Source organism: Allgaiera indica, assembly GCF_900106675.1.
Lineage (GTDB): Bacteria > Pseudomonadota > Alphaproteobacteria > Rhodobacterales > Rhodobacteraceae > Acidimangrovimonas > Acidimangrovimonas indica.
The window spans coordinates 1-56,106 of record NZ_FNOB01000018.1 but is presented as its reverse complement, the minus strand read 5'-3'; the positions used below and the strand labels follow the sequence as shown (position 1 = coordinate 56,106).

Below are 56,106 nucleotides of genomic sequence, written 5' to 3'. Positions count from 1 at the left end.
CTTGCCATTGCTGCTGGGCGTCGAGACCGGGCGCGACGCGGGCCGCACATTGCTCCGGATCTTGTGGAAATAGCTGTCGACGCTCCGCAGGGTGGCGAGGCGCATGAGCCGCGCGCATCTGTCGGTGCTCAATTCGGCCCGATCGGTCTTCAAGTCGACGCTTCTCATCGGCTCCGACTTGGTGTGATACGGCCATGCGAATGGCGTCCCGATCGTGTGGCCGATGAGGCTCTTTACGATCTCCCGGTCGATCTCCTCGTTCAAGACAGCCTCTGGCAGGCTGTCCAGTTGATAGGCTGTCAGGCCGAGAGCTTCCCGCAGCTTCTTCCTGCCTTCGGCATAGAGAGCCTCGCGAACATCGTTGGCCTGGTATTTGTCGAAGGCGACCGTGGCGACATCGACGCGCCCCTCCCTGACCTCTGGCGCAAAGGCCGCGAGAAAGGCCTTGCTGAGGCCGGCGTCGCCGTCCTGGACAAAGTAGAACCGGCAGTCCGATTTCGAAAGCATCCGGCGCATCAGCAGCGCGTGCGCGTATTGCTGGATGTCCTGCCGCACGAGTCCGCCCTCGTGAGGGAGTTGAAGCCCGAGATCGACTTCCGGGGCGACTTCGGGATGGATTTCGACCTTCGCCGTGATGAGATCGAGATATGCCTTGAACTCCGATGCGGTCCAGAGGCGGCCATGGCGCCGCCAGCAGCGATCCTTGGCGATGTCGCCGTTGATCGACATCTCGAGCTCGATTTTCTCCATGTCGCCTGCCGGATCGAACTGGAGGTGTCCGAGGACGATATAGCCCGAGTTCGCATGGGCCGTGCAAAGGTGATGGACCGCGACCGAGGCGCGTTTCTTGCGGTTTGGCCAGTTCAGGGTCAGGGTCTGGCTATCCGTGGCAAAGCGGCGCCCGTAGCGCTCCCAGTCGGCATCTCGAAGATCCCCTTCCCGGCGGGCGGAGAAGTCCCTGACGCGGTCGTAGATGAAATCCAGCTTGCGATAGACATCCCGCGGCGACAGATCGACGATCTCGGAAATCTTCGAGAGGGCGGTGCCATGGACGAGAAGCTTGAGGACCTGTCCGTTCTTCGACTGCCTTCGGTGGTTTCTGGCGGGATGACCAACAGTGAAGGTCGACCCGCATCGCTTGCAGCAATACCGTTGGTTGCCCGCACCGGTCCGCCCCGACTTGCGATAGAGTTCCGGGTGCAGTGCGATCGGTCGAAGATATGATTTGCAGGTTTCGTTCGAGCAGGATTGCCCTTTTCCATCAGGGCGTTGCAATCGCCGCAGGCGGGTGTATTCTTCCACGATCGCGCGGTTGTTCTTCATCACGGAGTTTGAGCCACAAGCGTCGCAGCGAAATGACTTGCTATCTCCGCTGCCGGTGGTTCTTCCCCGCAACAGATTGGAGTTTGGCGAATAATAGCGACTACCACGACCGTCACGGTGATCGGGGGGAACGGCGAACTGGGAGCATTGCGGGTTTCGGCAAAAATTGACATCGACACCGAAAACTGGGTGCGGAAGCCTTCTATTGGCCGCTGTCGCAGATTCTTGCGAGACAGACTCCACCTAACATCTCCATTCAGGATTTCAGTCAAGCAAGTCATTCAAAGGAAAGGTTGGCCGTTTTGCGGCCAACCGAAGTATTTTCTACAACATATCTGGTAAGGGGCTTGCCTGGGTTAGGGTTGATGGGTTTTGAGCTTTTCGAGGATCCCATCCGCATCGGTGCCATTAATCTCAACATATCTGCCGATCACTTCAGATGCGTAGGAGATGGACCAGCCCATATGAACGGCGATCTGGTTGAGTGAACATCCGGCTCGAAATAGCCGAGTTGCCGCAGTCCCCCTGGCATCTTGAAGGCGAAGCTCTTTGCGAATGCCAATTCGGTCGCGCCAAGTGGAAATAAGATCGCCAATGCTCAGATTATGAGGAAACTGCCTGTTTCGAGAGTTCACCAAGATAAGATTCTGATCAGCAGGAGTTTCTTTAATGATTTGTGCCATTCGGGTGGTCACGGGAATTGTGGCCATTCGGTCCCTTTTTCCTGTGCGAATCACAATCCGTTGCTCGCGACCATAAGTCTTTATGTGGCCCCGTGACAGTTTCCGTAGATCACCCGGCCTCAAGCCTGTTTCCGTGGCCACGATGAGAGCTCGTGCGGCATAGCGAGGAGCATTTTTGCAGAAAGTGACAATTTCACTTTCAAGCCAAACTATCTCGCTTCGATCAACTTTGTATCTCTTTTTTATATCATGCAGATGATTCTCCTTGAGGTGCCGTCGGGTTTTGGCCCATGAGTTAATTCGACGAAGAGTTGCAACCTGTTGGTCTCCGCTCCGAGGGGTGAATTCATCGCGCCAATCAAGAACTTTACCGAGAATTAGCGGGCTATTGAAAACTGCCTTCGGAGCCTGGCCAAACCTTTCAAGAATGCCATTTTTCCGTTCGATTGCGTAGAGATATGTATTGCGCGTGGTGGGTTTGAGCTCAGTGAAATCTGCGCTCTTCAGAAACGCCGTTACCACTTCGCTGAACTTTTCCGTTTCCACGGTTCTGCGCAAAGCATCTGCTTCATAGAAGGCGCGCATATACTCTGGGCTTCCGATCTTGATCCCTGAGTCCGAATGCCAGAATTTCGGACCACCTCGCCAAGCGTAATGGTGAACCCGTCTGTTTCCATTTGAAAGGCGCCGAACAACGCGGTGGATGCCTTTAATGTTGACCTTAACCATTTTGCGCAAACCACTTTTGCACTTCATTCGCCTCACTTTTAATAGAAGATTTTTCACTCGAGGTAAAAACTTCTATTTCATTGCCGCGCACCTTGAACCCATGAATTGTCAGACCCATGTGAATTGCCACGCGGATTGCGCGCTCAATTTCCGCTGTGGTCGCAGATCTCCGGCGTCTCTCTACATTCACTTCTTTGTTCCTGCTGTTCCCATTGAAGGCGAAGCAAGAGGTCTCGAGATTTTTCAAGAGGCAGAGTTTTGGCCTGTCACTGAAAAAACTGCGATACTCATGATCGCGTCAAAGAGGCGGATGGACAGACCGTAAACAGTGAAGTGGTTTTTTTGTTGGGTGAGGTCCTGTTGTGTTTCGCACGGTATATAGGCTTTGAGTTTTTTACAGGAAATGAATGTGATAATTGTTACAGATTGCTGATCTGAGGGTGTTTGGTGAACTGAGAGTCTTGATGTTTTCAAGGTGTGTGAGCCATATTTGGAAAATAGGCGATGTACGAAAGTGGGATCGCATGAATGCGTGCAAGTTTTCTGACGCAGAATACGTTGATCCTGAAGCAGGGTGAGGACGGCACACTGGTTGCAGAGATCCGCCGCAATGCCAGGACAAGCCAGCAGGCGACCTATTTTAGCTTAAAGAAGGAATGTGCGGCTCTTCAGGCCGGCGTAATGCGGCGGCTCCAGCAGCTCGTGGGTGAAGGCGCTTGGTTGAAGAAGGTCGTGGCCGACCTGACGCTTGTCGAGGGGTGGTTTACACTTGTAGCGTAAGTTATTGATTTTTTGGGATCGGTTTTGAGGGGCGTTTACAAAAAATCGTAGTGATTTCAATGAATCTCTGCTGTTTTGGGTACAGAAGGTCGTGAGTTCGAATCTCGCCGCCCCGACCATCACCTTGCCATTCCCGTCTGCGCCGCCTCCGTCCCGCCTTGCGGGATCGGGCGGCGGACCCGTCCGCCGTCGGCGCGCGCCGCACTCCCGCGACAACGGGCGGGCTTTCGCAATTGGCTTTCCTGGCGTAACGTCACTGTGAAAGCTGCTTTGTCCGACAGCGTGGATCTACCCCGCCAGTCGGCAATGGATCCGATGGACAGGATTGGAACGGAAATTGTCCGCCGACCTCGAAACCAGCGAAACCATCGGAATCAGCGGATTTACCGCGACCACCGCGACCATCGCGACGCCACCGCGCGGCGCGACGTTGCGACACAGGGCGGTTCACATTGCCTCACAAGGGGTTGAAACATGCGTGCGCAATATATATTCCAGATCGTGAATATTTAATCCACGGCACCCGCCACCGCTGCCGCCGGGGTGAGGTCTCGACCGACTGGAAGGGTTCAAGATGCGTCATCTTCTCTTTGCGATTGCCTTGGCCGCGGCCCCCTGGGGGGCGCAGGCCGGGGTTCTGGAACCTCTCAAGCCGGTCACGGTGACCGATTGGAAGGCGGTCTACGGCGAGATCGAGCCGCGCGATCAGGTGCCGGCGCGTGCCCGGATCGGCGGCACGCTGGTCAGCCTGAAGGTGACCGAGGGCAACATGGTCACCGCAGGCCAGGAGATCGGCGAGATCGTCGATCGCAAGATCGCGTTCCAGCTGAATTCCTATGACGCCCAGCTGCAGGCGCTGCAGGCGCAACTTTCCAATGCCGAGACCGAGCTGAAGCGCGGCGAGGAACTGCTCAGCCGCGGGGTCAGCACGACGCAGCGGCTGGATGCCCTGCGCACCCAGGTGGATGTGCTGAAGAACCAGATTGCCTCGACCCAGGCGCAGCGCCAGGTGGTGGTGCAGCAGGCCAACGAGGGCAAGGTGCTGGCGCCGATCGCGGGGCGGGTGCTGACGGTGCCGGTCGCGAAGGGCTCGGTCATCATGCCGGGCGAGGCGGTTGCGACGGTGGCGGGCGGGGGCTTTTTCCTGCGTCTGGCGGTGCCGGAGCGGCACGCGACCTTCCTGAAGGAAGGCGCGCCGATCCGCATCGAGACGCCCGACGGGCCGGCCACCGGCACGTTGGCCAAGGTTTATCCGCTGATCCAGGGCGGCCGGGTGACCGCGGATGTCGAGGTCAAGGACCTGCCCGACCGCTTCGTCAACGCCCGGGTGCTGGTGCGGCTGCCGGTGGGCGAGCGTCAGGCGCTGGTGGTGCCGGCGGGCGCGCTGATCACCCGGCTGGGGCTGGATTACGTCAAGGTGCGCGAAGACGGCGACACCGTCCTGCGCACCGTGGTGCCGGGCAGCCATGAAGAGATCGGCGGCCAGGACATGGTCGAGATCCTGTCCGGTCTGGCGCCGGGCGACCGCGTGGTCGACGCGAAATGAGCGGGGCGGACATGGACAGGCAGGACGACACCCCGGTCAAGCTGGGGCTGGCGGGGTGGCTGACGAAGGGCTTTATCCGTTCGCCGCTGACGCCGCTATTCATCATCGCGGCGCTGGCCGTGGGCATCGTCGCGCTGCTCAGCCTGCCGCGCGAGGAAGAGCCGCAGATATCGGTGCCGCTGGTCGATATCCACATCTCGGCGCCGGGGCTGCGGGCGGCGGATGCGGTGAAGCTGGTGACCGAGCCGATGGAAACCATCGTCAAGGGGATCAGCGGCGTCGATCACGTCTATTCGCAGACCCAGGACGACAGCGCCATGGTGACGGCGCGGTTCAAGGTGGGCACCTCGGCCGATGCCGCGATCCTGCGGGTGCGCGACAAGGTGCTGGCCAACATGAACCGCATCCCCGTCGGCATTCCCGAACCGCTGATCGTGGGCCGGGGGATCAACGACGTGGCGATCGTGTCGCTGACCCTGACGCCGAAACCCGGCGCCCATGTCAGCGCCAACGACCTGACCCGCATCGCCCGCGCCCTGCGCACCGAAGTCGCCAAGATCGACAACGTGGGCCTTAGCTATATCGTCGGCGAGGCGCCCGACGCGATCCGCATCGCGCCGCAGCCCGAGCGCCTGGCGCTTTACGGCATCACGCTGCAGCAGCTGGCGGCCAAGGTGCAGGGCGCCAACCAGGCGCTCGGCACCGGTAAGGTGCGCGAGAACGGCCAAGAGATCGACCTGGTCGCGGGCGAGACCCTGACCGCGCCGTCGCAGATCGCCAACCTGCTGCTGACCGCCCGCGACGGCCGCCCCGTCTATGTGCGCGACGTCGCCCGCGTCAGCTTTGTCTCCGACACCTCGGACGCGATCGTGTCGAACGTGATCCGCGAAAAGGGCGGCGCGCTGGACCGCACCCCGGCGGTGACGCTGGCGGTGGCCAAGCGCGCGGGGTCGAACGCCGTGGTGGTTGCGGAACAGATCCTGCATCTGGTCCACGCCCAGGAAGGCCGACTGATCCCCGATACCGTGAAGGTCGAGATCACCCGCGACTACGGCCATTCCGCCAACGAGAAGGCCAACGAGCTGCTGTTCCATCTGGGCCTGGCCACCGTGTCGATCATCGGCCTGGTACTGCTGGCGGTCGGCTGGCGCGAATCGATCGTCGTGGCGGTGGTCATCCCGGTGACCATCCTGCTGACACTGTTTGCCGCCTATATCATGGGCTACACGCTCAACCGGGTCAGCCTGTTCGCGCTGATCTTCTCGATCGGGATCCTGGTCGACGACGCCATCGTGGTGATCGAGAACATCGCCCGGCACTGGGGGATGGATCCCAAGAAATCCCGCGCCCGCGCCGCGATCGAGGCGGTGGCCGAGGTCGGCAACCCGACCATCGTCGCCACCCTTACGGTGGTCGCGGCGCTGCTGCCGATGCTGTTCGTGTCGGGCCTGATGGGGCCATACATGAGCCCGATCCCCTCTGTCGCCTCGGCGGCGATGATCTTTTCCTTCTTCGTGGCGGTGATCATCACGCCCTGGCTGATGCTGAAGGTCGCGGGCCGCGCCCCGATGAAGGAACACGCCCATGACGATGCTTACGGCGGCCATCCCGGCGGCCGGCTGGGCAAGCTATATTCCGCCGTCGCGCGGCCGCTGCTGAAGACGAAGGGCAGGGCGCTTGTGTTCCTGCTGGTGACGGTGGTGCTGTCCTTCGGCTCGCTCAGCCTGCTTTATACCAAGCATGTCACGGTGAAGCTGCTGCCGTTCGACAACAAGTCGGAACTGTCGGTGGTGATCGACATGCCGGCGGGCACTGCGGTGGAAACCACCGATGGCGTGGCGCAGCTGGTCGCCGACACGGTGATGCAGATCCCCGAGGTGGTGTCGGCCCAGACCCATGCCGGCACCGCGGCGCCGTTCGATTTCAACGGTCTGGTGCGCCACTACTACCTGCGCCAGCAGCCCAGCATGGGCGATGTGTCGATCAACCTGACCCCCAAGACCGAACGTGACCGCACCAGCCACCAGATCGCGCTGGAAATCCGCCAGAAGCTGGACGCGCTGAAACTGCCCGAAGGCACCCGGCTGAAGACGGTCGAGCCGCCCCCGGGTCCGCCGGTGATCTCGACCCTATTGGCCGAGGTCTACGGGCCCACGCCCGAGGTGCGCCGCGACGCCGCGCGCAAGATCGAACAGGCCTTCCGCCAGGTGCCCTTCATCGTTGACGTGGACGACAGCTTCCGCAACCAGCCCGATCGCAAGCGCGTGACGCTGTCCACGGACAAGCTGGAATTCTACCATGTGCAGGAAGGCGACGTGTTCAACACGCTGCAGATCCTGAACGGGATGACCACGATCGGCTATTCCCACCGCGGCGAGGGGCGCGAACCGATCGCGATCGAGATGCGGCTGCCCAAGAAGGATCGCGTCGTCGACAGCAGCTTCCTGTCCACGCCGATCCCGGCGAACGCGCTGCCCGGCGGCAAGGGCGTGGTCGAACTGGGCGATGTGGTCGACGTGAAGACGGAAAAGGCCAGCTATCCGATCTTTCGTCACAACGGCCGCTTCGCCGAGATGGTCACCGCCGAACTGGCCGGCACCTACGAGGCGCCGCTTTACGGTATGCTCGCAGTCGACCAGGCGCTGGACAAGATGACCTGGGCCCCGGGCGAGAAACCTGTGATCAGCCTGCATGGCCAGCCCACCGACGAAAGCCACGTCACCCTGCTATGGGATGGCGAATGGGAGGTCACCTGGGTCACCTTCCGCGACATGGGCGCGGCCTTCGGCGTGGCGCTTCTGGGGATCTACATCCTGGTGGTGGCCCAGTTCGGATCGTTCAAGCTGCCGCTGGTGATCTTGACGCCGATCCCGCTGACGTTTTTGGGGATCATGCTGGGGCACTGGCTGTTCCACGCGCCCTTCACCGCGACCTCGATGATCGGCTTCATTGCGCTGGCGGGGATCATCGTGCGAAACTCGATCCTGCTGGTCGATTTCATTCGCCACGCCGATGCCACCGGCAAGACCAAGGTGGATATCCTGATCGAGGCGGGGGCGATCCGCTTCAAGCCGATCCTGCTGACCGCGATCGCGGCGATGATCGGCGCGGTGGTGATCCTGTCGGACCCGATCTTCCAGGGTCTGGCGATCTCGCTGCTGTTTGGCCTGCTCAGCTCGACCCTGCTGACGGTGCTGGTGATCCCGGCGATCTATCGCGTGTTCCGCAGCTAGATCCCCCAGATGTTGCGAGTCGCGGCGCGTCCCCCCGCAAGGGCGGGGGCGCGCCGTTTCCTTTCCGCAACAGATTTGTGACAGAGCCGCTTGGCGCCGTTCACATCGGCGCCGAAGGCCGATCACATCCGCCTTTGCGTCGGCCCGGGCCGCGCAGGGTCATGCGGGCTGTTAAGACAATCAAATAAGTTCATGGGAAAGCGCGTAAAATCTGGTCAGGCGTCGCGCGGGGGCGCGGCCCGAAAGGCGCAGCGGCGGCGAAGATCCGACTCGACCCCCGGGGGGCGGATCGCAACCGGCAGGGCGGTCAATAGAAAAATCCACCCCGAAGGCGCGATTTTACCGTTGACCAAGCCCGGCATCCTACGCCAGTTTGTGTGGGCTGACCCAGGACGCCACAAGATATAGTGGCATGGGGCAGAGAGGGACAATCACGACAGCCAGGCGTGACAAGCGCCGGAGCCAAGGGCACGCATCCGCGGCCCGGGGTACAGCGTGGTCTTTTCCTCTTGGGGGCAGCGAAGGGGCGCCAGAAGGGCGTGGCAGGCCGAGACTAGGACAGAGGCAGAGACATGAAGATCGGACGCAAATTCACCGAAGCCGGCCGCGACGCCTATGCGGCGATCGGATTCACAACCACGGTTTCGGAGATCCGCAACCCCGACGGCACGATCGTGTTCCACAACGACCAGGTCGAAGTGCCCGTCGGCTGGAGCCAGGTCGCCTCGGACGTGCTGGCACAGAAATATTTCCGCAAGGCCGGCGTGCCGGCGCGGCTGAAGCGGGTGCGCGAAAAGGGCGTGCCGGAATTCCTGTGGCGTTCGGTCGCCGACGAGAAGGCGCTGGCGGACCTGCCCGAAGACCAGCGGATCGTGGGCGAGATTTCGGCCCGGCAGGTGTTCGACCGGCTGGCCGGGGCCTGGGCCTATTGGGGCTGGAAGGGCGGCTATTTCACCACCGAGGAAGACGCGCGCGCCTATTTCGACGAAATGCGCGCCATGCTGGCCCTGCAGATGGCGGCGCCCAACAGCCCGCAGTGGTTCAACACCGGCCTGCACTGGGCCTATGGCATCGACGGCCCCGGCCAGGGCCATTACTACGTCGATTTCAAGACCGGCAAGCTGACCAAATCGGATTCCGCCTATGAGCATCCGCAGCCCCATGCCTGCTTCATCCAGTCGGTCAAGGACGATCTGGTCTCGGACGGCGGGATCATGGACCTGTGGGTGCGCGAGGCGCGGCTGTTCAAATACGGCTCGGGCACCGGGACCAACTTCTCCAGCCTGCGGGCCGAGGGCGAGAAGCTTTCGGGCGGGGGCAAATCCTCGGGGCTGATGGGGTTCCTGCGCATCGGTGACCGCGCGGCGGGGGCGATCAAGTCGGGCGGCACCACGCGCCGCGCCGCCAAGATGGTGATCTGCGACATGGATCACCCCGACATCGAGGAATTCGTCAACTGGAAGGTCAAGGAAGAACAGAAGGTCGCAAGCCTCGTCGCCGGCTCGAAGATGCACGAGCGCGAGCTGAACGCGATCTTCGCCGCGATCCGTGCCTTCGACGGCAGCGAAGAGGGCGCCACCGATCCTTCGGTGAACGAGGCCCTGAAGGCGGCGATCCGGTCCGCCAAGAAGGTGATGATCCCCGAAACCTACATCAACCGCGTGCTGCAATACGCCCGCCAGGGCTATGACAGCATCGAATTCCCGACCTATGATACCGATTGGGACTCTGAGGCCTATGTGTCGGTCTCGGGCCAGAATTCGAATAACTCGGTGCGCGTGACCGACGCCTTCCTGAAGGCCGTGAAGGACAATGCCGACTGGGAATTGCTGCGCCGCACCGACGGCAAGGTGGCGAAGGTGGTGAAGGCGCGCGAACTCTGGGATCAGGTGGGCCATGCCGCCTGGGCCTGCGCCGATCCGGGCATCCAGTTCCACGACACCGTGAACGCGTGGCACACCTGCCCCGAGGACGGGCCGATCCGGGGCTCGAACCCGTGTTCGGAATACATGTTCCTCGATGACACGGCGTGCAACCTGGCCTCGATGAACCTGCTGACCTTCTACAAGGACGGCAAGTTCGACGCCGAAGGCTACATGCATGCCACCCGGCTGTGGACCCTGACGCTGGAGATCAGCGTGACCATGGCGCAGTTCCCGTCCAAGGAAATCGCCCAGCTTTCCTACGATTTCCGCACCCTGGGTTTGGGCTATGCCAATATCGGCGGCCTGCTGATGAACATGGGGCTTGGCTACGATTCGGCCGAGGGCCGCGCCATGGCCGGGGCGCTGACCGCGATCATGACCGGCGTCGCCTATGCGACCTCGGCCGAGATGGCGGGCGAGTTGGGGGCCTTCCCCAGCCATCCGCGCAACGCCCAACACATGCTGCGGGTGATCCGCAACCACCGCCGCGCGGCCTACGGAGAGACCCGCGGATATGACGGGCTGGCGGTCAAGCCGGTGCCGCTTGACCACGCGAATTGTCCCGACCAATCCCTTGTCGCGCTTGCGAAAACCTCCTGGGACGAGGCCTTGGAACTGGGCGCGGCCCATGGCTATCGCAACGCCCAGGTCAGTGTCATCGCGCCCACCGGCACGATCGGGCTGGTGATGGATTGCGACACCACCGGCATCGAGCCGGACTTTGCCCTGGTGAAGTTCAAGAAGCTGGCCGGCGGCGGCTATTTCAAGATCATCAACCGCTCGGTCCCGGCGGCGCTGGAAACCCTGGGCTACGGCAGCGCGCAGATCGAGGAGATCATCGCCTATGCCGTGGGTCACGCTTCGTTGGGCAACTGCCCCGACATCAACCATACCGCGCTGATCGGCCACGGCTTCGGCCCGCGTGAACTGGAAAAGATCGAGGCCGCGCTGCCCAGCGCGTTCGACATCCGCTTCGTCTTCAACCAGTGGACCCTGGGCGAGGATTTCTGCACCAAGACCCTGGGCATCCCGGCGGCGAAGCTGAACGATCCGTCGTTCGACCTGCTGCGTCATCTGGGATTCACCCGCAAGCAGATCGAGGCCGCAAACGACCATGTCTGCGGGACGATGACGCTGGAAGGCGCGCCGTTCCTCAAGCCCGAGCATTACAGCGTCTTCGACTGCGCCAACGCCTGCGGCAAGAAGGGCAAGCGCTATCTGTCGGTCGACAGCCACATCCGGATGATGGCGGCAGCGCAAAGCTTCATCTCGGGCGCCATCTCGAAGACGATCAACATGCCGAACTCGGCCACGATCGAGGATTGCCTCGCAGCCTACGAATTGTCGTGGAGCCTGGGCATCAAGGCCAACGCCCTTTACCGCGACGGCTCGAAACTGTCGCAGCCGCTGGCCTCGGCGCTGGTCGAGGACGACGAGGAGGCCGAGGAGATCCTGGCCTCGGGCAGCGCGCAGGAAAAGGCGGCGGTGCTGGCCGAGAAGATCGTCGAGAAGGTGGTGGTAAAGGAGATCGTGCGCTCGCATCGCGAGAAGCTGCCCGAGCGGCGCAAGGGCTATACCCAGAAGGCGATCGTCGGCGGCCACAAGGTTTACCTGCGCACCGGCGAATACAAGGACGGCGCGCTGGGAGAGATCTTCATCGACATGCACAAGGAAGGCGCGGGCTTCCGGGCGATGATGAACAACTTCGCCATCGCGGTGTCGGTCGGCCTGCAATACGGCGTGCCGCTGGAGGAATTCGTCGACGCCTTCACCTTCACCAAGTTCGAACCGGCAGGCATGGTGCAGGGCAACGACTCGATCAAGTCGGCGACCTCGATCCTTGACTACATCTTCCGCGAACTGGCGGTTTCCTACCTGGACCGCACCGACCTGGCGCATGTGAAGCCGGCGGGCGCCACCTTCGACGATCTGGGCGGCGGCCACGACGAGGGCCAGCCCAACATCGCGGATGTCAGCGAGAGCGCGGCGTCCAAGTCGCTTGAGGTGCTCAAGCAGATCAGTTCCAGCGGCTACCTGCGCAAGCGGGTGCCCCAGGGTCTGGTGGTGCTGCAGGGCGGCGCGGGGGCGACGGCTTTCGCGGGGGTCGACGAGGCCTCATCCGCGCTGGATGCGATCGTCGCAGATGGTGGCGTTGCGACCGCGAAGGCCCCCGCGACGGGCCTGGGATCGGGGACGGTGGCGATGGACGCCCGCGCCAAGGCGAAGATGCAGGGCTATGAGGGCGACCCTTGCGGCGAATGCGGCAACTACACGCTGGTGCGCAACGGCACCTGCATGAAGTGCAACACCTGCGGCGCAACCAGCGGCTGTAGCTGAGCGATCCGGCCTGTTTGTCCCTGCGGGCATAGTTTCTCCCAAATCGGGCAAAGTTTTCCCGATTTGGGGGCAAATTTTCTCCCGAACGGCTTGAACGATGACTTCGGCGGCGTCCGGCAGTGCCGGACGCCGTTTGACTTTGCTGAGGAGCATTGCGCAGCCTGATATACCCGTCGTCGAGGTCCCATCGGATGGCCGGGAACTCATCCTGAAGGTAGAAGCCGCAGCGCACTTGTTAGAGGTCTAGGGGCATGGATTGACGGACCCAAAGCCGCGTGACACTGGAGTTCCTTCCAATGACTGGTCTGGGGCCAGTGGCGGACACGCAGGTCTCGGGCGGGAGCCTGCCGAAGCGGACCTCTGTGCTCGACGTGGCAAACTTCCGTTCCCAGCCCATTGCGGCCGGTCGTGCCGATCGCAGCATGAGGGTATTGGTGGCCGTCAGGATTGCAGACCTTCCAGACATTGACCAACGCTGCTTCAGACGCCAACTTCCCGATCGAGAAACGCATGCCTGAAGATGGACGCCTGATGTCCGTGACTGTCCGATAGACTCTGTTGCGCAAATCGCGTGATGGCCGAGCTTCCTCTATCCCGGGATAGACTTATCCTACGGCCTCTGTGACGGGTATGCCGAGCGCGGTGTAGCCGTTCAGCACGGCAATCCGGTCCTGGATCTCGGTAACTTGGCGGTCGAAGTCCCGCGCCATGAGGCGCTGACCCAGAAGTTTAACGCAATGCATCCAATCGCCGGGCAAACGATCCCCCGGATCGTTTTCTGATCCGGCTCAGATCTCGACGCGGCTTCGGCGGTGATAGCCACTCCAGTTTCGCCAAAGCGCCCGGCCGAGATATTTCGACGCCCGCAAGGCTTCGTTTCGTGCGACCGCTCCGCGGGTGTTCGGATTCCATGGTTTTGCGTTCTTGCGAGGTGGGAGTGAGGGCATGACTGCCATCGGTCCGAAGGAATGCCCGAACGCGGCGGCGCCTCGCTCGGCGCTGGCACCAAGGCACTTGCGCGCGTCATAGGCACCGTCCGCGGTGACGCTGCCGATCTCCTGTTCGGGTGGGATCTGATCGAGTAGTTCCGGCAGCATGGGGGCGTAGCCGATGCCACTGCTGGTGAACTCGACGGCTCGGATCTCCAGCGTTTGCTCGTCGATCCCGAGGTGGATCTTGCGCCAGACCCTCCGTTTGGGACCGCCGTGCTTGCGCGCATTCCACTCGCCTTCACCCTCGACCTTGATGCCCCTCGCCATTGTCCTCGGACCGATGGCGGGCATGGCTCGACCATCGATCCGCAGGTGCAAGGGCCCCTTCGAGCCGCGATACGGGATGTTCACGGCCAAGGTCTTCTGGCGGCGAGACAGCGTGCTGAAGTCGGGCACCGCCCAGTCCAAGCCGACCAACTTCAGCAGGCTCTCGACGAACCCGGTCGTCTGTCGGAGCGCCATGCCGAACAAGACCTTCATCGTCAGATAGGTTTGAATGGCCCTATCGCTGTAGGTCTGCTGGCGGCCACGCCGGCCTGTCGGCGCGGCATCCCAAGTCATCTCGGGGTCAAACCAGATCGTCAGCGAGCCCCGGCGCTCGAGCGCCTCATTGTGGGCCGGCCAGTTCCTGGTCTTGTAGGTCGGGGGTGTGGGTCTGATCATGATGCTCAGCTACCATGCTGGATTCAAATGATGAATCCCTCCCCCACGGATTTGCGCAACAGAGCCCCTCCTTGCCTCAAAATCAGGGAAGAAGGCGTCCACGAACCATGGGGCTATTCAGGTCTGGCGTTTCCCGACCCGGCCGACGGGAGCGGATCAGGCATGACAGCGAAACCGCCCCGGCGCCCGCCCGCGAAGGAGGGCGGGGCAGGCGGCTGGGTAGCGGACGGGCAGGGTCCCCGCCTAGCCCGAGACCTGTTCGCGCAGGATCGAAACCGTCATCGACACCATCAGATAGAGTCCCGCGAAGATCAGGAAGGCCACCAGCGTGTTTTCGAAGGCGCGCGGATAGGTCGGGTGATCGGCCGCCACCGGAGAGACCGACAGCGACAGGTAGCGCACCTGGCGGTTGGCCTCGGCGCGAGCGGTCTCAAGCGATTGCAGCGCCTGCGACAGCATCATCTGCCGGGTCTGCACATCGGCCTGGGCCGAAAGCAGGTCGGATTGCACCGTGGCCAGCGACACCCCCTGAGAGGTGTTTTGTGTCATCCGGTTGCGCAGGGTCCTGATCCGGGCCTCGATATTGTCGATCCGGCGCTGCAGCGGCTGCACCCGCGCCTGCGGCGGATTGGGATTCGACATCAATTCCTGCATGGTCAGCTTGGCCTGGTTCAACTGACTGTCGAGCGCGGTGATCTGGTTGGTCAGCAGCGTCTCCTCGATGGTCGAGCTGAGCACCTTGAACTTTTGCTGCAGGTTCACGACCTTTTCCTGCGCCGCCGCCAGCTTCTTTTCGGCGCCCTCGTAGCTTTGGCGCGCGCCGGTCATCTGATCCTCGCGGATGCGCTGGGTCATGTGATCGACCTGCTGCTCGGCATAAGAGATCAGCGCGCGAGAGAACCCCGCCGCTTCCTGTCCGGTGGGGGCGATCACCTCCATCTTGATCGAGCCTTCGGTCGGGTCGTAGCCGATCTTCACCATGCGCTGGTAAAGATCGTAGGTTTCCTCGTTGGTGGCATGGGACGGCAGGCGCAGGATCGGGTCGATCTTCGGCCCCTCGAAGGCCTGTTTGAACCCATTGTCCTTGTCGAGCCGGTTCATCGCGTCGCGCGACTGCAGATATTGCTGGACGTTGATGGAATCCTGGGAATTGGCAAAGGTCGTGCCCGCGACCAGCCCGCCCAGCTGCCCGGCGGCGGCGGCGCCGGGTTCGGCCTTTTGAATCACGAAGGCGGAATAGGACGCGTAAAGCGGCGTCGCCACCTTGTAGAAATAGAACCCCGCCAGGAAGGTCGGAAGCCCCACGAAAAAGGCCAGCCGCGCGCCCATCAGCACCATCCGACGGCGGCGGCGGCGGGCGATGTCGCGCTGGATGCGCATGATGTCGCGCGCCCGCAGGCGTTCCGGGGTCTCAGCGGGCGCGTTCACCTCGGTCGAGGGCACCTGGGCGGGCTTGATCGTCGCGGGCAGCCGTTGGGCACCCAGATCCGTGCGCGCCGGCAAGCCTGCGCCGCCCTGGCCGCCGTCACCGTCGTCGGCCACGACCAGTTCCAGGATACTGCTGCGCTGGAACGGATCTATGCCGCGGGCGCGGAGCTGGCGCACGGCGTCGAAGTCGGAGGTCACGGCCATGCCGTTGCGCTGCGCCATGCGGCGCGCCATGCGCAATTGCCGGCCCGTCAGCCCCTCGCGCCGGATGCTGTCGATCGCAGTCTCTGAGGCTACCTCGCGCGGGGCCAGCACGGTGTCGGGGGCGTGTGGCGCGGCAGTCGGAAAGCGCTGATCGCCGAAGCCGTCATCATCGTCGTCTTCGTCGACATCCTGACGGGCGAGGCGCGCGCGCCGGGCGCCATCGGCCATCGCCGAAAGCGGGCCGCCGCGCCGAACTCGGAACTTCTTAACCTTGGGCTTCGTAGTCATACAGGCGCTTCGCTTCTTCAAGAGTGTCGAACATGTACAGATGCCCGTCGCGCAGCACGGCGGCGGAACGGCAGAACTTTTCAAGTGTCTTGGCGCGGTGCGAGACGATCACCACCGTCGCGGTTTCCAATCGTTCGCGCAGGATGTTGCCGGCCTTGCGGTTGAACTCGACATCGGTGGTCGAGGGCATGCCTTCGTCGATCAGGTAGATGTCGAATTCCAGCGCCAGCATCAGCGCGAAGGAGAAACGCGAACGCATCCCCTGGCTGTAGGTGCCGATCGGCATGTCGAAATATTCGTTGATCCCGCACAGCCAGCGGCAGAAGGCCTCGATATAATCGGGATCAAGACCGTAGAGCTTGGCGATGTAGCGGGCGTTCTCGGTGGCCGTGTGGCGCGACACCACCCCGCCCATGAAGCCCAGCGGGAAGGATATGCGCGAGGTGCGGACCACCTTGCCCTCGTCGGGTTTTTCGAGCCCGGCCATCATGTTGATGATCGTGGTCTTGCCGGTGCCGTTCGGGGCCAGGATGCCCAGCGAATTGCCCAATTCCACCCGGAACGACGCCTGGTCGAGAATGACCTTGCGCTGTTTTCCGGTCCAGAAGGATTTGGACACGTTCTCGAACTCGATCATGGCACTGCCTCGTCGCGCCGGCCCGGTGCGGGGCCTGTTGCCCTGGAAGGGTCTGTCATTGACCCTACCGCTAGGGGGGCTTTCCGGCGGTATTATGTCGGAACTTTGGAACTTGTGCCAAGGGTTCGTGTGGTCGCGGGCGCCGCGGGCGTATTTGGGGAACAATGAAAGGGAAGGGGACTTGCGCCCCGGGAGGGAAGCGCGCAGCCTGCGCGGATGAGTGAGGACGACGTCATCCTTGCACGGAAGATCCTGGCTTGCCGGCTGTGCGCGGAGCGGTTTGCGGCGACCGACACGCATCATGAGCCGCGGCCGGTGCCGTGGTTTCGCGGGTCGGCCCGGCTTGTGATCGCCGGGCAGGCGCCGGGGCTGCGGGTGCATGAGGCCGGGCGGCCCTTTGCCGACCGCTCGGGGGACCGGCTGCGCGACTGGATGGAGGTGGGCGAGGCCACCTTCTACGATCGCGATCGCATTGCCGTGGTGCCAATGGCCTTCTGCTTTCCGGGCTATGACGCGAAGGGGTCGGACCTGCCGCCGCCGGCGATCTGCGCGCGCAGCTGGCAGGCGCGGGTGCTGGCGGTGCTGCCGCGGGTGGAGTTGATCCTGACGGTCGGCGCCGCCGCGCAGCGTTGGCATCTGGGCGAGCGGCGCAAGGTGAGCGAGGTGGTGGCCGATTGGCGCGCCATCCTGGGGCGCAACAGCCCCGGCCCGCGCATTCTGCCCTTGCCCCATCCGTCGTGGCGCAATACCGCATGGCTGAAACGCCACCCCTGGTTCGAGGCCGAGCTGCTGCCCGTCCTGCGCGCCGAGGTCGCAAGAATACTGGAGCTGCCGTGACCGAGATCAGAACCCCTCTCGACGCCGCCCACGGGCTGATGGAAACCGACCCCGAGGACGGCGCCGCGCGGCTGGCCTTTTACGCCCGACTGGCCGATGGTGAACTCTTCGTGCTGCTCGAAGAGGAAGCGCGGGACGAGACGATCGCGCCGCGGGTGTTTCCGCTGGACGATGGCCCGGTGGTGCTGGCGTTCGATGCCGAGGAACGGCTGGCCGAATTCACCGGCGCGCCGGCGCCCTATGTGGCGCTGCCGGGGCGGGTGGTGGTCGCGCAGCTGGCGGGGCAGGGGGTCGGCCTGGGGGTGAACCTGGGTGTCGCGCCCTCGTCGACGCTGCTGCCGCCCGAGGCGCTGGACTGGCTGGCCGAAACCCTTGGCCCCGCGCCGGAAGAGGCCGAGGCCCGCCCGACCGGTTTTCACAAGCCCAGGGGCCTGCATGAGGGGCTGCTTGGCGCGCTAGACACCGCGCTGGCCAAGGCCGGGGGGCTGGCGCAATCGGCGCTGCTGGCGGGGGTGGAATACGAGGACGGCACGCGCGGCCATTGGCTGGCTTTCGTCGGCGCGGACGAGGCCGCCCAGCCGGCGCTTGCACGGGCCGCGGGCGAGGCCGTGCGCTTTTCAGGCGCCGAGGAGGGCGCGGTCGACGTGGTTTTCCTGACCGAGGACGCCCCGATCGTCGCGCGGCTTTCCAAGGTGGCGCTGCGTTTCGACCTGCCCAAGCCCGAAGCGCCACCCGCGCGCGCCCCCGCGCCGCCCGGATCCGACCCGTCGAAACCGCCGATCCTGCGCTGATTGGCGTCGACGCGGGACCTGGCTGCTGATCCGGCGCCGGGGCTGGCGGTGCGCGGCCAGAGCTTCGCGGTAGGCAAGCCGCAATATTTGGGGTATTATGATACCTATTTTGTAAATTATTGTTTTTATGATATTTATTGCTGGCAGTCGCCCTTGACTGGCGCGATAAATGCCGTAGAACAAGGCCATCCAACGCGGGATGTCCCGCACAGCCTCATCGAATAGGGCCGACAATGAAAACCTTCACCGCGACTCCGGCGGATATCGACAAGAAATGGATCCTGATCGACGCCGAAGGCATCGTTCTGGGCCGTCTTGCCTCGATCGTCGCCATGCGCCTGCGCGGCAAGCACAAGCCGTCCTTCACCCCGCACATGGATATGGGCGACAACGTGATCGTCATCAACGCCGACAAGGTGCAGATGACCGGCAGAAAGCGCAGCGACAAGACCTATTACTGGCACACCGGCCACCCGGGCGGCATCAAGAGCCGCACCGCCGAGCAGATCCTGGAAGGCGCGCATCCCGAGCGTGTCGTGACCCAGGCCGTCAAACGAATGCTGCCCGGCGGCAAGCTGAGCCGTCAGCAAATGACCAACCTGCGCGTTTACGCGGGGGCCGAGCATCCGCATGAGGCGCAAAAGCCCGACGTGCTCGACCTAAAGCCGCTGAACCCGAAGAACACCCGGAGCGCATGACATGGCCGAAGAAATCAAATCCCTCGACGCGCTGAAAGACGCCGTCTCGGTCGAGGCCGGTGATGCGGTCGTTGCGACGACCGACACCGAAAGCCTACGTGAGCCGATGCGCGACGCGCAGGGCCGGGCTTATGCGACCGGCAAGCGCAAGGACGCCGTTGCTAGGGTCTGGATCAAGCCGGGTTCGGGCAAGTTCCTGATCCGCAACAACAAGGGCGAGTTCGTCGACTACAGTGTCTACTTCGCACGCCCGGTGCTGCAGATGATCCTGCGTCAGCCGTTCACGGTGGCGAATGTCGAAGGCCAGTTCGACGTGATGGCCACCGTCAAGGGCGGCGGTCTGTCGGGGCAGGCAGGGGCCGTGAAGCACGGCATCTCGAAGGCGCTGCAACTCTACGACCCGACGCTGCGCGCCGCGCTGAAGGCCGCGGGTTTCCTGACCCGCGACAGCCGCGTCGTGGAACGGAAGAAGTACGGCAAGGCGAAAGCGCGCCGCAGCTTCCAGTTCTCGAAGCGCTGATCCTTCGCACAGGCGACAATTCGGCAAGGGGCCCGCGCATTGCTGCGGGCCTTTTGTCGTTTCTCGGTGGTTTCTTGGGGGTATCGAGGGAAATGGGTATCGGTATGATATCGCAAGATCGAAATACCCATAATCAGTATTATGTAACAAATGCATCTGATGAGAGGGCTAGAACGTCGTAATGGAAAATTAAGTTTCGAGCGTAGTATATTAATTTTACACGACTATACTTTATTCGCGCGACAATCCCCCGCAGCGGCTGGACGCAGGCCCTCGATCTCTTCTAAATGAACCTACCATCCGCGCCCAGGGAGACCGGACATGAGCTTTGACCGTTCCGTCAAGATCGCACCCTCGATCCTATCCGCCGATTTCGCCAATTTCGGTGCCGAGATCCGTGCCATCGAGGCCCAGGGCGCCGATTGGGTGCATGTCGATGTGATGGATGGCCACTTCGTGCCCAACCTCACCTTCGGCCCACCTGCGGTGAAAGCATTCCGGCCTCATGTGAAGACCTTCATGGACGTGCATCTGATGATCGCGCCGGTCGATACCTATATCGAGGCCTATGCCGAGGCCGGCGCGGATCTGATCAGCGCCCATGTCGAGGCCGGGCCGCATATCCATCGGACGCTGCAGGCGATCCGCGCCCAGGGCGTTAAGGCCGGCGTGGTGCTGAACCCCGGCACGCCGGCCGAGGCGATCGCCGAGGTGCTGGATCTGGTGGATCTGGTGTTGGTGATGACGGTGAACCCGGGTTTCGGGGGGCAGAAATTTATCCGCTCTGGCGTGGAAAAAACGCGCAAGATCAGGCAGATGATCGGCGATCGTGATGTGCATATCCAGATCGACGGCGGCGTCACGCCCGAAACCGCACCCTTGGTCGTGGCCGCCGGGGCCGATGTGCTGGTGGCCGGCTCGGCCGTGTTCAAGGGCGGCTCGGTTGACAAGCCAGAAATCTACGGCGCCAATATCAGGGCGATCCGCGACGCAGCCGAGGCCGCCCGGGCCTAGACCGCCTTGGCTCGCTAACAGAAACTGGCACCCGCGCCGGCCGAGGACCGGAGGGAGGAAGCGATGAAGATCACCCGGAGACAGATGCTGGGGGCCTGTGCCGCCGCGACGCTGGCGCGCCCGGTCTGGGCCGGCGTCACGCTGGAGATGGGGCAAGTCAAGATAGAGACGCTCAGCGATGGCCATCTCGTGCTGCCCAGGGCCTTCATGCTGGGGGATGCCCCGCAGCCAGAGGCCGATGAAATTCTGTTGCTTCAAGGGGTTGAGGGGCAAAGCTTCACTCCTCCATGCAACCTGACGCTGCTGCGCGATGGCACCAATACAATTCTCTTCGACGCGGGTTCCGGTCCCGGGTTTCAACCCACTGCCGGAAAGCTGCTGGCGGCGCTCGACGCGGTCGGGGTTTCTCCCGGTGAAGTCACGCATGTGGTCTTCACCCATGGTCACCCCGATCACCTGTGGGGTGTGCTCGACGATTTCGACGAGCCGCTCTTTGCCGAGGCCCAGTATCTGATGGGCGCCGACGAATTCGCCTATTGGCGCGATCCCGACACGCTGGCTGCGATCGGCCCGGCGCGGCAGGCCTTTGCGGTGGGCGCGCGGCGGCGCCTTGATCTGCTGGCCGAGCGGATCACCGAGATCAAGGACGGACAAGAGATCCTGCCCGGTGTCACCGCCCAAGCCACCTATGGCCATACGCCGGGCCATATGTCCTATGTGCTGCACCAGGGGTCCGATAGCGTCATGGTGCTGGGCGATGCGGTGGCAAATGCGCATCTGGCCTTCTTGCGCCCCGGCTGGCATTGGGGCAGCGATCAGGACCCCGACCAGGCCGCGCAGGCGCGCGTCGCGCTGCTCGATCAGATTGTGCAGGACAAGATGCGGCTGATCGGCTTCCACCTGCCGGGCCCCGGCATCGGCAGGGCCGAAAAGGCCCCCGACGGCTATCGTTTCATAGCCGAAGCCTGACGCCGAAGCCCGATCCTGACCCTCAGTCCGCGAAAGTTGCCCATGTCCGATGTCCCCGCCCTGCTTTTCGATCTCGACGGCACATTGATTGACTCGATCCCCGCGATCCATGCGATGGTCAACGCGGTGATGGCCGATCTGGGCTATCCCGCGCTAGGCATGGTTCAGGTGCGCGGCTTTGTCGGCCGTGGCGTGCCGCATCTGATCCGTCAGGTGCTTGAGGCGCAGGGAGAGGACCCGGAAGGCCCGATGTTTGCCCGGGTCGAGACGGCGCTGATGGCACGTTACCTGTACGACGTCGAGGGCAACACCCCCTACCCCGGCGTGTCCCAGGCGCTGAGCGCGCTGGCGGCGCGTGGCTGCCGGCTGGGGGTTTGCACCAACAAGCCGCACGGGCCCGCGATTGCGGCGCTGACGCATGTCGGGCTGCTCGATCACTTCGAGGTGGTGCTCGGCGGCGACAGCCTGCCCAGCCGCAAGCCCGATCCGGCGATGGTGCATCACGCGCATGACCGGCTGGGCGGCGGACCGCTGCTCTATGTCGGTGACAGCGAGGTGGATGCCGAGACCGCCGCCAATGCTGGCGCGGCCTTCGCGCTTTACACCGAAGGCTACCGGCACGCGCCCATCGAGGCGCTTCCGCACCGGTTCGCCTTCTCGGATTGGCGCGGATTCGCGGATCTGGCGCTGCCGCATCTGCTTGCCGGAGAGACCGGCTGACCCGGCAGGTCCCCGCCGCCGTTTCACATGCGCGTCTTGGATTGTGTCCCGCACACCCTATATTCCAAGGAGAACGGGAAAGGAGACTTCCATGACCGACACAGCCGCGACTGATCCCCAGAGCGCCGCCACGGCCACGGCGAAGACCGCCGTGCAGCGGCCCGATGTCTTCGCGTTCTTCGACGAGGCGACGAATACCGTGTCCTATGTGGTCAAGGATCCGGCGTCCGACGCCTGCGCTGTGATCGATTCCGTGCTGGATTTCGACTATGCCTCGGGACAGACCGACACGCGTTCGGCCGATGCGATCGTGGCCCATGTGCAGGAACGCGGGCTGAAGGTGGAATGGGTGCTGGAAACCCATGTCCATGCCGACCACCTTTCCGCCGCGCCCTATGTCCAGGAACGTCTGGGCGGCAAGATCGGCATCGGCGAGAAGATCCGCGTGGTGCAGGATGTCTTCGGCAAGATCTTCAACGAAGGCACCCGGTTCCAGCGCGACGGCAGCCAGTTCGACAAGCTCTTCTCTGAGGGCGACAGTTTCGCCATCGGCGGGCTCGAGGGGCGCGTGCTGCATACGCCAGGCCATACGCCGGCCTGCCTGACCTATGTGATCGGCGACGCGGCCTTCGTCGGCGACACGCTGTTCATGCCCGATTTCGGCACCGCGCGCTGCGATTTTCCCGGCGGCTCGGCCGAGGATCTCTATGCCTCGATCCAGAAGATCCTGACCCTGCCGGACGAAACCCGGATCTTCGTCGGCCACGATTACGGCGCCCCCGGACGCAAGGAATACGCCTGGGAAACCAGCGTGGCCGAGGAAAAGGCGCGCAACGTCCATGTCGGCGGCGGCAAGAAGGCCGAGGAATTCGTCAAGATGCGCGAAGAGCGCGACAAGACCCTGGGCATGCCGCGGCTGATCATCCCCTCGTTGCAGGTCAACATGCGCGCGGGCCGCATGCCAGAGGCCGAGGATAACGGCAAGACCTACCTCAAGGTGCCGGTGAACGGGCTCTGACGCGACCGCGGCGCTGGGGCCCCCCCCCCGTCGCCATTCTTGCCCGGACCAATGGCGCAACGAATGGCAACCCCACAAAGTATTTTCGCCAAGATGAACATGGAAGGCCTACCTCCTTCATCTTGGCACAAATACTCACGCTGAAGTCCATCTCACGCCATCGTGGCGCCTGTTGTGCGGCACCCCTTGCAAACCCGCCCTGCCCCGGTTATACGCGCGGCACTTCACAGGCAGGGCCTGGGCGCCCGGGGGAGACATCCCCGCGCGTCCGCCGGTTGGGGGAAACCCTGAAACGGCCCTGCCGAGGCGCAAACCGGAAAGGAAATGGACATGGCGCTCCCCGAATTCTCCATGCGTCAGCTGTTGGAAGCTGGCGTTCACTATGGCCACCAGACCCAGCGCTGGAACCCGCAGATGGGCGAATACATCTACGGCGACCGCAACGGCATCCACATCATCGACCTGACGCAGACCGTCCCGATGCTGGACGCCGCGCTGAACTTCATCCGCGAGACCGTGGCCAAGAACGGCCGCATCCTGTTCGTCGGCACCAAGCGCCAGGCCTCGAAGCCGATCGCCGAGGCGGCCGAGAAATGCGCGCAATACTACATGAACCACCGCTGGCTGGGCGGCACGCTGACCAACTGGCAGACGGTGTCGAAATCGATCCAGCGGCTGAAGCAGATCGACGAGTTGATGGCGCAGGGCGCCGAGGGCCTGACCAAGAAAGAGCGCCTTGGCATGGAACGCGAACAAGCCAAGCTGCAGGCCAGCCTGGGCGGGATCCGCGAAATGGGCGGCGTGCCCGACGCGCTGTTCGTGATCGACGTGAACAAGGAGGATCTGGCGATCCTCGAGGCCAAGAAGCTGGGCATTCCGGTCGTCGCGATCGTCGACACCAATTGCTCGCCCAAGGGCGTCGATTACATCATTCCGGGCAACGACGACGCGGCGCGCGCGATTTCGCTGTACTGCGATCTGGTCAGCCGCGCCGCGCTGGACGGCATGACCGCACAGATGGGCGCCGCCGGTGTCGACCTGGGCGCGCTCGAAGAGGCCCCGGCCGAGGAAGAAGCCGGCGCCGAGGCCTGACGGCCCCGTCACATGACTGTCGCCGGGGGGGTATAAGCCCCCCTCGGCTAACCCAGATTTCAATATTGCAGGAGGCCGCTATGGCGATCACCGCGAGCATGGTGAAGGAACTGCGCGACACCACCGGCGCAGGCATGATGGATGCCAAGAAGGCGTTGACCGAAACCGACGGCGACATGGAAGCCGCCGTCGACTGGCTGCGTACCAAGGGGCTGGCGAAGGCCGCCAAGAAGGCTGGCCGCACCGCGGCCGAGGGTCTTGTCGGCGTCGCCGTCAGGGACGGGCGCGGCGTCACGGTCGAGCTGAACTCGGAAACCGATTTCGTCGCCAAGAACGCCGATTTCCAGAAGCTGGTGGCCGAGATCACCGCGGTGGCGCTGGAAACCGGAGAGAGCGTCGAGGTGCTCAACGCCACGCATCTGAACGGCAAGCCGATCGAGCAGGTGCTGACCGACGCGATCGCGCGCATCGGCGAGAACATGACGCTGCGCCGGATGCATGTGCTCGAGGGCGAGACGGTGGTGCATTACGTCCACAACGCCGCCGCCGACGGCATGGGCAAGATCGGCGTTCTGGTGGCCCTGAAGGGCGACGCGGTCAATGCGCGCGACATCGGCAAGCAGGTGGCGATGCATGTCGCCGCCACCAATCCCGCGGCGCTGTCCGAGGCCGATCTGGACCCGGCGGTCGTCGAGAAGGAGCGTCAGGTGCAGATCGACATCGCGCGCGAATCGGGCAAGCCCGAGGCGGTGATCGAGAAGATGATCGAGGGCCGGATGAAGAAATTCGTCGCCGAGGTCACGCTGCTCAACCAGCAATTCGTGATCAACCCCGACATCACCGTGGGCCAGGCGGCCAAGGATGCGGGCGTCGAGATCACCGGCTTCGTCCGCATGGAAGTGGGCGAAGGTGTCGAGAAGAAGGAAGAGGATTTTGCCGCCGAGGTCGCCAAGACCCTGGCCGGCTGATCCCCCTGCCCTTTGGAACATGCGCGGCGCGGTCCTATCCGGGGCCGCGCCGTTCTTGTTTGCGGGGGCGGACCCACGCGGGTGCCACATCCGTCCCCCGGCCGCGTCCCATGGCGCTTCTCGCCGGGCAGAAAAGGAGAAGAGGGCGAAAATGAGAAACGGTGCGGCCGACCGGACCGCACCGCCCCCCGCACGCGCGGCGACCTCAGAGTATCGGCAGCGCGTAGTTGGAATTGACCTGTCGGGCGGACTATACACCCGGCAGGCCAATATTCCGGTCACCCGGAACGACTCGCCTACAGTGAAATCGCACTGCGGTCCGAGTCGTATGTCCCTTGGCCAATGCCACCACTCACGGAACATTAACAGCTTGCCACTTTACGTGGCGTCGGGCCAGTCTGGAAAACCATACCTGACTAAAAGATCAAGTTTTGGGCGCGAAATGGTGCGCATCAGGCTTCCTTGGCGAAGATTTGGTTCATCATCGTCGCCTTCGCCACGGCCTGCGCGGTGTTGTCGACCCGAAGTGATTCGCGCGCAAGACGCAGATGTTTCTCGATCGTCGGGACCGAAACGCCCATCAGCGTGGCAATATCCAGCATGGTCTTGCCCTCGGCCACCCATTCCAGCGCCTCGCGCTGGCGGGGACTCAGAATCGTGCGGGCATGGGGATGGGGCAACGAGATGATCCGCAGATGCGCGACCCGGGTCAGGGCCAGGATCTCGGGGCCGCGGCTTTGCCAGATTCCGTCCACGTCGTCATGTCCCAGCCCACCGCGCGCCACCAGCCCGATGCCGCCCTTGGCGCGCAGCGCAAGCGTGGCAAAGCTGATCGACAGCCCCGCGACCACCCCGTGCTGCCGACTGAAGGAGATCACCTGACGCTCGGCCGCGCTGACGTTACCGCTCTCCAGCATCTGGTCGATACATCGCCAGTTGCACACCCCCTGGTTCTCGTTCGCCCAACGCACCATCGGCGCGTTGCGATAAAGCCCGTCGCCGACGAAACGGTCAAGAAAGGCCTTGGAATGGTTCGACAGCACCAGCGCATTGCCGGGCTCGCCCAGCTGACTGCCGGAATTCGCGCGCGCGTAGATGTAAAAGAGCCGATCGAAGCCGTATCCGCGCATCAGCTCCGTCAACAGAGCCCAGACTTCATCGACGCACCGTGCTTCAAGCAAACCATTTATGTAGTCCAACTGATCCATGTTGCCCCTCATCACCACCCTGGCCGCCCCTCGGTACCGGTCGCGTCAGTGCGCGACTTAACCGGGCGTTCCTCGAATGTAAGCCGCGCAACATGGGCTCGGTTCCGCGCGATGCGCCGATTATATTTGACTAAAAGGCAGTTTTGCACCGCCTCCGAAGCAACCGCTGCGGTCGGGCTGGTTCAGCCGCGGAACCAGCCCTGCACGGTGCGGGCGCCGCCGGTCACGTCTTCGCCGACCCCGGCGACAGTGTTGCAGGCAGACAGGCCGATCAGGGCGATCAGAAGGATCAGGTTCTTTTTCATGCTCTCAGTCCTCGTACCACCAGACATCGGGGAAAAAGCCGGGCCAATCCCCATAGGCGGGCAGGTGTTCAGGGTATTTGAGATGGCGCGAATGGGCAATCCGCGAGACCTTGGAATACCAAAACGGAATGACATAGCGCCCGGCCATCAGGATCCGGTCCAGCGCCCGCACCGCGGCGGTGAATTCCTCCGGATCCTTGGTATCGAGCATGGTGCGGATCATTGCCTCGGCCGGCGGCGAGTTCATGCCCATCCAGTTGCGGGTGCCTGGCTCCGTCACGCCATCATGGCCCCAATACAGCATCTGCTCGTTTCCCGGGCTAAGGCTGAGGGCACGGACATACCACGTCATGTCGAAATCATAGCGGTCGGTGCGTTCGACATATTGCGCGCTGTCGACGGTGGTGATGTGGGCCGTGATCCCCAGCCGCCGGAGCGCGCGCACATAGATCGAGACCGCCGCCCCCACCGCCTGCTGCTGGCCCTGCGACAGCAGGATCGTGAAGATGAAGGGCTGACCCTGGGCATCGGTCAGCTCACCATGGCGCACCTTCCAGCCGGCCTCGGCCAGCAGTTTCATCGCCTTGCGGATCGCGCCGCGGTCCATCTCGGACAGGGTCGATCCGGGCAGGCTGTAGCCCGACAGCGCGCCGGGCGGCAGGTTATCCTTGAATGGCTCCAGCAGTGCGCGCACCCGGCCGGTCGCGGGGCCGGGCCGCATCCCCAGCGGCGAGTTCGAGAAATAGGAAGTGATACGAGGATCTGCGCCACCATTCACCGTGCGGTTGATGAAATCGAAGTTGAAGGCGTCGATCAGCGCCTGACGCACCCGCCAATCCTTGAACTCGGGTCGGCGCGTGTTCATCACCAGCCCCTGGATCCCCGAGGGCCGGCGCGAGGCGATCTCGCTCAGCACCACCTGGCCCGCGCGCGCGGCGGGAAAGTTGAAATTGGTCTTCCACTTCGCCGGGCTGGGTTCGCGGTAGAAATCCAGATCACCCGCCTTGAAGGATTCGAACATCGCGTTGGAATCACCGAAATATTCGTAGCGGATGGTGGCAAAGTTGAACCGCCCGCGGTTCACCGGCAGATCGCGCGCCCACCAATGCGGGTTCTTCTGGTAGACGATGTAGCGCCCGGGCGAGAACGACTTCACCACATAGGGCCCCGACCCGATCGGCACCATCAGCCCCGAGGCGCCCAGATCGCGGCCCTGCCATTGGGCCTTTTCCAGCACCGGGCGCAGGCCCAGGATCAGCGGCAGTTCCCGGTCCGGCGTGTTGAAGGTGAAGCGCACCGTGCGCGGCCCCACCTGAGTGGCGCTGGCGACCTTCGCCCAGGCGCCGGCGTAAAGCGGATTCACCTTCGCCAGCGCCTTGAACGACCACAGCACATCGGCCACCGTCACCGGCTTGCCGTCCGAGAATCGGGCCTTCGGGTTGAGGGTGAATTCGACCCAGCTGCGGCTGGCATCGGTCCTCACCGATTCGGCCAGCTGCGGGTACAGGGTGAAGGGCTCGTCGAGCGAGCGGGTCATCAGCGACTGCATGGTCAGATGCGTCAGCTGGTAGGGCGCGCGCCCCTTCAGGGTGAAGGGATTGAGCGAATCGAAGCTGGACACGTCGCCCACCCGGATCGCGCCGCCCTGCGGCGCGTTCGGGTTGGCATAGGGCAGCGACACAAAATCCGGTGGTAGCGCGGGGGTGCCATACATAGCGATGCCCCGCTCCGGCCCGGATCCGATCTGAAGCCCGCCTGTTTGCGCCCCCTGCCCCGCCTGATCCGCCGCCACGGGCACGGCCCCAAGCGCCAGCGACACCGCCAGCCCGAGACCGCGCAAAACTCGGAATAATCCTGGCGTCATCAGTGAAACAGTCCGCCTGCTCTTGTTATTGTTGCGCCCAAAGTTATCGGGGCTTGTGTGGGTTTTCAAACTTTTAGCTTGGACAGCGCATCAAGAATGCGTATAAAGAACTCACTGCTCGATAGGTTTCTTGCCTGTATGAAACCTGCCTCAATGACTTGACGCCCGCCTTGTGCGGGCGTTTTTTTTACCTCGGTTCTTGGCTGCGCATCGCCGTCGGGCTCGCGCCGCAGATGCCCCGGATCCCCGCGCCACCGCAAGGGGCCGCGGCGGGTCTGGGCGAAGTTCCGCGCGGGCGCTCTGGCCTCTGGCGCCCGGCGAAACCCCTGCCTATCTTGCCCGCCGCAAACATAGGGGAGCACAGAACATGAGCCTTCAGGGCAAACGGGCGATCGTCACCGGATCGACTTCGGGCATCGGGCTGGGCGTGGCCGAGGCACTGGCCGCGGCGGGCGCCGAGGTGGTGCTGAATTCATTCACCGACACCGAGGCCGACCACGCGCTGGCGGAACGAATCGCCCACGCGCATCGAATCACTGCGCGCTACATTCCGGCCGACATGTCCGACGGCGCGGCCTGCCGCGGCCTGATCGAGGCCGCGGGCGGTTGTGACATTCTCGTGAACAATGCCGGCATCCAGCACGTCGCCCCGATCGAGGACTTCCCGGTCACGCAATGGGACCGGATCATCGCGATCAACCTGACCTCATCCTTCCACACCATCGCCGCCGCCCTGCCCGGAATGCGCGACAAGGGCTGGGGAAGGATCGTCAATATCGCGTCAGCGCACGGGCTGACGGCGTCGCCGTTCAAATCCGCCTATGTCTCGGCCAAGCATGGGATCGTCGGGCTGACCAAGACCGTGGCGTTGGAGGCCGCGGGCAAGGGCGTCACCTGCAACGCGATCTGCCCGGGCTATGTGCTGACGCCGCTGGTCGAGGCGCAGATCCCCGACCAGATGAAGACCCATGGCATGGACCGCGAGACGGTGATCCGCGAGGTGATGCTGGAACGGCAACCCTCGCGCCAGTTCGCCACGACGGATGAAATCGGCGGCACGGCGGCGTTCCTGTGTTCCGACGCGGCAGCGCAGATCACCGGCACCACGATCAGCGTGGATGGCGGCTGGACCGCGATGTAGCGCCAAGATCCTTCGCAAGGATCTTGCCAAGAGTTTTGGGAAAACTCTTGCGCGCGGGGCTCAGAGCGCCCCGCGCGTCAGCTCCGCCGCCAGGCCCCACATGACGGCCCCGATCAGCAGGTCCAGCACCTGCCAGGCCCGGCGCGATGTCATCACCGGCGCCAGCAGCCGCGCCCCGAAGCCCAGCGAGAAGAAGAACGCGAACGAGGCGGTGATCGCCCCGATTGCGAAGGCCGTCTTCGCGCCGCCCCCGTGGAACTGGGTCGAGACGGCGCCGATCAGCCCCAGCGTGTCGAGATAGACATGTGGGTTCAGCCAGGTGAAGGCAGCCCCCGCCGCCAGCGTCTTCCACAGCCCCGCGCTCTCACCCCGCAGAACCAGCGCGTAATCTCCCTTCCAGGCCGCAACCAGCCGCTGCGCGCCATAAAACGCCAGGAAGGCCGCACCGGCCAGCGACAGCAGCCGCGGCAGTGCCGGCCACAGCGCCACCACGGCGCCAAAGCCCAGCACCCCGAGCGAGATCAGTACCGCATCGGCCATTGCGCATAGCAGTACCAGCGGCAGCACATGCGCCCGCAACAGCCCCTGACGCAGCACAAAGGCGTTCTGCGCCCCGATGGCTAGGATCAGCGAGCCCCCGGTCAAGAAGCCCGTCAGCGCGGCCTTGAACATCTTAGCGCGCCGCCTTGGCGGGTGGCTTGGTCGGATCCTTCGGGTTGGGATAGACCAGCCCGGCCGAAATGATCAGCTTCGCCGCATCCTCGACCTTCATCTCCAGGATGGTCACGTCCGAGGCCGGCACATAGAGAAGAAAGCCCGACGTCGGGTTCGGCGTGGTCGGCAGGAAAACCGAAACGATTGTCTCCTCGGCGGGGATCCGGCGCGCGACCTCGCCCTTCGCATTGGTCGAGACAAACCCGATCGCCCAGATCCCGCGGCGCGGATATTCCACCAGGCAGGCCTTGTCGAAATTGGTCTCGGTCTGGGCGAAGACGGTCTCGGCGATCTGCTTGATGCCGGCATAGATCGAACGCACCACCGGCATCCGGTCCACCAGCCGCTCGCCCCAGCCCAGCAGAGACCGCCCGATCAGTCCCTTTGCCAGCCAGCCGACCAGCGTGGTGAAGACCAGGAAGACGATCACCCCCACACCCCGGATATTGACGGCGAATTTCGGCCCCAGCCAGTCGCCCAGCAAGGTACCGGGCTGCAACTGGGTCGGCACGAAGGGCAAGACCCAGCTGTCGATCCATCCGGTCACGGTCCAGATCAGATAAAGCGTCAGCCCGATCGGCAGCACCACGACCAACCCGGTCAGGAACGAATTGCGCAGGCGCCCGAACCGGTAGCGCTTGCGGGGGGCAGGGTCGTCTGTGTTGGTCATCGGCGCATCCCTTGTTGGGCCCGCCCGACTTTAGGCGGGCCGCCGGGCGGCGGCAATGGGCCCGGTGTGCACCCGGGGGGCCAGCCTTCTCCATCCGGCACAAACGCGACGCACCATGCGCGGCGCTTCCCACCATGCCCTGCGCAGGGTACAGAGTCCGCGCCCGGTCGCCCCGCCAGCCCGGCCGACAGCCCGGTTTCGTGCCGGCCCGGCGGACCCGGACCGATCCGCGCCCCACCCCATCATCGTTCCTCCAATACGCAAGCGGCGGTTCAGCCTCGCTGGGCGGCGATCTCTTTCGCGATCGCGGCCGCCAGCCGCGCGTTGTTGCGCACCAGGGCGATGTTGGCGCGCAGCGATCGTCCCTCGGTCAGCGCAAAGATCCGGCCCAGCAGGAACGGTGTCACCTCCTTGGCCGCGATCCCGCGCTCGGCCGCCTCGGCCAATGCGGCCTCGATCGCGGGCACGATCTCGGCGCGCGGGATCTCATCCCCGACCGGGACGGGATTCGCGACCAGTTGCCCCCCCGCAAGCCCCAGCGCGCCGCGCGCCAGATGCGCGGCCGCGATCTGGGCCGCGTCGTCCATGCGCAGCGGCGCGGCCAGGCCCGAGCTGCGCGACCAGAAGGCGGGGAAATCGTCCTGGCCATGGGCGATCACCGGCACGCCCCAGGTTTCCAGCACCTCCAGCGTCTTCGGCAGGTCGAGGATGGCCTTCGCGCCCGCCGCCACCACCGTCACCGGCGTCAACGCCAGCTCGCGCAGATCGGCCGAGATATCGAAAGTCCGCTCTGCCCCCCGGTGCACGCCGCCGATGCCGCCAGTGGCAAAGACCGAAATCCCCGCCAGATGCGCCGCGATCATCGTCCCCGCGACGGTCGTGGCCCCGGTGCCACCGCTTGCGATGCAGGCGGCCAGATCCGCGCGCGACAGCTTCATCACCGCCTGCGCGCGTGCCAGCCAGTCCAGTTGCCCGGGCTCCAACCCGACCTTCAGCCGCCCCTCCAGCACCGCGATGGTGGCGGGCACGGCGCCCGCGTCGCGGATATCGGCCTCGACGGCGCGGGCGGTCTCGACATTCTGGGGATAGGGCATGCCATGGGTGATGATGGTCGACTCCAGCGCAACCAGCGGCTTGCCCGAAGCCTTTGCAACGCGAACCTCTTCGGAATAGTCTGGCTGCAACATCCCTGCCCCCGGTTTCTGTCCCACACCGGCTATCGCAGGACGGGCGCCGCCGTTCAAGCGCTTGCCGCGAAAGCCACCCGCGCGCCGCGTGGAAGCCCCGGTCGGCAAATGCGCGGGAACCGTATGCGGGCGATGACGTTGATGTTGCAAGACGCATTTCATTTCAAGGGAGACCAAGATGGTCACGACGCCGACCGACTCCAAGCCCGACGCCCCCGAACTTGCCGCCGAGGTGGCGGCCCTGCGCGCCGAGATGAGCGACGTCATCTCGCGGATCGGCAAGTTGGGTCAGGACAGCGCAGCCCTGGCGCGCGAAGGTGCCAAGGCGAAACTCGCCGAAGGCGTGGCGCGCGGCTCTGACGCCGCCGACCGGGCGCGCCGCGAATGGGCGTCGCTCGAACGCCGGGTGCTGGCCCAGACGCAAGAGCATCCCTGGCAGACGCTGGGGATCGCGGCGTTCGGCGGCCTGGCGCTTGGCCTGTTGCTGCGCCGTCGGTAGCCCGATGCGCAGGATCACGGCACTGTTCGCCGGCTTCGCCCGGCAAGAGGTGGATGCCCTGCGCGGCAATCTGACCCGCGAGGCCACGTTGTGGTTGTTGCTGGTGCTTTTCGCGGTGCTGGCGGCGGGCTTTGCAGTGGCGCTTGGCGTGGTGGCGCTGGCGGATTGGCTGGGCGTGCTGGCCGCGCTGGCAATCAGCGCGGGCGTGGCGCTTTTCATCTGCCTGATCTGCTGGGCGTCCCTCGCCATATCGCGCCGCCGCGCCCGACGCGCCGCGGCCGAACGCCACGCAGCCGAATTGCGCGCGCTGAAGCTTGTGCTTCTCGAGGCGACGCCGATCTTGCGCAACGCGCCGCTCATGGCGTTCGCCGTGGCGCTGATGGCGGGGCTCAACCTGGGCCGCGGGACCAGGCACGACACCGATGACCCGCCCAAACCCGGTCCCTGATCCGCCGCGTTAGCCGACCTCGCCCGAGACGTAGTCCGCCGCCGCCTGCAACGCCCGTTCCAGTGCCCCGGCGCGCGCAAGGCCGCGATCCTCGGCGACGATATGGGCGGCCATGAAAGTATCCCCCGCCCCGGTTACCCGCCGCACCATCACCGGCGGCGGGATGCGGCACAGGATCTCTCCGTCACACGCGTCGGCGCAAAGCCTTCCGCCATCGGTGACCAGAACCCGCCGCGCGCCGCGCGCCATCAGCGCCCCGGCCGCCGCCTCGGCCCCGTCGAACCGGGTCTGGCACAAAAGCCCCGCCTCTTCGAGATTGACATAGAAGGTCGCGCGCGGGTGGCTCAGCAAGGGCAACAGGCGTTCCGCCTTGCCCGGAGAGGCGGGCGCGATGCGCAGATCGGCGCGGGCAAACAGCGGGCTTTGCGCGATCTCGGCCAGAAGCGCCTGGGTCAGGTTCCCGTCCAGCGCCACCGGCCCCGCCCAGGGCTGCTCGGCCCGGCCCAGCCGCCCGTCGCCCAGCGGCGCCAGGATCTTCGCCCCCGCGGCCTCCAGCGAATGGGCGTCGGCGATCGCGGCCACCAGCCCGGCGCCGCCCTCGATCGCCATGTAGCGGTCGGTGGGCAGATCGGTCGAGCGGTAGGCGAAATCGGTCAGCACGCCCAGCGGCTTGCACGCGGCGATCAGCGCCTCGCCCTCGGCGTCGCGGCCGATCGCGGTCAGCACCGCAGGGCGCTGCCCGAACCGCGCCAGCGTATGGGCGATGTTCATCGCCACCCCCCCGGGCAGCCGCGTGATCCGCCCCGGCACGTCCGACCCAAGCCGGAGCGTCGAGGGCGAGCGGCCGATGATGTCCCACAGGACCGAGCCGATGCACAGGATGTCGGGGCGCTGTTCCATCCGCGCCTCTTGCCCCAGGCCGCACGCCCTGGCAAGCGCCGAGACGTGAGTATTTGGACCAAGGCGAAGGGACAAGAAAGTCCCCACGCATTGGCATTTGGTGGCGTACCTCCGATATCGCCCGGTTGCTGAACCGCAATTGTCGCGCGCGGCCGGTCTTCCCACGCCATCTTCGCCAGCGACAGGCGGCCATTCGGGCTTGATCGGACTTTCTTCTTGACCTGAAGCTGCTTCGGGTCGGTATCAGAAGGCACTGAAAGGTGAGACAGCCATGAGAATCGCGGAGGCGTCCGAGCGTACCGGGTTCAGTATCTCGACGATCCGGTATTACGAGAGGTCGGGCCTCTGCCCGATCATCAAGCGCGGCGCCGATGGCAAACGCCGGCGTCGCTGCGCGCGACCGGAATGGCGCTTTCCGATGTTCGCGCCTTTGCTGCCCTCTACGCCTCGGGCGACAAGACGTGTCCAGAGCGAAAGGTGGCGCTGGTGAAACACCGGCGCAACCTCGACGCCAGGCAGGCCGAGATCGATCGACGCCGCGACATCCTCGACGGGAAGCTGAAAAGATACGAACGGATACTGGAGGATCGGAAATGAAGATCATCGTGGTTGGTGCGGCTGGCGATATCGGACAAGCCGCCTGCCGGGCGCTCGAAGCGCGGCATGAGATCATCACCGTCGGACGCTCTCGCGGAACCTATCGCGTGGATGTGGCCGACATCGAGGCGGTGAAGCAGCTGTATCGTTCGGTCGGTTCGTTCGATGCCGTGGTTTCCTGCGCGGGCGACACAACCTTCGCGCCGCTCGAGGCGCTTGACCACTAGGCTTTCATGCTGGGCCTTCGCCAGAAGGTCATGGGCCAGGTGAACCTGGTTCTCGCCGGGCTGGACATGATCTCGGACGCCGGCTCGTTCACGCTGACCAGCGGGGTACTGGACCGCGCGGGAACGAACGCGGCCACTGCGAACGGGGCCCTGGCGGGCTTCGTCAAGAGTGCCGCGATCGAAATGCCGCGCGGTCTTCGCATCAATGTGGTCAGCCCAAGGTTACTGGATGTCTCGGCGCCGCGCTACGGCGCGTTGTTCCCGGGGCACAAGCCCGTGTCGTCGGACGACGTCGGCCTCGCCTATGCCAAATGCGTGGAAGGCGCGCTGACAGGGCAGGTCGTCATCGTCGGCTAGCTGGCCGCCCCAGAGGCCCGACACCCGTTTCGGCACCACGCAGCCCGCACCTCGCCGCCCGGGCCGAAAGGACAGAGGAAACCCCTGCCCTTTCATTGTTCCCCAAATACGCCCGCGGCGGCGGGGTCAGAGCGCGGCCGCGCGGCTCATCTCATGGCGCGACGACAGCTCCTGCGCCACCAGGAAGGCCAGTTCCAGCGATTGCGAGGCGTTCAGCCGCGGGTCGCACGCGGTGTGGTAGCGCGACGACAGGTCCTCATCCGTCACCGCACGCACGCCGCCGGTGCATTCGGTCACGTCCTTGCCGGTCATCTCGAAATGCACGCCGCCCGGGATCGTGCCTTCCGCGTTGTGGATGGCGAAGAATTCGCGCACCTCGCGCAGCACGCTCTCGAACGGTCGGGTCTTGAAGCCGCTGGCGGATTTGATCGTGTTGCCATGCATCGGATCGCAGGACCAGACCACCTTGGCGCCCATCTCGCGCACCGCGCGGATCAGCCGGGGCAGATGATCGCCCACCTGGCCCGCCCCGAAGCGCGCGATCAGGGTCAGGCGCCCGGCTTCGTTTTCCGGGTTCAGCGTCTCGATCAGGCGCTTCAGATCGTCCACCTCCATCGAGGGGCCGCATTTCAGGCCGATCGGGTTCTGCACGCCGCGGCAGAATTCCACATGCGCGCCGTCGGGCTGGCGCGTGCGGTCGCCGATCCAGATCAGATGGCCCGAGCCCGCCACCGGCAGGCCGGTGGTCGAATCGACCCGGCACAGCGCCTCTTCGTATTCGAGCAGCAGCGCCTCGTGCGAGGTGTAGAAATCCACCGTCGACATCGCGCTGTTGGTGGCGCCGTTGACCCCTGCCGCGGTCATGAAATCAAGCGCGTCGCCGATGCGGTTCGACAATTCGCGGTACCGCTCGGCCTTGTCGTCCTCGGCAAAACCCAGAATCCAGGAATGCACCCGGTGGATATCGGCGAAACCGCCGGTCGAAAAGGCACGCAGCAGGTTCAGCGAGGCCGCGGCCTGGGTATAGGCCTGCAGCATCCGGTTCGGGTCGGGAACACGGGCGGTCTCGGTGAACTCGAAGCCGTTGATGATGTCGCCACGGTAGCTGGGCAGTTCAACCCCCTTCACCGTTTCGGTCGGCGCCGAACGCGGCTTGGCGAACTGACCGGCCATGCGGCCGACCTTCACCACCGGCACCTTGGCGCCATAGGTCAGCACCACCGCCATCTGCAGCAACACCTTGAACGTGTCGCGAATGTTGTCGGCCGAGAATTCCCCAAAACTTTCCGCGCAATCACCCCCTTGCAGCAGGAAGGCCCGCCCTTCGGAAACCGCGGCGAGCTTCTGCTTGAGCTTGCGCGCCTCGCCCGCGAAGACCAGCGGCGGCATCCGCGAAAGCGTTGCCTCGACCCCGCGCACGGCTTCGGCGTCGGGATAGTCGGGCATCTGCACCCGCGGCTTCTTGCGCCAGTCGGATTTGGTCCAGCCCTTGGTCATCGTCTTCTCCAGTCTCGGGTCCAGTCTCGGGTCGGGTCTCGGCGTGCGTCGGGTCTCGGTCGCGGCGCCGCGTAGCCCGCCGGTCGGGGCCGGGTTATACGCGACAGCCGCGCCCATGCAAAGCGCAAAGCCCGAACAAAGGATTTTATGACCGCGCGGCCAGTGCAGCATCGTGCCGAACCGGCGCGAAACGGCATCCCCCGCGCCCGCTCCGGAGTTCAGGCCGACAGCAGCGCCTCGATCCGCGCTGGCACGAATTCCGATTTCTGCACCACAGTGATCCCCGCAAGCCGCGCCTTGGCAGACATGAAGGGAGAAGGCGCATCCAGCGAGTCGGCGACGACCAGCGGCACCGAGGCCGCGCAGCACCGTATAACCCGCGCCATGATACGCTGGTCGAGAAGGCTGTTTCCAACGATCAAGATCGCCCCCGGATCCGAAGGATCGCCCGAACTTGCCGACATATGCCCTACCCCGATGCGTGCGACCGCCCTGCGGCGATCCGTGGGCGACTTCCCCGCCAACGATGTCATGCCAATCTTAAGCAGGGCTTTACACAGCCGCCTCGGGACACCGCGCCCGGGCCGGCGGCGGCGTCTCGGTCTGCATTAACGAAATCTTGACCACCTGCTCCGAGAATGCCGGTTGCGGCCTCTCCCGGGGAGAGCCGCCGCCTGTCCGCCAAAGCACCGCCAGGGAGACCCAGGAAAATGACCACCTCCGCGCGTCAGACCGGATCGCTGAATGATGATCTGGTATCCGGCCAGGCCCTGAACGTCCTAATCCTTGACGATATGGAAACCGACCGATCGCGCATCCGTCGGCTGGTGCGTAAGGCCGGCCTGACCTGCACCTTCTACGAGGCCGAGGATCTCACCTCGCTGCGAGAACAGATCGGCCGGGCCGAGATGCATCTTGTCTTCATCGATTACAACCTGGCGATCGAAACGGGCCTCGATGCGCTCAAGATCCTGGCCGCGCACGAGTACCAGGCCGAAGCCCTGCCGATCATGGTCACCAGCGTCGATCGATGCGATGTCGCGGTCGAGGCGATGCGACGGGGCTGCGCCGACTACCTGATCAAAGAGCAGCTTTCGGTCGATGCGGTGCGCAAGTCGATCAGTTCGGCCTTCGAGCGCAAGATCCTGATCTCGGCGGTGGCCGAGGCGCAATCCTCGCGCCAGGAGGTGCGCACCGCCATACGCCGCTTTGCCGCGACCTGCGGCCCCGAGATTCGAGAGGTCCTGTCCACCACCCTGCGGCGTGCCCGCGCGATGCGCCAGGACGGAAGCCTGAACCCCGCGCTCGCAGACAGCCTTCTGACGCTGGAGGAAAACTGCCAGGACATCTATGGCTTCCTGACCAGCGTCGCCGATCTTCTGGACGATATAGGCGGCGCCCGGATGCCGACGGCGCCCCAGACCGGCGTTCTGTGAGGGCGGCATGATGTGGAACGATCTATGCTCGCCGGGGTGCGCATGACGGTGGGAGAGTCGCTTAATGTCCTGCTGGTCGAGGACGACCTTGGCGATGCAAAGGCGCTCATCCGGGCCATGCGCAGGGCGCAGATCGCCGAGCGCACCGTACATGCCAAGGACGGACTCGAGGCGCTGAGCCTGATGCGCGATGCCTCCGCGCTCTGCCTAGAACGCTATGTCATCTTGCTGGATCTGAACATGCCGCGCATGAACGGGATCGAGTTCCTGAGGGCCTTGCGGCAGGATGCCGCGCTGCGGCGCGCGGTGGTCTTCGTGCTGACCACGTCGGACGATGCCGGCGACGTCTCGGCGGCGCATGACATGAACGTCGCGGGCTACTTCCTGAAAGGTCGCGTGGGTCGCAATTTCGAGGCCCTGGTGGACACGCTCAGCCGGTACTGGGAGCTGACGGAGTTGCCGAACATGCATGCCGGCGACCGGAGCCGCCTGCAATGATTTCCGCGCCCGCGCCGATCTTCGTGCTGCTGATCGACGACGATGTGGGCGACCTGAAACTGGTGCGCCGGTTGATCGGCTCATGCATGGCGGATGCCCGCGTGATCGAGGCCGCCTCCGTCGATGACGCCTTGCGGCGTGACGACACAAACCCGGACGCCATCTTCCTCGATCATCTGATGCCGGGCCGCACCGGGCTCGACTGTATCGAGGAGCTGCGCGTGCGCTGGCCCTGGGCGGCGATCTTCATCATGACCGGCCAGGGTGACGAGGTGCTGGCCAAATCCGCGATTCAGGCGGGAGCAACCGATTACATCCCCAAGAACGCGCTCAGCCACAACGCGGTGGCCCGGATGCTGAGCAACGGCGTGAGAGCCGCGCGTGAACGGTGGAGACTGGAGGAACAGCGCCGGGATCTGACCCTGTTTTCAGAGGTTCTGGTGCATGATTTCAAGGCGCCGATCCGCGCGGCGGGGTTTCTCAGCGATCAGATATCAGAGGATTTCGACACCGGCGACGAGCAGGAAGCGCGCGAGGGGTTGCGCATGCTGGGCAAGGCGGCGCGTCAGATGATGGACACCGTCACCAGCCTAGAACAGCATATCCGCCTGGACCGCGAGGTCACCTACGTTCCGGTAGCGGTGGCCGAGATCCTGGACCGCGCCCTGACCGCGATGGACGGCGAGATCCGGTGCAGCGGCGCCCTGATCGACATCTGCGTCGACCCGCAGATCCCCGAGGTGACGTGCAACGCGCCGCAGATCGCGCAGGTGCTGCAAAACCTCATCGCCAACGCCATCAAGTATTGCGACAAGCCCAACCCCAAAATCCGGATCAGCATCTCCTGTCAGGAAGGCGCGTCGGCCCTGTTCGAACTGCGCGACAACGGCATCGGCATCGGCGCCGAGTTCCGCGAGCGCGTCTTCGAGCCGTTCAAGCGTCTGCCCGGCGGCGGCGAGGTGCAGGGCACCGGCCTGGGTCTGGCGACGTGCAAGAAATTCGTGGTGCGTCACGGTGGGCGGATCTGGTGTGACGCGGCAGCAGGCGGGGGAACCGTGTTTCGTTTCACCCTTCCCTGAAAGCGGCCGGCGCCACCGGGCGCGGCGCGCAGAACCGCGGCGGGACTTTCCCACGCAGCGCCACAGGCGCCCGATGCCCAGAGCCAGGGCGGAGATGCCCTGCCCCGGCCCGTGGCTTGTGTCAGCGACGCCCGCCATGGGGGCCCGCCGCTGCCGGATGGATCCCCGTGGGCCGTGCCGGACGATCAAGCCGCGCGACGGCGCGAAGGACCACGCCCCCCGCGGTCGGCTGCGGGCGCGCCGGGACCGATCCGGTCCGGCGCCCTCAGGTTCCGCGCGACCGGCCGGCGCGTCGGGCGCCACCACCACGCCCGACGGCGGCGCGCGGACGGCTGAGCGGCCGCGCCATGCCCCACCGGGCCATCGCGCGGGCCCGCGCGGCGGGCTTCGTCCGCTTTCGGCAACGGTCACGCGCCTGCCGGATCCGCGCAATCGCCGCGGCGATCGGGCCTCATGCCGCCTGTCCTTCCCGCGCAGCATCATTGCCCCCCTTGGGCCAGGTAAACGCGAACCGCGTTCCGCGCGTGCCGTCGGAAAGGATTTCCAGCCGCCCGCCGGCGAACTCGACGTATTTCTTGACCATGGCCAAGCCCATGCCGCTGCCCTCGACCTCGTCGCGCGGACGCAGCGTGTGGAACATCCGCAGCACGCGTTCATGAAATTCCGGCGCGATCCCGGGGCCGTCGTCGGCCACCTCGAAGCGCAACTGATCGCCCAGATCCTCGACCGAAAGACACACGGTGCCGGTCGGCTTGTCATGATGCTTGAAGGCATTCGACACCAGGTTCAGAAGCACGTTGCGCAGCGGCATGTTCGGCAGGCGGAGCGCGGCGAAATCGCCCCGCGTCTCCAGCCGGAAGCCTTCGGGCAGATTGGTCAGGCCACGCAGATCCTCGACCAATTCCACCCCGGTGACCATCCGGCTGACCTCGGGCACCCGACCGACCCGCGAATAGGCCAGCAGATCGTCCAGAAGCTTTTCCATCCTGCGGACCCGCCCACGAAGCAGGTCCATGCTTTCGCGGGTGTCATCCGTCAGATGCTGCGCCAGATCCTCCTCAAGCCAGAGAGAGGCATTGTCGATCACCCGCAGCGGTGCCTTCAGGTCATGCGAGGCGACATAGGCGAAATCGTCGAGATCGGCGTTGGATCGCTCCAGCTCGGCCAGCGCGGCAAGCAACCTGGCCTCGGCCGCCTTGCGCGCCGAGATGTCGCGGATCATGCCGATATAAAGCCGCCGTCCCGATGATGTCTCGGCCAGGCTCAGCGATATTTCGAGCGGGAATTCCGTACCGTCGCGGTGCAGGCCGTTCACCTCGCGCAGAACCATTTCGCCGTCGTCCGCCTCGCCGGATTGCGCCTGCGCGAAACGCTCCAGGTGGCGGCCGCGGTCGCGCGCGGGCAACAGGGTCTCGACGTTGCAGCCGACGATCTCGTGCGCGGCATAGCCGAACATCCGCGCCGTGGCAGGGTTCGCGTCCAGTATGACGGCGTCTTCGCCGATGGTCAGGATGCCGTCCGGCGCGCCGTCGAGCACCGCGTGCAGCTGTGCATTGGCGTCGGCCAGCGCCCCCGCCGTGACGCGCGAGCGTTCGACCGCATGTTCCAGTTCTCCGAACTCGTCCTCGGCGCCGATCACGACAGGACGCGACAGATCTCCCGCCGCCATCTGCCGCTTGTGGGCCACCAGCTTCTCGATCCGGGCGAACAGCTTGCGTTCGACCAGCACCCAAAGCAGCACGAGGCAGCCCAGCCAGAACACCAGCCCCGAAGCCAGATCGAAGAAGCGCAACTGCGCCACGGTCACCCGGTTTTTCTCGGCCATGCGGCGAAAGGCGGTCGCGGCCTCGGCGGCCGAGGTCTCGGACCAGGCGCTCAGGTCGTCGACAGTCCGCTTGGTCTCGGCGGCGACTGCGCCGCGCGCTTCACCTGCCCGCTGCAGCGCCCGGATGCGTGCGAATGCATGGCCGGGACCCAAGATAGCACGCCGGAACTGGGCGATCTGGCTCGCGAATGCGTGGCGCTCCTGTCCTTCCGGCAACCGGCTGAGATGCGCGGTCAGGCTTTCGAGCTGGCGCACGATGCGCGGCTTCATCGCAAGTGCGGCCTCGGGGCTAAGCTGCGCCAGGTTCCAGGTGTGGATGATCAGGACCGACAGATCGGATTCGATCCCCGTCAGCGCCACCAGCCGGCGTGCCAACTGGCTGCGGTCTTCCCTGCGTCCCGACAGCGGCCGGGTATCGGCAAGCCTTTGGACGGCACGCGGAAGATCCGCGCCGAGGGTTGCCGACAGGTCCTCAAGGCGTCTGGCTTCGATCCCGATGGTCGCGTCCACGGCGGCGCGTTCTGCCACGATCTGGCGTTGCAGCGCGACCAGCCGGCCGAACATCTGTGAAAGATTTCCGCCATGTTCGGAACGCGGCAGCGTGCCTGTGGCCAGAAACCTGTTCAGGCCCTGCTCCAGTTTGGCGACCTGATCGAGAGAGGTGCTCTTGGGTAGCTGCGACAACGCGTCGTGCAGCCCGGCCACGACCCCCGGAACCACCTGGATGCGGTCGACCAGGGGAGAGATCTGCGCCGAAAGCTCGGCCGCGCGGCTTTCGGTCTGCGACAGCAGGGCCCATTTTCCCGCCAGTGCGCCGATGCTTGCAACCAAGCAAAGGGCGATGGTGGCGCGCATCCTTCCCAGCAAAGAGCTTCGCATCAAGTTCAGGCCCGTTTCGATCCTGTCTTCTCCGGGCTTAGGCGCAAAGTCTTAACCGATTCTTTGTTTCTTGCCGCGATAAGGGTTTTTTTACCACCTAGGCACGCAGGTGAATCATGCCCACACGGCGCAACGTTTTGCTAACGGCAGCGGCATGGATGGCCGGCGCCCCGGCCCTGAAGGCCCAGGCGCCGCTTGTGACGGCCTGCGAACGCCTGGGGCGGCCGTTGCGCATTCTGGTTCCGGACGGATCGCAAGCCAATGTCGCGCCGGTGATCGCCGGGTTCGAGCAAAGCCATGGCTGCCGCTCCGAGATGATCGTCGTCGATTTGGACGATATCAACGCCACGTTGACGCTGGAATCGATCTTTCCGGAACTGGGCGTCGACGTCGCCCTGCCCGCGACCTTCGGGATCCCCGACCTGGCCGATTCCGGCGCGATCCGCCCGCTGGCGGGCCTCGGCCCGCACCCTGACAACGCGGCGTATCGCAAGGGTGAACTCTACCGCGCGGGCGACGAATTCGACGGCCAGCGCTGGGGTTTTCAGACCGACGGCGATGTCTATCTGATGTTCTACCAGCGCGACATGCTCGAGGATCCGGACGAACAGGCACGCTATGCCGATCAGACCGGCACGCCGCTGTCGATCCCGCAGACCTGGGAAGAGCTGGATCGTCAGATGGCCTTCTTCCATCGCCCTGATCAGGGCCGTTTCGGCGGCTGTCTCTATCGCACGGCGACCTATGTGGCCTGGGAATGGTGGACGCGCTTTCACGCGGCCGGAGGACTGCCATTCGATGCGGAGTTCCATCCCAGGCTGGCCTCGGCCCCGGGAGAGGCGGCGCTGGAGACGATGATTGCCGCCAACGCCCATCTGACGGGTACCCAGCTGGGCCTGTTCGACAACTGGGCGCGCTACAACGCTGGCGATATCTATGCCAACATCGGCTGGGGCGGTACGCAAAAAGCCCTGAACATGCCCGGGGCGAGGCTGCGCGGGCGGGTTGCCAACGGCCCGCTGCCCGGCGCCATGGTGGACGGAAAGCCGTTGTCCCTGGCTTATTTCAACTGGGGCTGGTCCTATGTGGTCGCCCGGCATTGCCCTGAACCCGCTCTTGCCTACAACTTCTGCAAATTCGCGGTGGGCGCCAAGCATTCCAGCGACGCGGTCGCCGCCGCCGCGGGCTATTTCGATCCTTTCCGCAAGGAACATTACAGCGACCCCCGGATCATCGATGTCTACGGCCGTTCCTTTCTGCGCGAACACCGCCGCGCCATGGCCGCGCCGATCCCCGACCTCTATGTCGTGCGGCGCAGCGAATATTTCGACGTGCTGACATTCTGGCTGCTGCGCGCCCTATCGGGCGCGATTCGGCCCGAAGTCGCGCTGAAGAACATCGAAAACGCTTGGGAATCGACGACCGAACAGGTCGGGCGGACGCGGCAGGCAGCGCGGTGGAAGGCGCTCTACGCGGCCTATCCTGATCGCCTGCGTCCTCTTTGGGAAGCCGACAGGGGCTGACCCCCGGCCCTGATTCACCACTGGACGGTGCTCGCGATTCCTGCTTCCCTATGCCGGAAACGACATCAACAGGTCGCGTAATGCCCGATCGCACGGTCTCTGCCGCCCGCCCGTCCCGCCCCGAGGGCGGCGGCTCTGTACGGCGGTTCGTCTTCCTACTGCTCGACAACTTCACCATGCTCAGCTTCGCCGGCGCGGTGGAGCCGCTGCGCATCGCCAACCGCATGGCCGGGCGCGAGATCTATTCCTGGGTCCTGTCCGGCGAAAGCGGCGATTTCGCCACCAGTTCCAACGGCGCTTCGTTCAAGCTGGATATCGGGCTGGAGGAAGTCCGGCGCGACGACGTGGTGATGATCTGCGGCGGGATCGACGTGCAGAAGGCCACCTCGAAGGCGGTGATCAACTGGCTGCGGCGCGAGGCCCGGCGCGGGGTCATCGTGGGCGGGCTTTGCACCGGCGCCTATACGATGGCGCGCGCGGGCCTTCTGGACGGCAAGCGCGCCACCATCCACTGGGAAAATCAGGACGGCTTTCTCGAGGAATTCGACGAGGTGAACCTGACCAAGTCGGTTTTCGTGGTGGACGGCACGCGCATGTCCACCGCCGGCGGCACGGCCTCGATCGACCTGATGCTGCAGATCATCGCCGACGACCACGGCCCCGATCTGGCGAATGCGGTGGCCGACCAGCTGATCTATTCTGCGATTCGCACCGACCAGGACACCCAGCGGCTGTCGATCCCCACCCGGATCGGCGTGCGCCACCCAAAGCTTGCCGGGGTGATCCAGCGGATGGAGGCGGCGATCGAAGATCCGATCAGCCCCGCCGATCTGGCGCGCGAGGTCGGCATGTCCACCCGACAGCTGGAGCGGCTGTTCCGCCGCTACCTGAGCCGCAGCCCAAAGCGCTACTACATGGAACTGCGCCTGCAGAAGGCGCGCAACCTTCTGATGCAGACCGACATGAGCGTGATCAACGTCGCCCTGGCCTGCGGCTTCGCCTCGCCGTCGCATTTCTCGAAATGCTATCGCGCCCACTACAATACCACACCGTATCGTGAACGCGGATCGCATGGCGCCCGCCTGTCGATTTAGGCCCGGACACCGAATTTCCGCCTTTGAACACAGGCTTGTGGGGCGAACCTGAACAAGCACGTTCGGTTCCATTCACATCTGTTATGGCATCCATCCGGACATCTTCCCTTTTCACGTTCAGCGCTCTAGGGTTGCCGCGGATTACGATCCAACATGGGAGATCATAACATGAAAAAACTGCTTCTCGCCTCGGCGGCGATGGCGCTTTGCGCATCAGGTGCAATGGCGAAAGAGGTGAAGATCGGGATCGTGCTGGGCTTTACCGGCCCGCTCGAATCGACCGCACCGCCCATGGCGGACGCCGCTAAGATGGCGATCGCCGAAGTCGACAAATCCGGGGAATTCTTCAACGGCGAAAAGATCGTCGGCGTGAAGGGCGATTCGACCTGCATCGATTCGACCGCCGCCGTCGCGACCGCCGAACGCCTGGTCACCGCCGATCACATCAGCGGCATCATGGGCGCGATGTGCTCGGGTGCGACCGGCTCGATCCTGCAAAACGTCGCCCGCCCGAACGGCGTGGTGATGATCTCGCCCTCGGCCACCTCGCCGGCGCTGTCGACCGCGCCCGATGACGGGCTGTTCTTCCGCACCGCGCCGTCGGATGCCCGCCAGGGCCAGATCATCGCCAAGGTGCTGCTGGGCGACGGCATCAAGACCGCGGCCCTGACCTATACCAACAACGACTACGGCAAGGGCCTGGCCGACAGCTTCAAGAAAGCCTACGAGGCCGCCGGCGGCAAGGTCACCATCTCGGTCCCGCATGAGGACGGCAAGGCCGATTACTCGGCCGAGGTCGGCTCGCTCGCCGCGGCCGGCGGCGACATCCTGGTCGACGCGGGCTATGCCGACCAGGGCGGCAAGGGCATCGTCCAGGCGGCGCTCGACACCGGCGCGTTCAACAAGTTCTACTTCCCCGACGGGATGTACGGCCCGACCCTGCCGAAAGCCTTCGGCAAGGCGCTGGACAAGTCGATCGGCGACGTTCCCGGCACCGACAGCCCGGGCGCCAAGGACTTCTTCGACATGGCCAAGAAGGCCGGCTTCGACGGCACTTCGTCCTTCGCGGCGGAAAGCTACGACGCCGCGGCGCTGATCATGCTGGCGATGCAGGCGGCGAAGTCGACCGACTCGAACGTCTACAAGACCAAGGTGATGGACGTCGCCAACGCGCCGGGCGTGAAGATCTACCCGGGCCAGTTGGGCAAGGCGATGAAGCTGCTGAAGGAAGGCAAGGACATCGACTACGTCGGCGCCTCGGCGGTGGAACTGGTCGGCCCGGGCGAAGCGCAGGGCAACTACCGCATCTACGGCTTCAAGAACGGCAAGCGGTACACGATCAAGTACATGTAATGATGTGCGTTTGAACATGCGGCGGCCCGGGGATCTCCCTCGGGCCGTTGTCATAAGCGAACTGCCAACCAAAGGCGCCCCTGCCCCGCTTTGCCTGACGACGCGCGGCAAGCTGGATCAACAGGGGCCACAGGGGAGACGAGAATGATCGTCGTAGAGGATCTTCACAAACATTTCGGGGGTTTCCACGCGGTCGACGGCGCGTCGTTGCGGATCGAGACCGGATCTATCACCGGGTTGATCGGGCCGAACGGGGCCGGCAAGACCACGTTGTTCAACGTAATCGCGGGACGCCTGCCGCCGACACACGGCCGGGTGATGATGGACGGTGAGGACATCACCGGCCTGCCGCCGCATGAATTGTTCCACAAGGGGTTGTTGCGCACCTTCCAGATCGCGCATGAATTCAGCTCGATGACGGTGCGCGAGAACCTGATGATGGTGCCCGCGTCCCAGTACGGCGAAACGCTGTGGAACGCCTGGTTCCGCCGCAAGCAGATCGCGGCGGAAGAGCGCGCGCTGGCGAAAAAGGCCGATGAGGTGCTGGAATTCCTCACCATCAGCCATATCGCGGACGAGAAGGCCGGCAACATCTCGGGCGGTCAGAAGAAGCTGCTGGAACTGGGCCGCACGATGATGGTGGACGCCAAGATCGTGTTCCTCGACGAGGTGGGCGCCGGCGTGAACCGGACGCTTCTGAACACCATCGGCGACGCCATTGTGCGGCTGAACAAGGAACGCGGCTACACCTTCTGCGTCATCGAGCATGACATGGATTTCATCGGACGGCTTTGCGATCCGGTGATCGTGATGGCCGAGGGCCGTGTGCTGGCCGAGGGATCGGCCGATCACATCATGGAAAACGAGGCGGTGATCGAGGCCTATCTTGGCACCGGGTTGAAAAACAAGGCGAAAGCGGAGGCCGGGGCGTGAGCCCGCGGGCCCCGGGCCATTCGGCCGGGGCCCTGTCCATGCGTGCGGCTGGCGGGGCCCTGCCCCGGAGCGCGTGCGTTGGACGGCATTATTCGCAAACCATTTCAGAGGGATAGGAAACATGCCATTCCTGATCGGAGAGGCGATGACCGGCGGCTATGGGGCCGCGGACATCCTGCACGACTGCACCATTGCGGTCGAGAAGGGTGAAATCGCCGTGATCGTGGGCCCCAACGGGGCCGGCAAATCGACCGCCATGAAGGCGGTCTTCGGGATGCTCAAGCTGCGCAAGGGCCGCGTCGTGCTGGACGGCACCGACATCACCGACCTCAGCCCCCAGGACCGGGTGGCCAAGGGCATGGCCTTCGTGCCGCAGACCCAGAACATCTTCACCTCTATGACGGTCGAGGAGAACTTGGAGATGGGCGCCTTCCTGCGCCGCGACGACATTCGCACCACGATGGAGCAGGTCTATCACCTGTTCCCGATCCTGCGCGACAAGCGTCGCCAGGCGGCGGGGGAATTGTCGGGCGGCCAGCGTCAGCAGGTCGCCGTGGGCCGCGCGCTGATGACCCAGCCGAAGCTTTTGATGCTGGACGAGCCCACCGCCGGCGTCTCGCCCATCGTGATGGACGAATTGTTCGACCGGATCATCGAGGTGGCGCGCACCGGCATCTCGATCCTGATGGTCGAACAGAACGCCCGTCAGGCACTGGAGATCGCCGACAAGGGCTATGTGCTGGTCCAGGGCGCCAACCGCTACACCGACACCGGAGAGGCGCTGCTGGCCGATCCGGAAGTGCGCAAGACTTTCCTGGGGGGCTGAGATGCACGATTTCCTGAACGGTCTGGTGGTTCTTCTGAACTACGTCATCATTCCCGCCACGGCCTACGGATCGCAGCTTGCGCTTGGCGCGCTGGGGGTCACGCTGGTCTACGGCATCTTGCGGTTTTCCAACTTCGCCCATGGCGACACGATGGCCTTCGGCACGATGGTCACGATCCTGTTCACCTGGCTTTTCCAAAGCTGGGGGATCAGCTTCGGGCCGCTGCCGACCGCGCTTCTGGCGATGCCGCTGGGGATCATCGTCACCGCGCTGTTCCTTCTGGGCACCGATCGCGTGGTCTATCGCTTCTATCGAAAGCAGAAGGCCGCGCCGGTGATCCTGGTGATCGTCTCGATGGGGGTGATGTTCATCATGAACGGGCTGGTGCGTTTCATCATCGGCACCGGTGAGCAGAATTTCAACGACGGCACCCGCGTCATCATCAACCCCTTCGCCTTCAAGGACGCGACCGGCCTTGATCAGGGGCTGGCATTGCGCACGACGCAGGTGATCACCGTGGTCACGGCGGTGATCGTGGTGGCGGCGCTGTTCTGGTTTCTCAACCGCACGCGGTCGGGCAAATCGATGCGGGCGTTTTCCGACAACGAGGATCTGGCGCTTCTGTCGGGGATCAACCCCGAACGCGTGGTCACCATCACCTGGATCCTGGTGGCGATCCTGACCACCGTGGCCGGGGTGCTTTACGGGCTGGACAAGTCGTTCAAGCCGTTCACCTATTTCCAGCTTCTGCTGCCGATCTTCGCCTCGGCCGTGGTGGGGGGGCTGGGCAACCCGCTGGGCGCCATCGGCGGCGGCTTCCTGGTCGCCTATTCCGAGGTCGCGGTGACCTATGCCTTCAAGCTGGTGCTGAAATACTGGCTGCCGGCCGGGCTCGAACCCTCGGGGCTCGTGCAGTTGATGGGGACGGATTACAAATATGCCGTCTCCTTCGCGATCCTGATCATCGTGCTCCTGTTCAAACCGACAGGGCTGTTCAAGGGGAAATCGGTATGAGCGGTTCCATGAAGAACTTTTCCCTCTTCGCCGGCGTGACGATCCTGTTCATCATTGCGGGCTTCCTGCAAAGCTGGAACGTGGCGTTGGACATGCTGGTGGTCGGGCTGGTCTCGGCCGTCACCGCGCTAGGTGTGAACATGCAGTGGGGCTATGCCGGCCTGTTCAACGTCGGCGTCATGGGCTTCACCGCGCTGGGCGGGCTGGCCATGGTGCTGATCGCCACGCCGCTCAGACCCTCGGCCTGGGCGTCGGGCGGCTGGCTGATCCCGATCGGCCTGGCGATCGGCGCGGCGGCGATCGCGCTGGCCATCCTGGTGTGGAACAAGATGCCCAAGGGGCGCGCCCGCGGCCTGACGATGATCGCCGTTCTGGTGGTGGGCTTCATCGCCTATCGCGCGGTCTTCGATCCGGCGGTCAGCGCGGTCGAGGCAATCAACCCGGCCTCGGCGGGCAATATCGGCGGGCTGGGCCTGGCCAGGCTGCTGCAGCATCTGGGGCTGAGCCAGGAAACCGCGCTGGAGCTGTCGGTCTGGGTGGCCTGGCCGGTGGGCGGCGTGATCGCCGCCGGCGCAGCCTGGCTGGTGGCCAAGACGGCGCTGGGCCTGCGTTCGGATTATCTGGCGATCGCCACGCTGGGCATCGCCGAGATCATCATCACGGTGCTCAAGAACGAGGATTGGCTGGATCGCGGCGTGAAGAACGTGATCGGCCTGCCGCGCCCCTGGCCGGTCCCGCTGGAGGTGAACCTGCAGCAAAGCCACGCCTTCCTGGCCTTCTGCCAAAGCTGGGGCCTGAACCCGGTGACGTTTTCGTCGATCACGGTGAAGCTGGGCTATGTGGCGATCTTCCTGGCGATCCTGGCGCTGGTGCTGACGCTGGCGGAACTGGCGCTGAAATCGCCCTGGGGGCGGATGATGCGCGCGATCCGCGACAACGAGGACGCCTCGGAAGCCATGGGCAAGGACGTCAAGCGCCGTCACCTGCAGGTCTTCGTGCTGGGGTCGGCGGTGATCGGCATCGCCGGCGCGATGATGACCACCTATTCGGGCCAGTTCGTGCCCACCACCTTCCAGCCGCTGCGCTGGACCTTCCTGATCTGGGTGATGGTGATCGTCGGCGGCTCGGGCAACAACTGGGGCGCGGTGCTGGGCGGCCTTCTGATCTGGTTCCTGTGGGTCGAGGTCGAACCCCTGGGCGACATGCTGATGCATCTGATCACCGATCCGATGCCTGCGGCCTGGCCGCTGAAGGCGCATTTGCTGAACTCGACCCAGCATATGCGCCTGATGACCATGGGCCTGATCTTGCTTCTGGTGCTGCGGTTCAGCCCAAGGGGCCTGATCCCCGAGAAGTGACGCAGCCGCAAGGCGCAACCTGCAAGGGGGCGGGCCGTCGGGCCCGCCCTTTTGCCATCCGCGCGCCGCGAAACCCGCCCGCCGTGATTGCGAAGGCCGACAGATCCGCCGAAATGGCGCCGGCTGGCGCGGGCCCTAGCGCGCCAGCACCAGTTCGGCCCGCAGCCCCCCCATGGCGCTGTCGCCCAGCAGCAGCCGGCCACCATGGCTATGGGCGGTATCGGCGGCGATCGACAGCCCCAGCCCGACGCCGCCGCCGCGGTTCGGATCGCGCGCCGCGTCAAGCCGGGTAAACGGGCGCAGGGCCTCTTCGCGCCGCGCCTCGGGGATGCCGGGGCCATCGTCCTCGACCACGATGCGCAACAGGTTCGGCGCCAGCAGCACCCGCACCTCGGCGCGATGCGCGTAGCGCGCCGCATTGCCCAGCAGGTTCTCGACCGCACGGGTCACCGCCTGGGGGCGCAGCTTGGCGCGGGGCGCCTCGCCATCGGAAATCTCGACGGGTCTAAGCGTCACCTTCTGGCCGCCGCGGCGGGCGTTCTCGACCACCTGGGCCACCAGTTCGGCGGCATCGACCTCGCTGACCTCTTCCATCGCGTCGCCGCGGGCGAAGGACAGGAAGGCGTCGAGCAGCCGTTCCATATGCTCTACGTCGCGCAGCAACGCCTGGGCTTCGTCATCATCCTCCATCATCGACAGGCTCAGCTTCATCCGCGTCAACGGCGTGCGCAGATCGTGGCTGACGCCGGACAGCATCAGGGTGCGCTGCTCTATCTGGCGCTCGATCCGGGCGCGCATGTCGAGGAACGCGCGCCCCGCCGCCCGCACCTCGACCGCGCCGCGCGGCCGGTAGGGCACGGTGCGGCCCTTGCCGAATTCCTCGGCCGCAGAGGCCAGCCGGGTAATCGGACGCAGCTGATTGCGCAGGAACAGATAGGCGATCAGCGTCATCAGCGCCGAGGTGAAAACCACCAGGACCAGCAATTGATGCGGATTCGACGCCGACACCCGGTCGCGCGAGAAGACAACCCGCATCGGGCCCCATCTGGTGCCCACCAGCATCCGCACCTGCCGCGCATTACTGTAAAGATCGACGCCCCTGACATCGGGCAGGCTGTTGTGCAGCGAGGTGATGACCTGGCGGCCGGACAGATCGTAGAAGACCCGCGCGTCGCCCTTGGGGCCTGGGGCCAGCAGGTCGGTCCTCATGCGCAGCGCCCGCCCCAGGCCGGCGGCCACGCGCTGCGCGGCGGCGGCGCTGGGCGCGGCATTGACCTCGCGCGTCAGATAGGCCACCTCGATGGCGATATTGCCGGTCATCTGCCGGGTGACGCCCTCGAAATAGCGTTGGATGATGACCACCGCGACGACCAGCTGGATGACGATCACCGGCAGAATCAGGATCAGCGCCGCCCTGCCCTGCAGGCCGCGCGGCAGGATACGTTTTAAAAGCCGCGGTTTCATGGCCGAACCCTAGCCGCCCGCCGCGCCATTAGAAAGGACGCAAAGCGATGCCCCCGCCCTTCGATCCGGCCGGCTTCAATCCTGTCCCCGGCAGGTCCGAGACGCTTTCCCCGGGGCTACGCAGGGTGCTGGCGCCGAACCCCTCTGCGATGACCTTCCGCGGCACCAACACCTACCTGGTCGGGACCGGCGCCGTCGCGGTGATAGATCCCGGCCCCGCCCTGCCCGACCATCTGGACGCGATCCTTGCCGCCCTCGCCCCGGACGAGCGGATCAGCCATGTCTTCGTTACCCATTCCCATGTCGATCATTCGCCGCTGGCGCGCGAACTGGCGCGGGTTACCGGCGCCCCGGTGCTGGCCTTCGGTGACAGCCGGTCGGGCATGCGCCCGCGGATGCGCCAGCTTGCGGCCCAGGGCGTGGCCGGCGGCGGCGAGGGGGTGGATGCAGATTTCGCCCCCGACGTGACACTGGCCGACGGCGCGGTGATCGAGGGCGGCGACTGGGCCTTGCGCGCCCTGTGGACGCCGGGGCATCTGGGCAACCACCTGTGTTTTGCCTGGGGCGACGAGGTGTTCAGCGGAGATCTGGCGATGGGCTGGGCCAGTTCGCTGATCTCGCCGCCCGAGGGCGATCTGGGCGCCTACATGGCCTCGCTGGCGCGGCTGCGCGGCCTGGGCGCGCGCCGGCTGCACCCGGGCCACGGCGCACCGGTCGAAGACCCCGCGGCGCGGCTTGAGGACCTGATCTCGCACCGCAGATCCCGCGAGGCCGAGATCATCCGCGCACTGCGCCTGGGGCCTGCGACGATCGAGGCATTGACGCGCACGATCTACACCGATGTGGCGCCACAACTTCTGCCCGCCGCATCCCGCAACGTCTTGTCGCATATCATTGATCTGATGGATAAAAACAGTGTGGTGGCAGAGGGTTCGGCTTTGCTCACCTCACGTTTCCATCTTGCGGCGGCGGACCCTGGCGCCAGCTGAACGATTTTCGCAAAAAGCCTCTGGACGCCCCTGAACCACCTTGCTATATCGCCCCCGTGTTCCGGCGTAGCTCAGCGGTAGAGCAGTTGACTGTTAATCAATTGGTCGTAGGTTCGATCCCTACCGCCGGAGCCAAAATTCCCCGATAGGCCTTGTTTTCAAGGGTTTCGGCGACCTCCGCGTCGTCGCGAGGCATCTTGGCGCGTGCACGTGCACAAACTGGTGCACGAACCGGTGCACGCCCAGGTGCACAAAGCTCCGACTCCGCCGCGCCCTGATGCTTTCGGAGGTGCCGCGGAATGGCCGGAGTCGCACATGTTCCCTATCTCGAGAGACGCCCGTCGGGCTTCTTCTACCGGCGCCGGATCCCGGCCCCGAAGGGTGATTTGAACTCATTCACAGGCATGCCCTGTGCCTCTCGCTGCGGACGCATGTCCTCTCCGACGCGAAGATCCTCGCCCGCCGCCTGACGGCGCTCAGCGACCAGGTCTTCGCCGCATTGTCGGAGAAGGTCATGCCCATCGCGCGCCAGGATGCCGAAACGCTGCTCGTCGAACTCGCCCGCTGCGAGCTCGAGATCTTCGAGGCTGCCCGCGCCGCCGCCCCCGCCCGCAGCGAGGAGGCCGCGAACCTCGCCGCCGCCTGCGAACGTGCGATGCAGGACACGTTGCGCCGGGCCCTCGCCCTCGGCGACCGCGAGGTCGCCCGCAACCCCCTGCGCAACGTCGCCGCGAGACTGGGTATCGCGCTGCCCGAGGACGACGCCGACTGGCAGAGCCTCGCGTACGAGGCGACGCGCGTGCTCCTCGACGTCAGCGTCGAGCGCGAACGCCGGCACGTCGGGCTCTACGAGGGCAAGACCATGTTCTTCCGTTCGGTGGTGCACCAGCAGGCAGGCGGCGCCTCGCGGGCGCTGACGGTCGGGGCCGCCTCCGTGCAGGTGTCCACGCGGACCGTGCCGGCACGAGTTCTCGAAACGGTTCCCTCCGCCGCCCCCGCTGCGCCCACCGGGCCCGACCGGCCTTCAGGGAACGCCCAGCCAGCCGCTACCGGGGAGGTCACGCCGGTACAGCGCCACCATCAATTGCCACAGGAGAAGTCCATGCCCTCGGAACTGTCAAATCCCCCGGTAGAGTCCCACGCCGCAGTCTGTCCCGTGACACCCCGCCCGATTTCGGGATCGACGCCGGGCGCCAGCACTTTCCTGGGGAGCTGCGCCCGAATTCCGGCGACGCCGGTCGAACCCGAGATCAGCGAAGAGATGCGACGCGAGATCCGCGCCGCGGCCCGTCCCCCGAAAATCCTCGTCGATACCTCGCTGCTCTCCCCCGAATCCCAGGCCGCCCTCCGCAAGCCGCGGGGGATCACGCTCGGCGAGGGCTTCCGTCTCTACATCGAGCTGAAAGCGCTCGGTTACGAGGACAACTTCTCGGCACGACAAAAGCGCTGTGCGGAGGCTGGGCGGAAATGGGCCAAGTCGAGTGCCGGCAATGCCGAAATCGCCGGGAGGATATGGATCGACCTTCTCGGCGACCGTCCGGTCGACGACATCTTCTGGATGGAGGCGACCGACGCGCTTTCGGTCATCGAACGGCTGCCCACGTACCATGGCAAGGGTGGCGAGCTCGTCAACACGCATGGATACCTCGACCTCGTGGAGCGCGCCGACGACCTGGCCAAGGCCGGAGCCGAGGCCGCGAAGGAGAGCCTCCTGAAAATGGGGACGCCGACCGAGGCGGAGCTGGAGCAGGCGGAAATCGACAATCGCGTCCCGCGCATCCGTGCCAATACCTTCATTCGACATGGACGCATGGCCAATCGCGTCGGCAAGATGCTCTTCTCCATGCAGTTGATCGACGAGAACCCGTTCACCGTCTGCGCCTGGACCAACAGGGAGGAGAAGAGACTCAAGGCGCTGCAGGACGGCCCGGCGAGGACCGTCTGGGATGACCGCATCAATGCCCTGTTCCGCTCGCCGGTCTTCCAGGGACAGACTGCGGAACCTGGCGACCCCCTGTTCTGGGCGCCGCTGATCGCCCGGTTCATGGGGCTCCGGATGGAGGAATGCCTGCAACTCCGTCCCGGCGATTTCGGCAGCCAGGACGACGTCCCCTATCTCCGGATCCACAACGGCGATGGCAACTCGCTCAAGTCTCCGGCGGCCCAGCGAAACCTGCCCATCCACCCGGCCCTTCTCGAGCTCGGGCTTCTCAGGCTCGTGGCCCTCCGGCAAAAGCAGGGTCAGCCCCGTCTGTTCCCGGATCTCAAGCGTGGGCAGACCAAGAACAGCTTCTCCGAACTCTTCACGAAGACGTTCGGATACTACAGGAACGCCAATGAATGCTATTGGAAGGGCCTCGACTTCCATGCCTTGCGCACAAGCTACCACGGCGACCTTCTGAACCATGGCCGCTCGGACGCGATCCGCCGTCGCCTGATGGGACATGAGCCGCAGGACGAGGGTGAGAAATCCTATGCCCAGGGCCTGAAGATGAGCGCACTCCTGGAACGGATCACCTGCATCGACGTCGACATCTCGATGATCGTCAGTCCGTTTGCCGATGGCCCGGCACCGCTGTCCGAACGCGCCGAGGAACTCGGCCTGCGGGTGGTCTGACGAGCCTGGCGTTACCGAGCGCAAGGAATGCCCCGGCGCGGGCGATTTTCTGGGCCTTCGACGGGAAGGATCAGTATATGGATGGCAGGATAGACGACATGACTGAACCAACCTGACCTGCCCCTATTTTCAGGGCCACTCGTAAGTCGAGTTTGTTCTGCATTTGTGTGCCATCATTCGGCGGCGTGAGCAATGGGCGCAGGCGCGG

At 64.8% G+C, this 56,106-nt stretch carries 48 protein-coding genes, 2 tRNA genes and 1 pseudogene (1 of these 51 only partly in view); 35 read left to right on the top strand and 16 right to left on the bottom strand.

Features of this window, described 5'->3' with window-relative positions; genetic code table 11:
- Positions 1-1,323 carry the 5' portion of a hypothetical protein gene (locus tag BLV97_RS15220; RefSeq protein WP_035838006.1) on the bottom strand. 168 nt of this gene lie to the left of the window's left edge, so 1,323 of the gene's 1,491 nt are visible here — the first part of the coding sequence; its start codon is at positions 1,321-1,323; its stop codon lies off the left edge, out of view.
- A 356-nt stretch (positions 1,324-1,679) separates the two neighbouring features.
- A complete protein-coding gene (locus tag BLV97_RS15215) occupies positions 1,680-2,762 on the bottom strand; it encodes a tyrosine-type recombinase/integrase (protein WP_081824883.1) in 1,083 nt (360 codons plus the stop codon).
- A gap of 501 nt (positions 2,763-3,263) precedes the next feature.
- Between BLV97_RS15215 and BLV97_RS15210 the strand changes: the two genes are divergently transcribed.
- The 5 genes from BLV97_RS15210 (at position 3,264) to BLV97_RS15195 (ending at position 12,556) form a co-directional block, all read left to right on the top strand.
- Positions 3,264-3,515, top strand: a complete 252-nt coding sequence (locus BLV97_RS15210) for a hypothetical protein (protein WP_035838004.1) — start codon at positions 3,264-3,266, stop codon at positions 3,513-3,515.
- Between the two features lie 27 nt (positions 3,516-3,542).
- Positions 3,543-3,634: transfer RNA gene (locus BLV97_RS21250), tRNA-Pro, on the top strand.
- A gap of 455 nt (positions 3,635-4,089) precedes the next feature.
- Positions 4,090-5,061 carry an efflux RND transporter periplasmic adaptor subunit gene (locus BLV97_RS15205; RefSeq protein ID WP_035838002.1) on the top strand — a complete coding sequence of 324 codons (972 nt, stop codon included), beginning with the start codon at positions 4,090-4,092 and terminating at the stop codon, positions 5,059-5,061.
- Positions 5,062-5,072: 11 nt separating this feature from the next.
- The gene (locus tag BLV97_RS15200; protein WP_035838001.1) at positions 5,073-8,294 is read left to right on the top strand and encodes an efflux RND transporter permease subunit; all 3,222 of its coding nucleotides are present in this window, start codon (positions 5,073-5,075) and stop codon (positions 8,292-8,294) included.
- Between the two features lie 572 nt (positions 8,295-8,866).
- The gene (locus BLV97_RS15195; RefSeq protein ID WP_035838000.1) at positions 8,867-12,556 is read left to right on the top strand and encodes a vitamin B12-dependent ribonucleotide reductase; all 3,690 of its coding nucleotides are present in this window, start codon (positions 8,867-8,869) and stop codon (positions 12,554-12,556) included.
- Positions 12,557-13,161: 605 nt separating this feature from the next.
- Here the strand turns inward: BLV97_RS15195 and BLV97_RS15190 are convergent.
- The 3 genes and pseudogenes from BLV97_RS15190 to BLV97_RS15180 form a co-directional block, all read right to left on the bottom strand.
- A pseudogene (locus tag BLV97_RS15190) lies at positions 13,162-14,211 on the bottom strand (IS5 family transposase).
- Between the two features lie 243 nt (positions 14,212-14,454).
- On the bottom strand, positions 14,455-16,131 hold the full coding sequence (locus tag BLV97_RS15185) for a KpsE/RkpR family capsule polysaccharide export protein (protein WP_035837980.1): 1,677 nt from the start codon (positions 16,129-16,131) through the stop codon (positions 14,455-14,457).
- Positions 16,109-16,768, bottom strand: a complete 660-nt coding sequence (locus tag BLV97_RS15180; protein WP_035837978.1) for an ABC transporter ATP-binding protein — start codon at positions 16,766-16,768, stop codon at positions 16,109-16,111. Before BLV97_RS15180 ends, BLV97_RS15185 begins: the two co-directional genes overlap by 23 nt.
- Before the next feature lie 216 nt (positions 16,769-16,984).
- Here BLV97_RS15180 and BLV97_RS15175 point away from each other — a divergent pair, with 216 nt between their 5' ends.
- The 10 genes from BLV97_RS15175 (at position 16,985) to tsf (ending at position 25,395) form a co-directional block, all read left to right on the top strand.
- Entirely contained in the window at positions 16,985-17,605 is a 621-nt protein-coding gene (locus BLV97_RS15175; protein ID WP_035837976.1) for a uracil-DNA glycosylase family protein, read from the top strand.
- Between the two features lie 38 nt (positions 17,606-17,643).
- Entirely contained in the window at positions 17,644-18,396 is a 753-nt protein-coding gene (locus BLV97_RS15170) for an SseB family protein (RefSeq protein WP_035837994.1), read from the top strand.
- 233 nt (positions 18,397-18,629) lie between these two features.
- Positions 18,630-19,094: a 50S ribosomal protein L13 gene (gene rplM / locus BLV97_RS15165; protein WP_035837974.1), complete on the top strand. Its 465-nt coding sequence runs from the start codon at positions 18,630-18,632 to the stop codon at positions 19,092-19,094.
- A gap of 1 nt (position 19,095) precedes the next feature.
- On the top strand, positions 19,096-19,614 hold the full coding sequence (rpsI, locus tag BLV97_RS15160) for a 30S ribosomal protein S9 (protein WP_035837972.1): 519 nt from the start codon (positions 19,096-19,098) through the stop codon (positions 19,612-19,614).
- Positions 19,615-19,935: 321 nt separating this feature from the next.
- Positions 19,936-20,628 carry a ribulose-phosphate 3-epimerase gene (gene rpe / locus BLV97_RS15155; RefSeq protein ID WP_035837970.1) on the top strand — a complete coding sequence of 231 codons (693 nt, stop codon included), beginning with the start codon at positions 19,936-19,938 and terminating at the stop codon, positions 20,626-20,628.
- A gap of 63 nt (positions 20,629-20,691) precedes the next feature.
- Positions 20,692-21,597, top strand: coding sequence for an MBL fold metallo-hydrolase (locus BLV97_RS15150; RefSeq protein WP_035837968.1), 906 nt, complete (start codon positions 20,692-20,694; stop codon positions 21,595-21,597).
- 42 nt (positions 21,598-21,639) lie between these two features.
- On the top strand, positions 21,640-22,317 hold the full coding sequence (gene gph / locus BLV97_RS15145) for a phosphoglycolate phosphatase (RefSeq protein ID WP_035837966.1): 678 nt from the start codon (positions 21,640-21,642) through the stop codon (positions 22,315-22,317).
- A gap of 91 nt (positions 22,318-22,408) precedes the next feature.
- Positions 22,409-23,335 carry an MBL fold metallo-hydrolase gene (locus BLV97_RS15140; RefSeq protein WP_081824880.1) on the top strand — a complete coding sequence of 309 codons (927 nt, stop codon included), beginning with the start codon at positions 22,409-22,411 and terminating at the stop codon, positions 23,333-23,335.
- A 324-nt stretch (positions 23,336-23,659) separates the two neighbouring features.
- Positions 23,660-24,427 (top strand): 30S ribosomal protein S2, encoded by a 768-nt coding sequence (gene rpsB, locus BLV97_RS15135; protein ID WP_081824879.1) that lies wholly within the window; start codon positions 23,660-23,662, stop codon positions 24,425-24,427.
- An 80-nt stretch (positions 24,428-24,507) separates the two neighbouring features.
- Positions 24,508-25,395 (top strand): translation elongation factor Ts, encoded by an 888-nt coding sequence (tsf, locus tag BLV97_RS15130; RefSeq protein ID WP_035837962.1) that lies wholly within the window; start codon positions 24,508-24,510, stop codon positions 25,393-25,395.
- Between the two features lie 452 nt (positions 25,396-25,847).
- Here the strand turns inward: tsf and BLV97_RS15125 are convergent, their stop codons facing one another.
- The 3 genes from BLV97_RS15125 to BLV97_RS15120 all read right to left on the bottom strand — a co-directional run bounded on the left by BLV97_RS15125 (position 25,848) and on the right by BLV97_RS15120 (position 28,772).
- Entirely contained in the window at positions 25,848-26,603 is a 756-nt protein-coding gene (locus tag BLV97_RS15125) for a helix-turn-helix transcriptional regulator (protein WP_035837961.1), read from the bottom strand.
- A 182-nt stretch (positions 26,604-26,785) separates the two neighbouring features.
- Positions 26,786-26,908: a hypothetical protein gene (locus BLV97_RS21810; protein ID WP_280138199.1), complete on the bottom strand. Its 123-nt coding sequence runs from the start codon at positions 26,906-26,908 to the stop codon at positions 26,786-26,788.
- Positions 26,909-26,912: 4 nt separating this feature from the next.
- The gene (locus BLV97_RS15120) at positions 26,913-28,772 is read right to left on the bottom strand and encodes an extracellular solute-binding protein (RefSeq protein ID WP_081824878.1); all 1,860 of its coding nucleotides are present in this window, start codon (positions 28,770-28,772) and stop codon (positions 26,913-26,915) included.
- Between the two features lie 367 nt (positions 28,773-29,139).
- On the opposite strand from BLV97_RS15120, the gene BLV97_RS15115 reads away from it, so the two are divergent.
- Positions 29,140-29,913 carry a 3-hydroxybutyrate dehydrogenase gene (locus tag BLV97_RS15115; RefSeq protein ID WP_035837960.1) on the top strand — a complete coding sequence of 258 codons (774 nt, stop codon included), beginning with the start codon at positions 29,140-29,142 and terminating at the stop codon, positions 29,911-29,913.
- Positions 29,914-29,973: 60 nt separating this feature from the next.
- Here BLV97_RS15115 and BLV97_RS15110 read toward each other — a convergent pair whose 3' ends face one another.
- The 3 genes from BLV97_RS15110 to BLV97_RS15100 all read right to left on the bottom strand — a co-directional run bounded on the left by BLV97_RS15110 (position 29,974) and on the right by BLV97_RS15100 (position 32,484).
- Positions 29,974-30,585, bottom strand: coding sequence for a LysE/ArgO family amino acid transporter (locus tag BLV97_RS15110; protein WP_035837959.1), 612 nt, complete (start codon positions 30,583-30,585; stop codon positions 29,974-29,976).
- A 1-nt stretch (position 30,586) separates the two neighbouring features.
- Entirely contained in the window at positions 30,587-31,297 is a 711-nt protein-coding gene (locus tag BLV97_RS15105) for a DUF502 domain-containing protein (RefSeq protein WP_035837957.1), read from the bottom strand.
- A 272-nt stretch (positions 31,298-31,569) separates the two neighbouring features.
- Complete coding sequence (locus BLV97_RS15100; protein WP_035837955.1) at positions 31,570-32,484, bottom strand: pseudouridine-5'-phosphate glycosidase; 915 nt, start codon at positions 32,482-32,484, stop codon at positions 31,570-31,572.
- Positions 32,485-32,662: 178 nt separating this feature from the next.
- Between BLV97_RS15100 and BLV97_RS15095 the strand changes: the two genes are divergently transcribed.
- Both BLV97_RS15095 and BLV97_RS15090 read left to right on the top strand, forming a co-directional pair.
- The gene (locus BLV97_RS15095; RefSeq protein ID WP_035837953.1) at positions 32,663-32,983 is read left to right on the top strand and encodes a glycine zipper domain-containing protein; all 321 of its coding nucleotides are present in this window, start codon (positions 32,663-32,665) and stop codon (positions 32,981-32,983) included.
- A 4-nt stretch (positions 32,984-32,987) separates the two neighbouring features.
- On the top strand, positions 32,988-33,431 hold the full coding sequence (locus BLV97_RS15090; RefSeq protein ID WP_035837951.1) for a hypothetical protein: 444 nt from the start codon (positions 32,988-32,990) through the stop codon (positions 33,429-33,431).
- 9 nt (positions 33,432-33,440) lie between these two features.
- On the opposite strand, the gene BLV97_RS15085 is transcribed toward BLV97_RS15090, so the two are convergent.
- Positions 33,441-34,331, bottom strand: coding sequence for a PfkB family carbohydrate kinase (locus BLV97_RS15085; protein WP_035837949.1), 891 nt, complete (start codon positions 34,329-34,331; stop codon positions 33,441-33,443).
- A gap of 271 nt (positions 34,332-34,602) precedes the next feature.
- Between BLV97_RS15085 and BLV97_RS15080 the strand changes: the two genes are divergently transcribed.
- Genes BLV97_RS15080 through BLV97_RS21635 form a run of 4 tightly spaced genes read left to right on the top strand, consistent with a single transcriptional unit; the run spans position 34,603 to position 35,512 of the window.
- The gene (locus BLV97_RS15080; protein ID WP_143037551.1) at positions 34,603-34,821 is read left to right on the top strand and encodes a MerR family DNA-binding transcriptional regulator; all 219 of its coding nucleotides are present in this window, start codon (positions 34,603-34,605) and stop codon (positions 34,819-34,821) included.
- The gene (locus BLV97_RS21645; protein WP_035837947.1) at positions 34,737-34,928 is read left to right on the top strand and encodes a MerR family DNA-binding protein; all 192 of its coding nucleotides are present in this window, start codon (positions 34,737-34,739) and stop codon (positions 34,926-34,928) included. The genes BLV97_RS15080 and BLV97_RS21645 overlap by 85 nt, the downstream gene beginning before the upstream one ends.
- Positions 34,925-35,155, top strand: a complete 231-nt coding sequence (locus tag BLV97_RS21640) for an NAD-dependent epimerase/dehydratase family protein (RefSeq protein ID WP_244521040.1) — start codon at positions 34,925-34,927, stop codon at positions 35,153-35,155. The genes BLV97_RS21645 and BLV97_RS21640 overlap by 4 nt, the downstream gene beginning before the upstream one ends.
- Positions 35,156-35,161: 6 nt before the next feature.
- Complete coding sequence (locus BLV97_RS21635; RefSeq protein WP_244521039.1) at positions 35,162-35,512, top strand: Rossmann-fold NAD(P)-binding domain-containing protein; 351 nt, start codon at positions 35,162-35,164, stop codon at positions 35,510-35,512.
- 126 nt (positions 35,513-35,638) lie between these two features.
- Here the strand turns inward: BLV97_RS21635 and BLV97_RS15070 are convergent, their stop codons facing one another.
- Both BLV97_RS15070 and BLV97_RS15065 read right to left on the bottom strand, forming a co-directional pair.
- The gene (locus BLV97_RS15070; protein WP_035837945.1) at positions 35,639-37,009 is read right to left on the bottom strand and encodes a class II 3-deoxy-7-phosphoheptulonate synthase; all 1,371 of its coding nucleotides are present in this window, start codon (positions 37,007-37,009) and stop codon (positions 35,639-35,641) included.
- A 218-nt stretch (positions 37,010-37,227) separates the two neighbouring features.
- Positions 37,228-37,473: a hypothetical protein gene (locus BLV97_RS15065; protein WP_035837943.1), complete on the bottom strand. Its 246-nt coding sequence runs from the start codon at positions 37,471-37,473 to the stop codon at positions 37,228-37,230.
- A gap of 246 nt (positions 37,474-37,719) precedes the next feature.
- On the opposite strand from BLV97_RS15065, the gene BLV97_RS15060 reads away from it, so the two are divergent.
- From BLV97_RS15060 to BLV97_RS15050, 3 genes are read left to right on the top strand one after another with little or no spacing between them, the layout of a single operon-like run.
- Positions 37,720-38,445: a response regulator gene (locus BLV97_RS15060; RefSeq protein WP_051645817.1), complete on the top strand. Its 726-nt coding sequence runs from the start codon at positions 37,720-37,722 to the stop codon at positions 38,443-38,445.
- A 42-nt stretch (positions 38,446-38,487) separates the two neighbouring features.
- Positions 38,488-38,943 carry a response regulator gene (locus BLV97_RS15055; protein ID WP_035837986.1) on the top strand — a complete coding sequence of 152 codons (456 nt, stop codon included), beginning with the start codon at positions 38,488-38,490 and terminating at the stop codon, positions 38,941-38,943.
- The gene (locus tag BLV97_RS15050; protein ID WP_035837941.1) at positions 38,940-40,022 is read left to right on the top strand and encodes a sensor histidine kinase; all 1,083 of its coding nucleotides are present in this window, start codon (positions 38,940-38,942) and stop codon (positions 40,020-40,022) included. The genes BLV97_RS15055 and BLV97_RS15050 overlap by 4 nt, the downstream gene beginning before the upstream one ends.
- Positions 40,023-40,473: 451 nt before the next feature.
- Here BLV97_RS15050 and BLV97_RS15045 read toward each other — a convergent pair whose 3' ends face one another.
- Positions 40,474-42,726, bottom strand: coding sequence for a PAS domain S-box protein (locus tag BLV97_RS15045; RefSeq protein WP_081824876.1), 2,253 nt, complete (start codon positions 42,724-42,726; stop codon positions 40,474-40,476).
- Between the two features lie 158 nt (positions 42,727-42,884).
- Here BLV97_RS15045 and BLV97_RS15040 point away from each other — a divergent pair, with 158 nt between their 5' ends.
- The 7 genes from BLV97_RS15040 to BLV97_RS15010 all read left to right on the top strand — a co-directional run bounded on the left by BLV97_RS15040 (position 42,885) and on the right by BLV97_RS15010 (position 50,828).
- Positions 42,885-44,249, top strand: a complete 1,365-nt coding sequence (locus BLV97_RS15040) for a type 2 periplasmic-binding domain-containing protein (protein ID WP_051645815.1) — start codon at positions 42,885-42,887, stop codon at positions 44,247-44,249.
- A gap of 80 nt (positions 44,250-44,329) precedes the next feature.
- Positions 44,330-45,343 (top strand): GlxA family transcriptional regulator, encoded by a 1,014-nt coding sequence (locus BLV97_RS15035; protein WP_035837938.1) that lies wholly within the window; start codon positions 44,330-44,332, stop codon positions 45,341-45,343.
- 168 nt (positions 45,344-45,511) lie between these two features.
- Positions 45,512-46,696 (top strand): ABC transporter substrate-binding protein, encoded by a 1,185-nt coding sequence (locus BLV97_RS15030; protein WP_035837936.1) that lies wholly within the window; start codon positions 45,512-45,514, stop codon positions 46,694-46,696.
- A 144-nt stretch (positions 46,697-46,840) separates the two neighbouring features.
- Positions 46,841-47,629: an ABC transporter ATP-binding protein gene (locus tag BLV97_RS15025; protein ID WP_092164135.1), complete on the top strand. Its 789-nt coding sequence runs from the start codon at positions 46,841-46,843 to the stop codon at positions 47,627-47,629.
- Between the two features lie 121 nt (positions 47,630-47,750).
- Complete coding sequence (locus BLV97_RS15020) at positions 47,751-48,455, top strand: ABC transporter ATP-binding protein (protein ID WP_035837928.1); 705 nt, start codon at positions 47,751-47,753, stop codon at positions 48,453-48,455.
- Position 48,456: 1 nt separating this feature from the next.
- A complete protein-coding gene (locus BLV97_RS15015; protein WP_035837926.1) occupies positions 48,457-49,470 on the top strand; it encodes a branched-chain amino acid ABC transporter permease in 1,014 nt (337 codons plus the stop codon).
- Positions 49,467-50,828, top strand: coding sequence for a branched-chain amino acid ABC transporter permease (locus BLV97_RS15010; RefSeq protein WP_035837924.1), 1,362 nt, complete (start codon positions 49,467-49,469; stop codon positions 50,826-50,828). The genes BLV97_RS15015 and BLV97_RS15010 overlap by 4 nt, the downstream gene beginning before the upstream one ends.
- Before the next feature lie 135 nt (positions 50,829-50,963).
- Here the strand turns inward: BLV97_RS15010 and BLV97_RS15005 are convergent, their stop codons facing one another.
- Entirely contained in the window at positions 50,964-52,292 is a 1,329-nt protein-coding gene (locus tag BLV97_RS15005) for an ATP-binding protein (RefSeq protein ID WP_035837922.1), read from the bottom strand.
- A gap of 47 nt (positions 52,293-52,339) precedes the next feature.
- Between BLV97_RS15005 and BLV97_RS15000 the strand changes: the two genes are divergently transcribed.
- The 3 genes from BLV97_RS15000 (at position 52,340) to BLV97_RS14990 (ending at position 55,898) form a co-directional block, all read left to right on the top strand.
- A complete protein-coding gene (locus BLV97_RS15000; RefSeq protein WP_035837920.1) occupies positions 52,340-53,281 on the top strand; it encodes an MBL fold metallo-hydrolase in 942 nt (313 codons plus the stop codon).
- Between the two features lie 60 nt (positions 53,282-53,341).
- Positions 53,342-53,416, top strand: a tRNA-Asn gene (locus tag BLV97_RS14995).
- A 379-nt stretch (positions 53,417-53,795) separates the two neighbouring features.
- Complete coding sequence (locus BLV97_RS14990) at positions 53,796-55,898, top strand: tyrosine-type recombinase/integrase (RefSeq protein ID WP_035837917.1); 2,103 nt, start codon at positions 53,796-53,798, stop codon at positions 55,896-55,898.
- The last annotated feature ends 208 nt before the right edge of the window (positions 55,899-56,106 follow it).

What these genes read in the sequence shown, in the direction of transcription:
- rpsI (WP_035837972.1), top strand. Translation starts at nt 19,096, where the DNA reads ATGGCCGAAGAAATCAAATCCCTCGACGCGCTGAAAGACGCCGTCTCG.
- BLV97_RS15035 (WP_035837938.1), top strand. Translation starts at nt 44,330, where the DNA reads ATGCCCGATCGCACGGTCTCTGCCGCCCGCCCGTCCCGCCCCGAGGGC.
- BLV97_RS15210 (WP_035838004.1), top strand. Translation starts at nt 3,264, where the DNA reads ATGCGTGCAAGTTTTCTGACGCAGAATACGTTGATCCTGAAGCAGGGT.
- BLV97_RS15080 (WP_143037551.1), top strand. Translation starts at nt 34,603, where the DNA reads ATGAGAATCGCGGAGGCGTCCGAGCGTACCGGGTTCAGTATCTCGACG.
- BLV97_RS15005 (WP_035837922.1), bottom strand. Translation starts at nt 52,292, where the DNA reads ATGAAACCGCGGCTTTTAAAACGTATCCTGCCGCGCGGCCTGCAGGGC.
- BLV97_RS15020 (WP_035837928.1), top strand. Translation starts at nt 47,751, where the DNA reads ATGCCATTCCTGATCGGAGAGGCGATGACCGGCGGCTATGGGGCCGCG.
- BLV97_RS15175 (WP_035837976.1), top strand. Translation starts at nt 16,985, where the DNA reads ATGAGTGAGGACGACGTCATCCTTGCACGGAAGATCCTGGCTTGCCGG.
- BLV97_RS21640 (WP_244521040.1), top strand. Translation starts at nt 34,925, where the DNA reads ATGAAGATCATCGTGGTTGGTGCGGCTGGCGATATCGGACAAGCCGCC.
- BLV97_RS15140 (WP_081824880.1), top strand. Translation starts at nt 22,409, where the DNA reads ATGACCGACACAGCCGCGACTGATCCCCAGAGCGCCGCCACGGCCACG.
- BLV97_RS15100 (WP_035837955.1), bottom strand. Translation starts at nt 32,484, where the DNA reads ATGTTGCAGCCAGACTATTCCGAAGAGGTTCGCGTTGCAAAGGCTTCG.
- BLV97_RS15000 (WP_035837920.1), top strand. Translation starts at nt 52,340, where the DNA reads ATGCCCCCGCCCTTCGATCCGGCCGGCTTCAATCCTGTCCCCGGCAGG.
- BLV97_RS15040 (WP_051645815.1), top strand. Translation starts at nt 42,885, where the DNA reads ATGGCCGGCGCCCCGGCCCTGAAGGCCCAGGCGCCGCTTGTGACGGCC.
- BLV97_RS15030 (WP_035837936.1), top strand. Translation starts at nt 45,512, where the DNA reads ATGAAAAAACTGCTTCTCGCCTCGGCGGCGATGGCGCTTTGCGCATCA.
- BLV97_RS21810 (WP_280138199.1), bottom strand. Translation starts at nt 26,908, where the DNA reads ATGAAAAAGAACCTGATCCTTCTGATCGCCCTGATCGGCCTGTCTGCC.
- BLV97_RS21645 (WP_035837947.1), top strand. Translation starts at nt 34,737, where the DNA reads ATGGCGCTTTCCGATGTTCGCGCCTTTGCTGCCCTCTACGCCTCGGGC.
- BLV97_RS15025 (WP_092164135.1), top strand. Translation starts at nt 46,841, where the DNA reads ATGATCGTCGTAGAGGATCTTCACAAACATTTCGGGGGTTTCCACGCG.
- BLV97_RS15110 (WP_035837959.1), bottom strand. Translation starts at nt 30,585, where the DNA reads ATGTTCAAGGCCGCGCTGACGGGCTTCTTGACCGGGGGCTCGCTGATC.
- BLV97_RS15150 (WP_035837968.1), top strand. Translation starts at nt 20,692, where the DNA reads ATGAAGATCACCCGGAGACAGATGCTGGGGGCCTGTGCCGCCGCGACG.
- BLV97_RS15055 (WP_035837986.1), top strand. Translation starts at nt 38,488, where the DNA reads ATGACGGTGGGAGAGTCGCTTAATGTCCTGCTGGTCGAGGACGACCTT.
- rpsB (WP_081824879.1), top strand. Translation starts at nt 23,660, where the DNA reads ATGGACATGGCGCTCCCCGAATTCTCCATGCGTCAGCTGTTGGAAGCT.
- BLV97_RS15125 (WP_035837961.1), bottom strand. Translation starts at nt 26,603, where the DNA reads ATGGATCAGTTGGACTACATAAATGGTTTGCTTGAAGCACGGTGCGTC.
- BLV97_RS15120 (WP_081824878.1), bottom strand. Translation starts at nt 28,772, where the DNA reads ATGACGCCAGGATTATTCCGAGTTTTGCGCGGTCTCGGGCTGGCGGTG.
- BLV97_RS15200 (WP_035838001.1), top strand. Translation starts at nt 5,073, where the DNA reads ATGGACAGGCAGGACGACACCCCGGTCAAGCTGGGGCTGGCGGGGTGG.
- BLV97_RS15170 (WP_035837994.1), top strand. Translation starts at nt 17,644, where the DNA reads ATGGAAACCGACCCCGAGGACGGCGCCGCGCGGCTGGCCTTTTACGCC.
- BLV97_RS15215 (WP_081824883.1), bottom strand. Translation starts at nt 2,762, where the DNA reads ATGAAGTGCAAAAGTGGTTTGCGCAAAATGGTTAAGGTCAACATTAAA.
- BLV97_RS15095 (WP_035837953.1), top strand. Translation starts at nt 32,663, where the DNA reads ATGGTCACGACGCCGACCGACTCCAAGCCCGACGCCCCCGAACTTGCC.
- BLV97_RS21635 (WP_244521039.1), top strand. Translation starts at nt 35,162, where the DNA reads ATGCTGGGCCTTCGCCAGAAGGTCATGGGCCAGGTGAACCTGGTTCTC.
- BLV97_RS15060 (WP_051645817.1), top strand. Translation starts at nt 37,720, where the DNA reads ATGACCACCTCCGCGCGTCAGACCGGATCGCTGAATGATGATCTGGTA.
- BLV97_RS15185 (WP_035837980.1), bottom strand. Translation starts at nt 16,131, where the DNA reads ATGACTACGAAGCCCAAGGTTAAGAAGTTCCGAGTTCGGCGCGGCGGC.
- BLV97_RS15065 (WP_035837943.1), bottom strand. Translation starts at nt 37,473, where the DNA reads ATGTCGGCAAGTTCGGGCGATCCTTCGGATCCGGGGGCGATCTTGATC.
- BLV97_RS15115 (WP_035837960.1), top strand. Translation starts at nt 29,140, where the DNA reads ATGAGCCTTCAGGGCAAACGGGCGATCGTCACCGGATCGACTTCGGGC.
- BLV97_RS15090 (WP_035837951.1), top strand. Translation starts at nt 32,988, where the DNA reads ATGCGCAGGATCACGGCACTGTTCGCCGGCTTCGCCCGGCAAGAGGTG.
- rplM (WP_035837974.1), top strand. Translation starts at nt 18,630, where the DNA reads ATGAAAACCTTCACCGCGACTCCGGCGGATATCGACAAGAAATGGATC.
- BLV97_RS15085 (WP_035837949.1), bottom strand. Translation starts at nt 34,331, where the DNA reads ATGGAACAGCGCCCCGACATCCTGTGCATCGGCTCGGTCCTGTGGGAC.
- BLV97_RS15205 (WP_035838002.1), top strand. Translation starts at nt 4,090, where the DNA reads ATGCGTCATCTTCTCTTTGCGATTGCCTTGGCCGCGGCCCCCTGGGGG.
- BLV97_RS15105 (WP_035837957.1), bottom strand. Translation starts at nt 31,297, where the DNA reads ATGACCAACACAGACGACCCTGCCCCCCGCAAGCGCTACCGGTTCGGG.
- BLV97_RS15070 (WP_035837945.1), bottom strand. Translation starts at nt 37,009, where the DNA reads ATGACCAAGGGCTGGACCAAATCCGACTGGCGCAAGAAGCCGCGGGTG.
- rpe (WP_035837970.1), top strand. Translation starts at nt 19,936, where the DNA reads ATGAGCTTTGACCGTTCCGTCAAGATCGCACCCTCGATCCTATCCGCC.
- BLV97_RS15050 (WP_035837941.1), top strand. Translation starts at nt 38,940, where the DNA reads ATGATTTCCGCGCCCGCGCCGATCTTCGTGCTGCTGATCGACGACGAT.
- BLV97_RS14990 (WP_035837917.1), top strand. Translation starts at nt 53,796, where the DNA reads ATGCCCATCGCGCGCCAGGATGCCGAAACGCTGCTCGTCGAACTCGCC.
- gph (WP_035837966.1), top strand. Translation starts at nt 21,640, where the DNA reads ATGTCCGATGTCCCCGCCCTGCTTTTCGATCTCGACGGCACATTGATT.
- BLV97_RS15015 (WP_035837926.1), top strand. Translation starts at nt 48,457, where the DNA reads ATGCACGATTTCCTGAACGGTCTGGTGGTTCTTCTGAACTACGTCATC.
- tsf (WP_035837962.1), top strand. Translation starts at nt 24,508, where the DNA reads ATGGCGATCACCGCGAGCATGGTGAAGGAACTGCGCGACACCACCGGC.
- BLV97_RS15195 (WP_035838000.1), top strand. Translation starts at nt 8,867, where the DNA reads ATGAAGATCGGACGCAAATTCACCGAAGCCGGCCGCGACGCCTATGCG.
- BLV97_RS15045 (WP_081824876.1), bottom strand. Translation starts at nt 42,726, where the DNA reads ATGCGAAGCTCTTTGCTGGGAAGGATGCGCGCCACCATCGCCCTTTGC.
- BLV97_RS15180 (WP_035837978.1), bottom strand. Translation starts at nt 16,768, where the DNA reads ATGATCGAGTTCGAGAACGTGTCCAAATCCTTCTGGACCGGAAAACAG.
- BLV97_RS15010 (WP_035837924.1), top strand. Translation starts at nt 49,467, where the DNA reads ATGAGCGGTTCCATGAAGAACTTTTCCCTCTTCGCCGGCGTGACGATC.